Consider the following 41,785-nt stretch of genomic DNA (forward strand, 5'->3'; position numbering starts at 1 on the left):
TAAACCAAATATATTTGGTTGTTTTGAACCGTATTGCTGGAGCATTAGTAATCTTTTTTGGTCTATTTTTTTCGGTGTTGGGATTCGCAAAGATCTGGCTTTTTCCTCACAGCACCTTACAATTTATGGGCTAGAATTTGTAATCAGCTCGATCAAGTTTATCTTGTAGGGTAGCTTGAACTATGAAACCAATCCACTACAGGCGTTTAATGAAAATGATATATTGTTATATCATGTCCGGATAATTAGTGATAAAAAAACTTTCTCCTTCTTCATTCTTTCTACCCTCCTGTCTCCTGTCTCCTGTCTCCTGACTCCTTCGTCGTTTATTTATAACTGTTCAACCGGACATGATATTAGTATGAGTATTTTTGAAAAACTCGAATCCAATGTACGCACTTACAGCAGATCCTTCCCCGCAGTCTTTGAAAAGGCAAAGAATGCTTTGCTTTACAGTGAAGAAGGCAAAAGATACATTGATTTTTTTGCAGGCGCTGGGAGCCTAAACTACGGACATAATCCCCCGGAAGTAAGTGCGGCCTTGATTGCTTACTTGCAAGAGGATGGCATCCTTCTCAGCTTGGACAAAGAGACCCGCGCTAAAAAAGAGTTTCTCGAACAATTTTCAGATTTAATTCTGACTCCTCGGAATCTTGAATATAGAGTGCAGTTCACTGGTCCCACGGGGGCGAACGCAATTGAGGCTGCTCTAAAACTCAGTCGAACCGTAAAAAAACGGCGTGGCATTATCGCATTTACCAACGCATTCCACGGCCTTACTCAGGGCGCACTGAGTATTACAGGCAACTCATACTATCGGAATAATTTCTCTTTACAGGATGCCTGCGTGAACTTCATGCCCTATGACAACTATTTTGGTCCTGAGCATAATACAGCCTCTTTCTTAAGAAGAATGCTTGAAGATCCAAGCAGTGGCATTGATATACCAGCAGCCATCATCCTGGAAGCAATACAGGCTGAGGGTGGAGTTAATGTTGCCAGCAGGAATTGGCTGGAAGAGATTCAACAGATCTGCATAGACTTTGACATTCTGCTGATTGTAGATGATATCCAAGTGGGTAACGGCAGAAGCGGCTCATTTTTCAGTTTTGAAGATGCTGGAATCAGCCCAGATATTGTAGTGATGGCAAAATCAATCGGTGGTGGACTTCCCATGTCTTTGGTACTCATCAAGCCGGAACATGACCAGTGGAAACCGGGAGAGCATACAGGCACCTTTCGGGGTAACAACTTGGCTTTTGTTGCATCGATATCCTTGTTGAATTATTGGAAAGATGACGGTTTAAAAAATGCGGTAATCAGAAAAAGCCAGATTGTACAAGATAGGCTGCAAAATATAGCCAACCAATACAAAGAGATGAACATGGAAGTTCGAGGGAAGGGATTAATCCAGGGCTTGAAAATTCCTGAAGAGGGCTTTAGCCGCAAAGTATCCAGAAACGCCTTTAAACAGGGGTTGATTATTGAGACTGCCGGATCGTACAATGAGGTTCTAAAGTTGCTGCCGCCTTTAACTATTGAAGATGAGTTGCTCCTTGAAGGTCTCGATATTATTGAAAAATTAGTTAAGCAATCGTTTGAATCACAAGAGGAGGAAGCATGATATTACGTCGTTTGCAAGAGATTATCGGCACCGAACATGAGGTATTTGCTGAGAATAAAAACTGGGTGAGTCGGCAGTTACTCTTGAAAGATGATCAAATGGGATTCTCTTTTCATGACACCATTATATTTGCCAATACAGAAACACATATCTGCTATAAAAATCATGTGGAGGCGTTGTATTGTGTGGAAGGTGAAGGTGAAATAGAAGTTATTGAGAGTGGAAATATTTATAAACTCACCCCTGGTACTCTGTATGCGCTGAATCTACATGACGAGTATTACCTCAGAGCCAGCAAGGATATGCGGATTATATCCGTGTTTAACCCTCCCCTTAGTAGTCCAGAAGTGCATCTCCCGGACGGCTCCTACCAGGCCAATCCGAATGCGCGGCAATTCATAGTAAACCGCAAAAAAGATCGCATGACCTTTGCTTACCTAAATCTTAAAGGACACCCCAGGGGGAATTATATGCTGGATCGCCTAATCCAGGCTGGATTGGAACCTGCCCTCGTGATTGAGGAGTGTTCCGATTTAGCTACGGCAGGTAGGCAGGAACTTGAGAAGCAATTGCAAAAGATTGCAGCGGAAACCCCATTGCCTCGATCCCTGCCAGAGATTCTCGCTGGACGCAATGTTCGCTGTGTCGAGACGGCCAATCATAACGACGCAGAATCTGAAGAACTACTGACAGCGTTGTGCCCAGATTTGATTGTGCTGGGGGATACCCGGATTATCCGCAACAAGAATATCCTAGACATTCCCGATATGGGTATTGTCAATGTGCATCCTGGATATTTGCCGACTGTTAGGGGGAATAATCCCTATCTTTGGTCGATCGTTCACGATCTTCCCCAAGGCGTTACCGTACATTTCATCGACGAAGGGGTGGATAGCGGGCCGATAATTGCAAGACAAAGGTTATATCTACAGCCAAGAGCCACTTACCCACAACTACTGGCTGCTATCAACCGACTGTGCGGAGAACTGTTGGTGGAAGCGCTCTGTTTTCTTAAGGCTGGTGGGGTGCAAAGTTTAGGGCAAGGGAACTTTGAGAATCCCGGTAAGAAAGTGTTTCGTTTATGTCCGCCTGAAATCAAGTCCGCTGCGATTCAAAAGTTGGAGAGCGGCGAGTACCATTTTGAAGCAGTTTAAGAAATATTCAATAATTGATAATTGATAATGGATAATTGATAATTACCTCTCCCTAAAACGGATAGGATTTAATAAAAGGAAAATAAATTCATTGTTTCTCCTTTAAAGGAGAGGCTTTATACCTTTATTTTTCGGTAATTTAGCCCAAGTATTAGCAATTTTACAACAGGGATTAAATTCTTTAGAATATCAAAAGTTTGTCAAAAATTTGAGCAAAAATATTAATTATGATATATAACACTTCCGGAAATCATTACAAAAATATCGCCAAGATTTTCGATAATCTCTGGTCGTACTCTGCTGAATATATTAAATTCACAACTCAAAAAATCATCGAACATCTAGACCTAACTCCCACAGATACTTTGGCAGATATTGGTTGTGGAACAGGAATTTATAGCCAAGAAATTCTCAATCAAATTCAATTACAGCACCCGATTATTTGCGTCGATCCTTCTGCTGAAATGCTAGCAAAAATTCCGGCAAATAGTCGATTAAATCCCATAGAAATGGATGGAGTAAAATTCTCTAAAAACCCAGGAATTTATAACAAAATTTTCTTAAAAGAAGCTATCCATCATATAGAGGAAAAATTTATACTATTCCAGAATTTATATCAAAGATTAACTCCTGGGGGAATTTTTCTATTATTGTTGTGGCCACCTGATATTGAGCATCCTTTATTTACGAAAGCACTAGAGTTGTTTGAAAAAAACCAACCTCGCTATCAAGAAATGATTAATTTACTTCAGCAAGTAGGTTTTGTTGTTGATATGGATATGATTGAATACCCTTTAGAAGTGCCAAAAAATCAGTATTTTGAAATGGTAGAAAATCGTTATATGTCTATGCTTTCTACATTTAATGATACTGAATTGGCAGCAGGTTTAAAGGAAATCGAAGAAAAATATCAGGATAAGTCAGTGTTGAAATTTAACGATCTCATGGTTTTTATAACAGCAACTAAACCTGAGTAGATATTAAGTCAGTTGGGGTGAATGGCCATTCGCCCCTACGTTCTTGCCATGACTAAATTTGAGTAGATATGATATGGTAATCAGCATTACAATGAATAACCATTCCAAAAATCATTACAAAAATATAGCAGCAACTAAGCCTGAGTAGATCTGAAGTCAGTAGGGGTGAAAGGCCATTTGTCCCTATGCTGTTCCTGCCATGACTAAATTTGAGAGGAGCGAGAATGTCTGAAGCATGTGCGTAGATCTGATATGGTAATCAGCTATTTCTGAAAGTACAGTCTCAGCAGGATTAATTTCTACTATGGGTAAGTTTAACCTGTTAGCTCCATACAACAAACTGTCAGATCTGATTAGCCATAACAGCCATATGGCTAATACATATGTTAGCAGTTGGGAACACTAAACGTAGGTTAGCCATCCCAACTACTCGTTGGAACCGAAACCGCCTGTTAACTGCCCAACAACGGTCAAGGTGTCGGTGCGCTTCAACTTCATTGTTATATGCTAGGATCTAGCTAACGCTGTCGAGACCAAAGGAGGACATAACCCTTGACTACTCATGAACCATTTCCACAAGAAGAGCTTGCCAACCGGCTCAAGGCAGTTCGCACCAATATGCTAGAACGCCAACTGGATGGTTTGATCGTAACCATCCCGGAAAATATCTATTATTTAACTGGCCTCGATCACTGGGGCTTCTTCGCTTGCCATGTATTGATTGTGCCTCTAAACGGAGATCTCACAATCGCAGCTCGAGCGATCGAAGAAGCCACTGTTTCGAAACAGGTGCGAAATACTCGATTCGCAGGTCATTCTGATACAGAAGATTCGGGAGAGTTTTTTGCCTCGATAATAAAAAAGGAAGGTCTTGGAAGCGCACGATTAGGTCTCGAAAAAAAGAGCTTGTTCCTGACTGCACATATTGCAGAAAAACTAGTAGAAGGACTCCCGGGTGTTGAATGGTCGGACATCTCATCGCTGATACACGAATTGCGCATGGTTCAGTCGCCTTTGGAACAGAATTACACTCGCCGTGCAGCGATAGCGGCGGATTCTGGCACTTTGGCCGCAACTGAGGCGTTGCATTCCGGTGCCAGTGACTATGAAGTGGCTGCGGAATGTCATCGAGCCATGATACTAGCAGGAAGTGAGTATCCCGGATTTGGGCCGTTTATTCGCTCTACTCGACGCAGGCCGGGTGACGAGCACACTACCTGGCGTGGGGATGTTTTTGAAAACGGCGATTCGGTATTACTCGAGATCGGCGCAGCCTATCGAAAGTATCAGGCCCCCATGGGCCGCCTGGTTTATGTGGGATCAGCACCTGTTATAGCTGAGGAAGCCGCAGAGTTGGCCATTCGAGGAATGCAATCCATCGTCAATGCCATTCAACCAGGGGTCACGGTCGGACACGTTTATGATGCCTGGCATGGCATTGCTGAAGAGGCTGGACTCGGAGATTACCATCGCCATCACTGCGGGTATCTGGTCGGTATTGGATTTCCTCCAAGCTGGACAGGTGGCAGTGCCGTCACAGGAATTCGTAGGTCTGGTGATTTAGTTTTGCGTGCTGGAATGGCTCTTCACCTCCATTCCTGGTTCACGGAAACAGGACGAGGAGATTATTTCATTTCAAATACAGCGCTTCTGACAGATACAGGTTGCGAAATATTGACAAACCGTTCTCCGGAAACCCTACAAATTCGATAATTTGGCGTGGTTCAAAAAAGGGGGTTTTAGGGTAACACTCTCAGCACAAAATAAGCCATCGATCACCCATGACTGAGAGGATCAATGGGGGTCAGGTCAGGTGCGTTGGAAGCGCTTAAAGCCCAATAACTCCAGCCAGTCAGGATTAATTTCTACTATGGGGAAGTTTAACCTCTTAGCTCTATACAAAGGTTTAGTAATGTATGGGTAGTCTCTGGAGATACCGATCAAAAAAATCAGATCAAAGGAAATATTTTCTACTATCTTGAAAGTTTCTTCTGAAGAACTCATATGATCTTCACCAAATAACTCCATATCAGGACGAATTAATCCTCCACAAGCTGGACATATAGGTGGTAACTCCATCGGTTTACTATATCCGGCGAGGAGTTCTTCTGCAGTTGTCTTGTAAGAACAATCTACACAATATAGTTCCGAGAGTTGTCCATGTATTTCAATCAAGTTTTTACTTCCAGCAGCGCGCTCGAATCCGTCTACATTCAGAGTCCATACCCATGTATTGGGTTTCCAAGCCTCAATTTGTGCAATTACCTGATGAGCACGATTGAATTTTGCTTTATAACAAGCTTCTCCAATTTGCCACAGATATTTCCAAGCTACTTCAGGACGAGTTTGTAACATATTGTTACTCATTGCTTCTTCGATTGGTATACCTTCTTGAGTGAGAACACCTTCAAAAAGTGCACCAACACCACGATATGTAGGTAGCCCAGAGTCTGCAGATAAACCCGCTCCAGCAATGAAAAGAATAGAATCTGCCTGGAGAATACAATCAGCGACAGCACTCATAACCTTATCCATTCGTCATATTATTGATATATTTACAAAAAACAGCCTTATAATTTTAGAACATTTCTGGAAATAAACTAAATAACTGGAGTTTAGACTAACCATAGCAGTGCATTATGGCATATTTAGACATTATTTTTTTGTAAACCTTTTCTCTTACTGCACTTTGAGCTGGAATGGGAGCCGTTACACATAATGCTGCTGCTTTCTGTACAAAATCAATAAATTTAACAATCATATTGTTTATGGCAACTCATCAAAAACCTCAACCTATTATCCCCTATCTTCCCTCATACGATTATCAACCAAAACTCTATAACGGCCTTTCTTTGCAAGAAGTAGCTCATTTAAGACGAGAATATATTAACCCAGTGGTTTCCACTTATTATCAAAAACCCATTATGATTGTTGAGGGTGCTATCTGCATCTCACACCAAGATAATCAACAGTATCGATTATATAGTTATTGCGATAATAAGTTAGACCATATCAAACTGCTGCGTAAACTTTACAATCTCTTAGAAAATAATGGATTACTAATTATTTAAATTCAGGGAGAACACAAAGACTATTCAGCAGCAATATCAGAAGATATTACTTACTCTCAAGAAATCAACCATTCAGGTGAGTATATGACAAAGTGGTATACATTTTCCAATGAGGAAAAAATACTTGTCTGTAAAGTTGGTCGTTTTCGATGAAATAGAAATGATTAATTCATTTACTGAAGTCGGGTTTAAGTCTCTAGGGGTCGATCAATCCAATAAGTTTTATATTTTCCAAAGGTAAATATTGTGGTTTTGGTGAATCAAACTATGAATTAAGATATTTGGATGAACCTCCTTGCTACACCTTCTGTGAAACGCCATAATATTATCCGTCCAATATTGTCAACTCTGAGCTATCGTAGTAAAAAAGTCCTTAGTTCATAGTAGATTCTCAAACAATGAAAAAATTTCTGTTTGTCTGCTTATTTTTAATTGGGCTTGGTTGGGCCTTATCTAACTTTACAGGTTTGGCCAATAAAGGAGTCTATGACTCAATTGTGTTAGACTTCCGTGAAGATATCGGAGTTACTAAAATTGTCGATGAAATTAAGACAATCTCCGATGAATACCAAGTCACTCCTCGTCTAAATAGTGAATTTTCATTATCAGATAATGTGTATATTGTCAAGGGTGATCGCCAACTTCTCAAAGAACTAAAAAGCTCTCTAAACAAATATACTGAATACATAGAACCAAACTATGTTTATAGCGCCAATGCTATCATTTTTGAGGACACTAACGGTGTTCCCAACGACCCTATGTACGGGAAACAATGGAACCTCCGCAGCATCAACGTGGAGGAAGCATGGAATGAGACGAAAGGGGACGGCGTAACTGTAGCGGTAATTGATACAGGAGTCACCAGAGTTCCTGACCTGGAAAAAACTAAATTCGTTGCTGGCTACGATTTTGTCAACGACCGGACTTTAGCCACTGACGATAATGGTCACGGCAGTCACGTTGCAGGGACTATTGCCCAATCTACCAATAACGAATATGGCGTAGCAGGTATCGCCTATGAAGCTAGCATCATGCCCTTAAAAGTATTATCTGCTAGTGGTGGCGGTACAGTTTCCGATATTGCCGAATCTATCAAATTTGCTGCTGACAATGGTGCAGATATCATTAATATGAGTCTTGGTGGCGGCGGTGAAAGCCAAATAATGAAAGAAGCGATCGAATATGCTCATAGTAAAGGTGTAGTCATTATTGCTGCTGCGGGCAACGCTGGGCAAAACTCAGCAAGTTATCCCGCTCGTTATCCCCATGTTATCGGCGTTTCTGCTACTGACCCCACTGGAGAAAAAGCTTCCTATTCTAATTTTGGTGCAGGAGTTGATATTTCTGCTCCTGGCGGTTCCACCTCTGGTAAAAATGAAGCTGGTGGTATTTTGCAAGAAACCATTAACCCAGAAAATGGCAAGAGTGTATTTGCTTCCTTCCAAGGGACAAGCATGGCATCTCCCCATGTTGCAGGTGTGGCAGCATTAGTCAAAGCTAGTGGTATTGAAGACCCAGAGGAAATTGCTAACATTCTCAAAAAATCTGCCAGAGTTGTCAAGGAAGACCCACTGAATCATTTTGGAGCAGGTCAGTTGGATGCAGCAGCGGCAGTTAAGTTGGCAATAAGAGGTCAAATCACTTTCCGCGACTTCTTCCGGTGGTTGCATGATAATGGGTATCTCAGTCCTGGTTTTTGGCTTGATGGTGGTGCTGTGGCATTGTTACCGAAGTTGGCAATGGTCTTGGGGTCTTATATATTAGCTTGGTTTCTGCGGAATTATTTCCCTTTCAGTTGGAGTTTCCCTCTCCATACAGGATTAGTTGCTGGTAGCAGTGGGTTATTTTTCCTCCGTGGTTTCTATGTTTTCGACTTACCACAATGGCCGATGCGTGTGATGGGTAGTTCCCTACCTGAAGTCGGTGGAGCTATTCAAGGTAGTGGCATTTTGAATCCCATTTTTGCTAGTGTGTTGATTCCAGCATTGTTAATTGTATTGTTATTAGGAAATCAGCAATGGAAGTGGTTAGCGATCGGTACTACTATTGGTGTTGCTAGTTGTTTGGCTGTGAATGCAGTTGTCGATCCAGCAGTTTGGGGATTAGGTTCTGGTTTTGCTGCTCAAATTTTCCTAGTTGTGAATGCGTTTTTGTGCTTAGGTTTAGCACGTTTGGCAATTAGAACAGAGGACAAATTAGCATGAGTAGTATTACGGTAACTGGTACTGTGGAAAAGAAAGGTTTTGGTACTGGCACTTGGGCATTAGTAACTGAGAATGGTGAAACTTATGAGTTGAAGGATGCTCCTACTGAGCTATGTAAGTCTGACCTGAAGGTAAGCATTACAGGTACGATCCGAGATGATGTGATGACTTTAGCAATGATTGGTCCAGTGTTGGAAGTTGAATCTTTTGAGGTATTAGAATAGTGAATTATAGCAGGTTTCATTTGAGTAAACCACAAGGTAGGGACGTTGCATGCAACGTCTCTACAGGGTTCTCGTTTTTTTAATGTGATTTATTGACCTGAAAACTGCTGTAGTGCCTTTTTTTGAGATTTACAAAAAGCCTGCAATACGGGCTTTTTTTATTGCTTTATTTCTTGAGTAATATCTACTCTTTTATCAAGAAAATAATCCTCGTAAGGTTCTTTAACATTAACCCAAATAGTTTTTGGCATAAACCGAAATAAACGTCGTAGTCCTGAGTCAAGAAAATATTTTTTGTCTCTTTTTGGTTTGCCACTTTTTGTGTAGATACTATCAATAGCTTTATTGAATATTTCGTTTTCTGCCTCAATAACTTCAGCTATACCTTTGAAATAAACACCAAATCCCTCTCCACTCAATGCTGTTGAATCATAAACAACTGCAAAAACCTGCCCATTATTAATAATATTTTGAGAGTGCTGATTTTCTATCCATGATGACCAATAAAATGTGTAATCTTCATCAAAACCATAATAGACAGGTGAGTTCCAAGGGTGTCCTTCTTTATCTACTGTTGCTAAGGTGAGATAGGTAATTTCATTGAGTACCTGTTTTGCTTTTTCAGTGAGTTGATCGATGGGAGATGATATCTGCATTTTTTCAATTTCTCAAATGAATTTCTGGTAGTTGTACATTATACCATCGTCCACTACGACCTTTGCGCGTTATCCAAGCGTTATTAGCAATATTAGTATGATGTTGCTGCTGTTGGCGATACTGGTTAGCTTGGGCATAATAATCATCAGCTTGTGCCTTCAAAACATCAGACTGCTGACGATACTCTTGAATCTTCGCCTCCAAATCAGCAATTTCAGCCTTCACCGCATCAGTCTGAGCAACCAACGTATCCGGAACCACAAGCTGATATTGCAACTTCGTCCGAGCATCAGCAACTTCCTTTTCCGTCCGAGCGATCGCCTCTTCCAATACCCTTAACTTTTCCTCATATTAAGTGCAACTTCATGGAGAAATTGTATTAGGTTTTGCGACTATGTTGGTGATTTTTCTCCATGAATTGGTCATGCTTTTACTCTGAAACATTTCGGTGGTGTTGTGCCGGAGATTGGTTTATTATTTATGTGTTTTATGTCGGTAATGTACACCAGTAATTTTGACTTTTAACTTTTAACTTTTGACTTTTTTTATGGTTAGTTAGCAATTGGATTTAGGAATTTTTACCAGTAATTTTGATTTTTAACTTTTAACTTTTTTATGGTTAATTGGCAATTGGATTTAGGAATTTTTACCAATGATTTTGACTTTTGACTTGATTTGGAGTATAAATCAATGAAAATTCATCAATTTTTACAAGTAGTTGTGGTTAGCTCAATGAAGCACTATGTTATCATTTGCACACTTTTGTTGATGCAATACCTACCAATTCTACTTTAACTATTTTTTCGACGTTTACCTAAAAGTTGAGCTGCGAATATCCCACCCAAAAAACCAAATAAGTGTGCTTCCCAAGAGACATCAGGATCGGAAGGCAAAATACCCCAGATTAAACCACTATAAAGGAAACCAGCAGTTAAGGCGAATATTACTGATAAAATACTGAAGTCAAATAAACTTCGGAGTAGCAAAAACCCGAAATAACCAAAAATTAATCCACTTGCACCAATATGAATAGAATTAGGCGCACCGAAACACCAAATACCTAAACCACTAACTATTATAGTAACGATACTCACAAAGAAAAAATCACCTACTCCCCGTAACATGATTAACCAACCGAGAATAATTAATGGGGCAATATTAGCCATTAAGTGAGCATAACTACCATGCAGAAATGGAGCAAAAAAAATACCACTAAGTCCTATAGAACTTTGAGGATGAATTCCACCATAATAGTTCAATTTTCCTGCTAAAAATTCAGAATTAATAATTTGTACAATCCAAAGAATAGCAATAATACTTCCTAAAATCGTTACTTGGGTATTTATTTTTTCAAATAATTTATTCATTGGTTTCTGGTTATAGTTGACTTATTCTTAGCTATTTTAAACTATAGCGCTACGCGCAAGGCAACAGGCAATAGGCAACAGGGAAATACAAAAGGGTTTGCTGCTTCTATTCATGTCAAACACCTTAATGCGTAGCGCGATGTAATACCAAATTGATAAATGTTTGCTACAAATATCTAGGGTATTTCTTAGGACTCAGGAGTCAGTCCTCAGGAGTTAAAATGAATGACTTTAATACCATTTTTTAGGGCATAAATTATCTTTTTCTCTTGGTGCGCTACCAGGTGCGACTGGCGTCGTCGCGGGGTCGCACCGCTCTCTTGGTCGATTGGATATGGCGAGGAGACCCGTTCTTGCAGACCCGCTCCGAAGATCGCCATCCCACCCTACGGGAAGCTACGCTAACGACCGCTTTGTCAAAGGGACATCTCCTATAAAGTCTTTTTCTCGGTCTTACTATTCGTAACACTCTTTTTTCAAATTGGTATAAGACATCTGGTGGAAATTACACTTATGGATCATTTTTTGTGTCTTTTTTCATAAATTTCTTCCCTGTTGCCTGTTGCCTGTTGCCTGTTGCCTACTTCTGCAAAAAGTCTATTCTTTTTCGGAGATGTCTATAAAACATCTTCAGTCAATAGCTTATTCATTCCTGATTTAGTTGTTTTTTTCTTTCTCGTTTTCTAGTAGCATGAGCAGATTTTAATATTTTTAAGCGATAAGGGTCAACATTAGTTTGCCAATAAACACGATGACCTTTAATTTCTGTACAATTTTCTTCTAAACATTTGAGCCAATTAATTCGGTTTTGAATACTTTTCAAATCATTTAATAGTCCTCTATCTTCTTCTTGTTGTGTGAGTTTAGCAAATTTTTCATAGTCTGGATAATCTGGTGTTACTAAAGCATCTTTTCTATGTAAAATTGGCGGATTATATTCATTTGTATAACTCTGATAACTGACACTTAAATCTCGTAAATCAATGTTCATACTTGTATGCAAAACTGGGTGAGCTTCTGTGTCAAAGTCTGGATAAAATAAATAGGATATTATCGGTAGTTTTGTATGAAATTTAATGATAGTTGCCTCATTTAATCTACCAATTGTACGATTAGCACAACCTTCATAAAGTCGTAATAACGGATCGAGTTTTGCTACAACAGAAACATGAACTAACAGAGAATTAGAAAATTTATAACCAATAGAACTATTTTTACAACATTTACTAATTAATTCAGAATCACCTAAACTAAATAACATTAAATCTGCTAATATACAGGCTTGGTTATAACTACCAAATAAAGCTTTAATATCATTTCTGACTACTTCTGCTAATTGGGAAAATTTAGGACGGTTGCCAAATTTACTCAAGGCTAAATATACTAATAAATCTTGGCGACGTTTATCAGTTATCTGGTCCCATTCTACAGAGTTTGTAGCTTGCATAATTACTCGAAAGGCACGACGAAAACTACCAAATTCTGCAATTAAATCTGCCTCTTCAGCAATTTCTCCTCTGACCGGAAGACGACCGCGATCGCTCATAAAATTCATCAGAGGTATAAGCTGTTCTTCATAATCTACAAACTTCTGATTTTTGGAGTTAATTCTAGGTGTAGATAAACGAGTTTTTAATCGAGATGCTCGAAAGTTTTGCCCCTGTTTTTCATCTTTAAACACAAAGAAAATACCTAAATCTATAGGTATAGAATCTACATTCAAAACTTGGTCAATATAAGACTTTAATTCTTCTTGTTCATAATATTTTTGAAAAGTATTACGAGCTGTAATTATGCCATCTCCATAACCAAGTTTACCCTGGTTTTTATGGTCATCAATTAATACCATAGCGGAAACAATTAAAACTTGTTTAGTCAACTTCCAGGCTTTAATCAAAGCCTCCCTACGTTCTGCTAAAGATTCAATTACATTAATTACATAACCAAGATTAACAATATCAGCAGCAATACAAGTATTATCGGGCAAATAATAGGGGTCCCATCCTGAACTTTGATAACCTTTTTGAGCAATCTGTTTAATATCCCCACCGTAACCACAACCATAATCAAAAAAAGTTGTACCTTCTGTAAATAGATTTGCTTCTAAACCCAAACGTACTGGTTTAGAAATTTGTTTACGGGCGATCGCTGCTTTGTGGCGTTCTATTTTGGGAATTGGTATTTCAATAGTATGTTGAATTACATGATGGTCTTTAATTTCAATTCCATGATTTTTTAGGTGTGTGAACCATCCTTGACGAGTACCAATTAAACGAGTATTATCTAACAGTCCTAATTTCACTTCAGCACTGGTCAGTTGAGCAAATTTTTGGTAGTGGGGATAGTCAGTATTCACAAAGGTTTCTTTGCGATGCAGTACAGGGGGGTTTTTACTATTGTGGTAGTTTCTATAATCAACTTTTCCACTATTCATGTTAATAGAAATGCTAGTTTTTAAAGCTGGATGGGGGTCAATATCGAAGTCTGGATAGTGGAGATAAGAAATTGTGGGTTTATCAAAGTTAAATTTAATTAATGTGGTGATTTTTGTATCATCTTTCTGCTGAGAAACTGCTTTTAGATATAAACGATGAGCTAAATTTTCGTAGAGTTGTAGTAAAGGATGAAGTTGTGCCACTGCAGAGATATGAATATAAAAAGCGGTTGGTAATTTTTTGCCTATTGTGCTTTGTTGACAGTATTTTTTTATTGCACCAGGTTGGTAAATTTCTAGGAATATCTGGTTAGCATATTCACAGGCAGATTGATAAGTTAAAAAGTATTTTTGTATGTCGTCTATAATTGTCTGAGACAGGTCTGTTTCTAATTTAATTTTGGGTAATATTTGGAAGTCTTCTATATTTAAAGCCAGATATAGTAAAAGTTCAGAGCAACGTTTTTCTTGAAAATTATCTTCATCTTCCATTGCTAAAATATCTCTAATGCTATTTGGATAAATATTTGCTAGAAATCTCTCTTTCCTGTTTTCTATCAAAATTAGGTATTAGGTGTTAGGTATTAGGTATTATACCAAGCATGGAAAAAGAATGTTACAAATAATAAGGGCAGTTAAAAGACACATGCAAGAGATGTCCCTTGGAATAAAAAGATAAATTCCGACCTAATAAATGGTATTAAAGCTATTCATTCTGACCACTGACGACTGACGACGGACTCCTTAAGAAATAACCTAGTTATTTGTAGCAAATATTTATCAAATTGGTATTATACCAATTTTATGTGAGGTGGCACAGAATTATTTTTTCCTTCTTCCTTCTCTCCTAGATAACTAAAGCCTTCTTCCTTCTGCCTTCTGCCTTCTTGAATAACTTGTCTATCTCGATCTACAGTCAACTCTGATTAAAATATTATTCTATGAAACTTAGAAATTAATTTGGTATTAAAATACAAAATATTTGTTTTCTACCCGCTGTTGCCTGTTGCCTTTGTCTAATTAATTATTAAGTGGAAAATAAATAAGCATTTTATTTAACCAATTTATAGGAAAGAAATAGAGTTTTAAAACTCACAAAATCAATCATTTTTCCTACATTTTTTTTCAAAATATCTTGCCTATTCCCTGTTCCCTGTTCCCTACTAATTTATTTAGAGTATTTTTCAATCTGTTAAACTACAAAATATTTGTTTTCTACATGCTTTTGGCTGTTGCCTTTGTCTAATTAATTATTAAGTGGAAAATAAATAAGCATTTTATTTAACCAATTTATAGGAAAGAAATAGAGTTTTAAAACTCACAAAATCAATCATTTTCTGTACCTTAGTTTCTCAAAATATCTTGCCTACTCCCTATTCCCTGTTCCCCATCCCAGAAAAAAATTTATATCTTTTTCACGTCTATGCCTATTATTAATTGTTGAAAAAATTGCATTAACTCCACATTCCTACATTCTGTGGCTGTTCATCAGAAGTTAGTATGGAGTAAGCTGAGGGTTGAGAAATAGGATCGACAGCTTCATATAACTCTTCTTCAGTTTCTGTAAAAAATTCTAAACGAAATTTTACTTTTCCTTTTCTCCAATAATCACCAGGTCTTAATAATTGACATTCTAGCCCATCATCAAATAAATTTTCCGACTCCAACCTAGCTAAAATCATCGTTATATATTCACTGACTTGAAATGTACATTGAAACATCAAAAGACTAGCACTTGTAGACAAAACATCATCATTATTTAGTAAAGTCACTTCAGTTTCCATATTTAATTATCCTAGATTTATTTTTAACGAAGAAAGGAAGTTAATTTAAAAAGTGATTTAAAAAACGAGAATAAGAAATCTTATTACCTACATTCCGCACTTCAAAGCCTAGTATAAAAGGCAATTAGTCAGTAGTCATTATTCATCAATCATTAGTCAGTAGGGTAATGATGCTGGCTAATTATCTGGCTCCATCAAATATTTATGCTTAATTTATTCCTCATAATTTGGCTCCAGTCTCAGTTAAATTATGAGGATTTATAGAGTATAAATACTGAGCAACCCACTGATGTCTGTGGTACTTTTTATGTGACAAATTGACCTGTAGAATCTGAGTAATAATAACTGCTTCCTACTCCCGACTCTTTACTTTCCTCCTTTCTCTTTATTCTTCCTTTCTTACTGAATGCTGCGCCTTCATTTCTCGTAGCTAAACGAGTAAAGCAATTTAAAAAAACCATCCATAGGAATGTAAACCTTTACCCAAAAGATTTACTCCTAAATAACATACCCAGACTACAACAAATCCGGTAGCAGCCAAAATAGCAGGTCGTCGTCCTTGCCATCCTCTAGTAATACGGGCATGGAGATAGGCAGCAAATACCAACCAAGTAATCAAAGCCCAAGTTTCCTTCGGGTCCCAACTCCAATAAGAACCCCAAGCTTCATTTGCCCAAACTGCTCCAGCAATAATCCCAATAGTCAGTAAAGGAAATCCTAAGCCAATAATACGATAACTAATATTATCTAAAGTTTGGGCAATACTCAAACGTTGAGGAGAAAGAGTTACTTCTGTCTCAACTGCTTGAGTAGGTCTAGCCATTTCTAAGACAGCAGTTTGCCTGTGGCCATTTGTTGTAGATAGAGGAGAAGATTGATGGTTGTCCTCAATTTGATTCAGACTAGCTCCCTCTGTTTGAAGTTGCAAATTTTTTGAGAGCTTCACAGAATGATTATTTCTATAAGAACGAGTGCCAAAGGAACTGCCACTAAGTTCTACTTTTTGGCCACTGGTAACAATGAGAAAAGCGATCGCCAGTAAAGACCCCACCATCAAAGTTGCATAGCTCAACATCATGACACTGACGTGCATCATCAACCAATTAGATTTTAGAGCAGGCACAAGAGGTTCTGATAACTGCATACCGGAGGGCAAAGTTAGGGCCGCAAAAGCAGTAATACCCATTGCCAAGGGAGATGTAAAAACTCCCACCAGGCGACTTCCACTCATATTTTCGGCTATGAGGTGAATAGTAGTAAGTCCCCAAGTCAGGAAAAATAGAGATTCGTACAAATTACTAATGGGAAAATAGCCAGCTTCTAGCCAACGTGCTCCTAATAGGGTTGCAATACAGAGATTAGCGGTCGCCATTCCGGTAGAACCCAAGACCGAGAGATAGGGGATACGAGGAAAAGCGGCACTTACCCAATAAATTAGCATTGTGGCAAACAAGATGGCAAACGAGATATTGTCCAATGAATTTTGGAGTCTGACTAGATCCATTTATTTTTCTCCAATGATGTATTTCAGTTTATTTATATTCTCGATCCTAACGACTATTGGCAAGGTTAAGAAAATATCAAGTATCTTAGTATAGCTATCTATAATATCGAGACTGAATATTAATCTAAAATAATAATCACCCAATTGGATGAACCAGTTGAAGGATGTGGTTTTTCAGGAGTTAGGAGATGATGAAGTTGTAGATAACTAAGGGTCTTGAACCATGTCTTATCTCAACTTCAGCCAAGTCAACACTAGAAACCAAGAAGTTTATTCTCAGCTTTCAGAAGCAATTTATTTAGTTAGATATAGCAAAGCAAGCATCAGAAGATGCCACAGCTCTTCATTCAATTCAAACAACTATTGAACAATTAATTAATTTACGAAATCCTGTTGGTTCAGGAGAGCTTTGAATCTATAAAATACCTATAAAAAAAAATTATTACACCAATTCAATTTTGGTGGAGTAAGGCAGATAATAATATGATTCTACAACAAGTGCCAAATTATTCCTGCCTTTCTCCGTTTTAATCTTTTATAATTTCTTGATAATTTCAGGTTTAAATCACTTCTTAAACTGACAAGCGATCGCCTTGATTCTGACTCGCAAATCACGCAAATTTTACGATGTAATATAGCTAAATAATGCCTTAATCAAATATTTTTTATTTCTACTTTCCCTATGGAAATTTGACTCACAATTTGGTGGAGTATCAGGAATAAACTTGAGACTGAAAACTTGACTTCAAGATATTCATTTAGAGACTCATCATCAAATATACAAATTAATTAATTTTGCGTCACTACTTAAACATCTACTTCCTAAACACAAGGTCAACTCATACATTTACTTTTTTACTGATTCAATGTAAAATCCTATATCATTTTAGTTTAGCGGAAAATTAAGAGCGATCGCCGATTATGAAATCTCAAATTTTAACTATAAAAAAAAAAGGCACAACAATTCAAAATCTTCAAGTTACAAAAGTAGTTGATGGTGACACAATCAAAGTTTTATTAAACGATAAACGAGAATTTATCAGAATGGATTATGTTGATGCTGAAGAAAGCTATTCTGAATATTCCAAACCAGTGACAGACATGGGTAAAGCAGCATCAGAAATGGCAATAAAATATTTCATATTACCTGACGGTGAACTTGCTCAAGTCGATCTTGAATTTGATACAAACGACCCTGTAGAAAATTGTTTAGAAAAATATCGCGACCATCAAGGTCGTTTAATAGCTTATGTAAATAAAAATGGAGAAAACTTTAATATTAAACTAATTAGAGAAGGCTGGAGTCCCTATTTTATTAAATATGGGAATTCTAGACTTTATCATCAAGAAATGATAGCTGCAGAAATAGAAGCTCAAGCTAATAATCTTGGTGTTTGGAATCCTCAAGTAAATCGAGGTAAACGTAAAAGAAATTATAATTTGCTAGTACCTTGGTGGTCATTAAGAGCTTCCATTGTAGATAATTATCGTACCTATGGAATAGCTTCTGGAGTTCTAGAAGTGAGATTAGATTTTCCCAAGATTTTAGCAGCAGCAAGAGCTGAAGAATATGTAACAGTTTTCTATGATTTACAGGGAGGAGTTTCTAAGTGGTTAGATAATGGTGCTTTAATTTATGATGGAACTAAAGACCATCGTTTAAAATTATGGATTCCAAATACTAATACTGAAGAAATGAAGCCATTATTACAACTATTAAAAAATCGTTACTTTGGTTTAGGTAGAGGATATGTTTATATCACTGGGCAACTACATATGTATAGAGATAAACCAGAAATTATTCTTTCTGGAATAAACCAATTATCAGATTTTCCACCTACAGTATGAGGGGGTTAACGAAGTCAGAAGTCAGATAGGGGAGCCGTCGGATTGGCGACGTACAGAAGTTAACCCACCCCTAACCCCTCCCAGGAGGGGGATGCGTGAGCAACTCTCCAAAAATATTTGGCCTTAAAAGGCGAGGTTCGCAACCCATATTATTTTGATAAAAACTATGATTTTAAGCATTCCGCAGGAAAGCAGAAGGCTTGAAATACTTAATTTTCTTTTCTCTTGGTCAAGTAAGATGCTTGAATACTATCTTTTTCTTACTCACATTTAAGCGCCTTTAAAATTTTAGGACTACTAATTTACTTGACTGGGTATAGAAGTTTAATAAATAAGGGCGCATTCATTAAAAAAAGTAGCAAAATTGACCGCTAATAGCTGTTTGCGCAGCATTCCGCAGGAAACGCCTAAAATATTCTTCAACTGTTATTAACCGTTCAGCAAAATTTTTATCTAATAGACATCTCCAGAAAATAAACTTGCTCTTTATTTAAGATAAGCTAGAGTTATAAAAGTCACTGAAAAATCATTTTTCGTAATCTTTGGCCGTGAACATCTATTCCCTGTTCTCTGTTCCCTAATGTGTGCAAAAAGTCTATATCTTTTTAACCAGAGGTTTAATAATTATTATTTACCGAATAATTAAGGTTTAAAGCCTCTCCTTTAAAGGAGAAACAAGAAAAAATTTTCATGATTAGTCAATCCTCTTCTTTTCAAGGAGAGGAAATAATTAATAATTAATAATTAATTATTAATTGTTGAATTTAGCCCTCATATTGAGTTAATATTTCTACACCTGTTTCAGTAACAGCAACAGTATGCTCAAATTGTGCAGATAATTTACCATCCTTAGTAATAGCAGTCCAACCGTCGTCAAGTACCTTTGCTTCCCAAGTACCTTCATTAATCATCGGTTCAATAGTAAATACCATTCCAGCCCGCAACTTTTTCCCTTTTCCTCTGGTACCATAATGAGGAATCTGTGGTGCAGTGTGGAAAATATTGCTCACACCATGACCAACAAAATCTCTAACTACAGAAAAACCTTCTGCTTCAGCATATTCTTGAATAGCAGCTCCAATATCCCCAATTTTATTTCCAGGTTTAACTTCAGCAATGCCTAAATACATAGATTTTTCTGTAACTTCAACTAATTTTTTAGCCAATGGAGAAGGTTCACCTACGAAAAAAGTTTTAGAAGTATCCCCATGATAACCATCAAGAATTGGAGTCACATCAATGTTAATAATATCTCCCTCTTTTAAGATTTGTTTTTTGTTAGGAATACCGTGACAAACTACCTCATTAATACTCGTACAGATAGACTTAGGAAAACCATGATAACCAAGGGGAGCGCTACGAGCGCCATGAGCTTGCGTCCAACGTTCTGCTTCTTCATCTAATTCTAGAGTGCTTACTCCAGGCTTGACAAGAGGTTCAAGATGATGTAATAATTCTGCAGCCAAACGTCCTGCCCGACGCATTTTTTCTATTTCTCTTTTTGATAATAAAACGATAGTTTCAGTTGCCATTGGTTATTTGATTAATCCTGTAAGCTATACGGTTGATAGACATAGCTTACTTTAGCATATAAATAGCGACGGAGTTCTCAGGAGTCAGGAGTCAGGAGGAAAAAAGAAGAAAGTTTTTTATCTAAGATTTACGCAGTACAACCTATTTTCCTCATTGTGACTGACAGGGAAGCAATCTCAAATCCTAATTTTTCCTACATCATGGGTAATATCATGTCCGGATAATTAGTTATAAAAAAACTTTCTCCTTCAACTCCAGTTGTTCTTCTTTATTCCCTCTTTCCTCTTTCCTGCTGACTTCCCCTCCACCGGAGGGGTTAGGGGTGGGTTGACTCCTGAGGACTCCGTAGTTATTTATTTATCACTGTTTAACCAGACATGATATAAGTCCTGATACAGTTATCGCAACCTCTACTTCTATTAATTTTATATATAATAGACATCTCTAAAAATCAAAAATAAAATCAATTATTACCCATAAATTATCAATTACTCCCCTCCACCGGAGGGGTTAGGGGTGGGTTCCCTGTTCCCTGTTCCCTGTTCCCTCTTTTCTGGAAAATTATCTGATGTCTCATCATCATAAAAGCGATAAAACAAAGGCTCATCTTTAAAATTATGTTCGTCTAAAACATGATGAATTATGCCCTGTTCTAACATTAATTGACCCATTAAAATAGCTTCTTCCCGAGTAGCTCGTTCGTGAATCATTAGCCACTCTACCGCATCCGAACCAAAAAATACATTTTGAAATTTCTTAAATTGAAATTTGCGGTCTTTGATAGAAACTCCGTTAGCTCCACGCATGGCAGTGGCGATCGCCCCCCAGTCGTACTCTTCTTTGATAGCAGGTGGCTCGATAGATGGAATTTCTTCAGGTTGGGATTGATATTCTACAGGAGTTTGCGACCGCAACCAAGCATAGATTTCTGGGTCGAGGTCTTTGATATGTAAGTCTTGTTGAGGACGAGCTACTTCTACTCCATACTTTCGCAAATATCTTTCTATTTGGTTATAGAGGTGGGTTCTCACCTTTGGTTGCTTGAGAGGGTCGCGGATAAAAGCTACTACCCGAAACTGTAACCCATCCTCTGCATATTCCCGAAATTTTACTTTGGGGGGTGGATGACGGAGAATATCTGGATGTTCTACTTGAGCTGAAGCAAGCAAAACTTTGTAGACAAAATCAATATCTGTTCCATGAGGAACTTTCACATAAGTTTTCACCCTAGTTATACCACTGCGGTTCCAGTTGAGGACTTCCCCTTCAATAAACCGAGAGTTGGGAATGGTAATAATGTAGCGTTCGATATTAGAAATATCAGTTGTTCTGGCACCGATACGTTGGACTAAACCTTGAAATTCTCCAACTTGAACTAATTCTCCAACTTTTACCGGACGAGCGACAATTAAAATTAACCCACATATGAAGTCTTTGACAATATTTTGTAATCCAAAACCAATTCCCACTCCGAGCGCTCCAAGCAAAATAGCTAGAGACTGAAAGTCTACTCCTCCAGCATTAAGAATTAAAACCGCTCCTACAGAAAGCAGTCCGTATTGGACAAAAAAAGCGATCGTGTCTTGGTGGCTGCGTTCAGCTTCTGTAAGGGGGAGGAAGCGAGATTTGAGGATTCTTACAAACCAGCTTACCCCTACCCAAAGTGCGACTATAGTTAGGGCGATAGTTAATATTCTGGTTAGGGAAATGCTTTCTTCTCCCAGTTGAAACATTCTAGAATTAAATGTACTGTCTAGAAGTTTGAAAGCTTCATAAAACCAAGCTCTAGTTATGGGAAATAGTTGAATTCCATACTTGATAAATGTTGCCCATACTCCCACTTGCAATAATAGTAAACCTAATAGTTGTAGGGAGTTCCAGCGTCTCTGAGGATTTTGTAGTTTCTGGCGTTGAATGTAACGAAATAGTAATACGAGTCCCCCCTGAAGTAACAGAGTAATCAAAAAGGCAATTATCAGCTTTTTGACTGCCCAACGGGTATAAGCAGGGGTGCGTTCCCGCCAACTTTGATTTAAACCCTGCTGGAGTTTTTCCTGCCACATTTGTACCTGCATCTCTGAGTACATGGAGTTGAGGACATCCGCTTCTGTCACCTGCATTAAGGGGCGACTATCGATTTTCAATACCACTTCTTGATTAGAGCGGATTACTTTTATCTGTGGTGGTGTTCCTCGTTGGATACTCTCAGCTAAGGCTGATTTCAGAGTTGATGTCATTAATGCGGCTCTCTCCTGGGCAGTCACTTTTTCAAAAGGGCCAATTTCTAAAAGTTCTCGACCATCTAATACTACGGGAGCTTTTACACTTGTTGCATCTTCTGCTAGGACGGGAGAGAATAGAAATATTGATAGTAAACAGATGCACAGTGCCAGAATTAACCTAAACCCATATTTCTGAAGTTTTGAGACATAGTTGAAGGAAGAAGGAAGAAGGTTGATATTTCGTTGTTTTAGATGTTCCATAAGTCAAATTAAGGAAGGAGGAAGGCTTTAGTTATCTAGGATAAAGGAAGAAGGAAGAAGGTTGATATTTCGTTGTTTTAGATGTTCCATAAGTCAAATTAAGGAAGGAGGAAGGCTTTAGTTATCTAGGATAAAGGAAGAAGGAAGAAGGTTGATATTTCGTTGTTTTAGATGTTCCATAAGTCAAATTAAGGAAGGAGGAGGAAGGAGGAAGGCTTTAGTTATCTAGGATAGAAGATTAAATAATATTAGGTTGTTTAAACTATTCCATAAGTCAAATATAGTAATGCTACTGCTATATCTTATAGCAAAGAAAAAGGGAAAAGTGGATGAAGAGAGTCTTCGACAAGTGACTTGTCTAGATGCTGGTGCATTGTAATGGTGGTCTATTGTAATTATTTTGCTCAAGGACAAAAACAGTGGGAGCAAGATGCTCCCACTACCGTGTCTGGTAACAAAGATTATTACAATCTACCAGATTTATGTTTCAATTAATCTAGCAGAACTAAAGCTAAAATAGTTAGATAATTTATGTTTGAACTGAGATAAAGTAAGCCAATCAAAATTAATTATGTACTGCTAATTAAGCCTATTAAATCAAAACAGCAAATCTGAATTTTTTACCAATCTATGCACAAAAAATTATATGAAAAAATCAATACTATATTTGACGGTTCTAATCATCTGTGGGTGCCGTGACTTATCTACTACTGAAAATCCATTAAACTTGCCTACCACATCACCTACTCCTACCTTTGTAGAATGCCCACAAAAACCAATAATTCGTCTGGATAAAACAGACGCTAAATCTTTATCTTTAACTGAAAATATTATTACTATATCCGATACTGTTAACTCTGAAAAACAACTTAGCTATAAATTCTATGCTAGAAGGGGTAAAGATTTTAACTATAGAATTACCAGCAATGTTTGTATTTGGATATTTGCCCCAGATACGAAACTATTACAACGTCGAGAATTAATCATCGCTGAACAGAGGGATTCACCAATTTCTGGAGAACAAATGTCTATCGATCTACCTCTAACAGGAGAATATATTGTACAAGTGTCAAGCCCTAGTGAATCTACAGAATTCAACCTAGAAATGAGTTTAGGAGATTTACCAACACCAGAACCTTCTACAGTTAATATAGACGAAACTTCATCAACGTCAAAATCAGAAACAACACCTCAAGAATCTACTCCTAAAACTTCTAGTGAAGCAGCAGTAAAAAATTATTATTCTAATCTTAATCAAGGTAAATATGAGCAAGCTTGGAATCAACTATCAACAAGTTTTCAAGATAATCAACAACTACATCCAGATGGTTATAATTCCTATTATGACTGGTGGACAGGAATTAATAATATTGCTATTCAAGATGTTAAGCAGGTCAGCACAAGTACAGAAACGGCTACAGTAAATGCTCTGGTAAAATATACAAAAAAATCAGGAGAAAATATTGCTCAATCTCTGGAGTTATTTTTAGTTTGGAATTCTACAGATAACAAATGGAATATAGATACAGTTAGCCTAAATTAGTTAGAATTATTATGGTAGAATATTCTTTGACTCTCACAAACAAAAATACTAATCAAATATCTAGATATATTCTAGACTTAGAAGAATATTATGAAAATCAGCCTGCCAGTTTTTTTACCCCAATAGTATGCAATAAAATTAGAAATGAACTACAAAGTCAAGGTAGCTTTCACATTAATGATATGTACTTACAAATAATTATCAAAACATGGATTCAAGATATCAAAGAAGGATATAGAGATAGTAATGTTGTTCTAGATTTACCTAAAATTAATCATCGGAATATTAACAGTCTCAAAGAATCAGGAAATCAAGAAATTCCCCAACTTATTTATCCAGATTTATCTGATATAGAACCAAAAATTGGCGCCTTACCCCCCCTAGACTTTTCTTAAAGAAAGAAGGAAGGAGCAAGAAGGAAGAAGGTAGATTAAGTAGGGTGTGTGACGAGACCCTTACCGTTCTGGAATAATGGTCGATTTTATTGTCACGCACCGCGTGCTGTGGGATGGTGCTACAGGATCTAATATTTATTTGACAAGCGCTCTCTAAAGTAATATCAAGTCTCATTAATTAGCCATAATAAAAATGTTCTTCTTTTGAGAGAAAATATTTTTTCGGTGCGGAATGCGGAGCAAACAAATTTCCCCTGCTTCCCTGCTCCCTGCTCCCTACTCCCTACTCCCTAAATTTTTCCGGGTTATTCAAAGAGAGATGATATAAGAAAGAATGAAGGAGCAAAAAGGAAGAAGGTAGTTAGCTCAAGACTGTTACTAAACAAAAACATCAAATTAAAAATTATGTTGTAGAAAGGGAGTTAAAATAAATTTATTTTTGAGGAGGATTATGGCTATTAATTGTAATGTATGTTTCTACGATAGAAATTCCGACAAAAATAAATTTTGCGAAGTTTGTGGTTCAGAAATACAACCATCAATTACTTTGTTTGAGGCTGGAGAAAAAGGTATTCAAGAGGGAGAAAAACAAACTGTTTTACAAACATATGAACGGATAGTAAATTCTCATCAAAGGATTAATAAAAATATTAATCAAAATATTAATAATAATCCTGTTACTCCACCTGTTTATACAAATATTCAAACTAGCTCACCTCCAACTCTAGAAACTGCTAAAAAAGCAAATATTTTACCTAAAAATTCTGCTAATCCTACTCTGATTACTGGAACAATTGCTAAACTTATTCCGAAACAAGTAGGTTCCCCTGTACCAGAATTTATTATCGATAGTAACAATGCTCTTATTGGCAAATTTGACCCGAATATCGGTCCTGTAGAAATTGATTTAGATGGATTTTATGGAGATGAAACAGTTTCTTCTACTCATGCAGAAATCTATTTTGAAAATAATCAATGGCAGATTAAAGACATGGGTTCTACTCATGGTATTTATATTAAACCTACAGGTAAAACTAGGTTTGGATACCGGACTAATAAACCAGAAATTTTAAACTCAGGAGATGAAATTGCTATAGGTAAAATTCGGTTACTATTTTTGATTATTTAATTTAGAAGTCAGTCCTCAGGAGTCAGGAGTCGTATGGGAATGGCTTCAATACCATTTTTTAGGTCATAATTCTCTTTTTTATCAAAGAGACATCTCCTGCAAAGTAGGGGCGTTAGCGGCAGCTCTGCGTTAGCAAATGGCCATTCGCCCTTACCAAATAATTAAGGTTTAAAGCCTCTCCTTTAAAGGATAAAAAAGCGGTCGTTAGCGAAGCTTCCCGTAGGGTAGGATGGCGTTTGCTACCGCAAAGCTTTCCGTTCCGGAATGCTACCGCAAATGCTAACAGCGGAGCGACTCTGATAATGGTACTTAGACATTTTTTGGTAGGAAAAATGCGTCAAAGTCAGTCTAGACAAGGGAATTACGTCAAAGCCTTAAAAATGGCTAGAACCCTTAGTAACTCAGGATTTATGCCTTTTCGACGTGAAAACCTCTACCCATCTATATCTGAGCCTATTTTCTGCCTTTATTTTATGTAAGTCCCAATGAGAGCGGGTCTCGGAGCTGGCCGACCATCGACCAAGAAAAGAAAAAATTTTCCTTTTATTCAACCCTCTTCTTTTCAAACAGAGGTAATAATTAATTATTAATTATTAATTATTAATTATTAATTGTTGAAGCCTTCCTTCTTCCCTCTTCCTTCCTCAATAAAATAAGGATACAAAAATGTCGATCAACTGCCCAGTTTGTGGCGCAGAAAATTCTGATACTGCCATTACCTGTCGTGCTTGTGGTTGCCCTTTAACGAATATAAATTCCGTAGGATATCAACTACCTAGTGGCACTTTACTTCAGCAAGGTAAATATAGAATAGAAAAAACATTAGGTGAGGGTGGTTTTGGCATTACTTACAAAGCAACTGATTTAGAAAATTTTACCGATGTTGCGATTAAAGAACTTTGCCCAGATAAGTTTCTGAGACATGGCATAAATATTATTTGGCCTCCTTCTATTACTGCCAAAATTAAGCAGGAACAAATCCAAAAATTTAAGATAGAAGCAGAATATTTACAAAAATGTGTCCATCCCAATATTGTTAAAGTAATTAATTGGTTTGAAGCTCATAATACAGCTTATTTAGTAATGGAATTTGTCAGAGGTAAACCCCTGTCTAAAATTTTGCAAGAAAAAGGTAAGCTACCAGAAAATATCGTCAAAAAATATTTTATTCAAATTGCCGAAGCTTTACAATTGGTTCATGCCAATAATTTTCTGCATCGCGATATTAAACCGGATAATATTATTATTAATTTCCTAGATAAAGCTATCCTAATTGATTTTGGTTCCGCTAGAGAATTTTTGGCAGGTTTCACTCATAAAATGACCTCTATGTTGACGCCTGGATATGCACCAATAGAACAATATACTAACTTCGGAAAACCCAATCCTAGTGCAGATTTATATGCTGTTTGTGCTTCAATTTATCATGCTTTAACAGGTAAAGTACCAGTAACATCATCTGCTCGATTAAGTTCAGAAACTTTGATTTATCCACGGCAAATAGAACCATCAATTCGTCCTCAAACAGAACAAATTATCTTAAAAGGAATGAAGATGAATATAGAGGAACGTTTTCAAAGTGCTGAGGAATTAATTAATGCACTTAAAGGTAAGTTTATTTCTCAACAATTAAGTCAAGCTAGACAGATTTTAAAACAAGGAAATTTGACAGAAGCAGTCACAACTTATCAACAATGTTTGTTAAAAGAACCCGATAATGGTATTGCTGCTGTAGAACTGGCAATGCTGTTAGTTTATATTGACGATCGCCAAGCTATTTTTGCTGCTAATCAAGCTATTAAAATTAATCCAAATGATGGTAGAGGCTATGGAGTTTTAGGGCTAATTAGTTGTCGTCAAGAAAATTGGGTGCAGGCACTTCAACAGTTAAAAAAAGCTGTAAATTTATCTCCGGAAGAATCTTGGATACAGGCTAACTATGCTTGGAGTTTAGCAAAATTATCTAGATGGAAAGAAGCATTAATAGTATGCGATCGCTCCTTGAAAATAGATAGTAATTCTGCTTTTGCATTAGGATTAAAAAGCTGGATTTTAGCTAATCAAAAACACTGGTAAAAAGTCATCGGTACTATTCGTCCTGCAATAAAAAATTCCCAAAAATATAATAGTAGCGATGGGTAAGCATTCAGCAGTCAGCTATCAGCTATCAGCTATTGCTTTTAGTTTTAGATAAAAGCTTTAATAATTGAGGCAGAATTTATACTTACTACCAAAGTCGGCTGTAAAGTCTATATTAATTTGAACCTCCTCATAAGAGCTGAGAGCTGACAGCTAATAGCTGAATACTTACAGCGATGGGCAAAAATTACTTTCTTGGTTATACCCTTCTTTGATGTTTGCTATAGACCAAGAATTACTAGGTAAAACTACTCCAGATATAGATAAATGTATTGAATAATGTATTGAATAATTTATTACTAAATTGCCTAACAGTAGTTTTGCTTGGGGATGCAAAGGTTGGAAACTAGGCTGCAAAAATCAATGGCAAGAGGCTATTATTTCTCTAGAAAAAGCTACCAATTTATCTGATATTAAATCTTGGATACTTTTAAATTTAGGCATCGCTTATGAACATCAGGGAAACTATCAAGCTGCCATTCAAATATATAAAAATTTCAGTAAGAATCATCAAAATGAAATTGCTCTATATCGTTTAGGCACTTTCCTTGGTCGTCAACAACAATGGTTACTAGCTAAATCTTTCCTCGAAAAAGCAATTAAAATCAATCCAAATTATGCAGAAGCTTATCATAATTTAGGGTGGGTGTTGTTAAATATTAAAAATTCTCATGGAGAGATTCAAAACTTACAAGCAATGGAATCAGCTTATGGTCAAGCTATTGAACTTTATGAACAACAAAATAAGTTAAATTTAGCTAACAGTATTAAACAAGCATTTCAAGTATAGCTGGTCACTACAAATACGAGGCATTTTTAACCAACTTGCCCATAAATGATAGTTGGGCAGAGAAATGTCGAGTATGAAAAATTAACTCCTTACACCTCTAAGAATAGAGAATATACCCATAAATAGTTATTTTAGGTTAAGAAAAATTAGATATTTTGCTTCTCTGCCCATTGCTTCAACTCTTCTAAAAAAGAAAGTGTTGTTTTCCCAAAATCAGTTATCTCGTAGGTTACAGCAAAAGGTCTTGTACTAATTACCTCACGCTTAACCAAACCATCATTCTCCATCTCTCTTAGCCTTTGAGTTACCATCTTTTTGCTTGCTCCGCCGAGTTGACGAGCTAAATCCCCAAAACGTACGGGTTTATCCTTGAGATGCCAAAGAATAGATCCTTTCCATTTTCCACCTATAAGCCTCATTCCGCGTTCAATTGGACAGGGTGTAATACAAGGTTCAATTGCCTGCTTGCGACCTAGATTGTCGGTTTCAATTTCAATCTTATAACTCATTTCCCACCTGGTTACTAAAAGTATACTAGTTGACTATAGTAACTTAATTTTGTATCTTTCAATTATGGCAGTGAGAAATACCAAATAAATCAAGGCAAACTAATGAAAACTCTGCTCTTAATTTTAGGTAAAGAAACTAACGAATTTGCTAAAGGTAACTATAATCAAAGTCTTTTTGAGATAGCAGTAGAAACTTTAAAAGCTCGTTATAACATTTTGACTACTATTGTTGAAGAAGGCTACGATGTTCCAGAAGAAATCGCTAAATTCAAACAAGCTGACGCAGTAATCTTTCAATACCCAGTTTACTGGTTCATGATGCCATCAACCTTAAAACGATACCTAGATGATGTTTATGCTTATGGTGAATTTTTTGCGTTTAGTGGTGGTGAATATGGTTCGGGTGGACTGATGAAAGGTAAAAAGTTTATGCTCTCTACTACCTGGAATGCACCTCTTGAAGTCTTCAATAATAAGAATCCGAATAGCTTTTTTGAAGGGCGATCGGCAGAAGAAGTATTGCTACCAATGTGTAAATCTCAGGAATATTGTGGTTTAGAGGAGTTACCTCATTTTTCTTGCCACAACATTATTAAAAATCCTCAATTTGAGTCCGATAAAGAGCGGTACATTCTTCATTTAACTAAAGTTTTTCTCGATTTTAATCCTTTTAGAAACGCAGACGCTCAACAAGTAGCATCTATAGTCAGTAATGCTGGCTAATGTTTGATTTATCCTCAAAAACACTATTGCAGGATGGCGGAATTAACGAAGTTAGAAGTCACAAGTCACAAGTCAGAAGTTATCAGGACTTACACAAAGACACTGTGTATAGAGTCCAGTAACTATTGGACAATAGTTATGAGTACTATATATACCGTATCTGCTTAAGTACTAGTTATTTTTGTAACGGGGGTTTGAGCTCTGCTCCAAAAATATTTCGCCTTAAAAGGCGTGGTTTTAGACCCATATAGCAATGAGCGCTGGCATTTTTACATGTTACATAGATATTTGCAATGTAATATAAAAGTAACTGTATGAGCTGTATTTTTCATAAATTAGGCGATCGCTAAACCTTAAAGTTTTAAGGATGTCTGTAATGGTATTGATAATTTACAGTTTATAGCTTGAAATTGTTTACGCATCCTTAAAACTTTAACCTTTAGCGATCGCCTAATTTATGAAAAATACAGCTCATACAGTTACTTTTATGTTACATTATCAATATTTATGTAATATGTAAAGATGCCAGCGCTCATTGCTATATTATTTTGATAACTGACCAGTTACAAAATCCTAAAACAATTACAAATCAATACTTTTGAATTTTGACTTTTGACTTCCGCGTAGCAGCACTATTAATTTAGAATAACCGAGAAAATATTGTGACCAAACAACCAGACATTCATCTTTATACAGCCTCCACCATGAACGGATGGAAGCCAGTAATTTTTCTTGAAGAAGCCGAAGTTGAGTATGACATGACCTATATTGACTTTTCTAAAAAGGAACAAAAGTCAGATTGGTACATGAAGCTCAACCCAAACGGACGTATTCCAACGATCGTAGACCGGGGTAATGACGATTTTACTGTTTTTGAGTCGGGTGCAATTCTTTGGTATTTGGCGGAAAAATATCAAAAGTTTCTCCCTCAAAATGAAAAAACTCGCTCTCAAACACTTCAATGGTTAATGTTTCAAATGGGTGGCATCGGACCAATGATGGGACAGGCAATGTATTTTCAAAGAATTGCCGAACCCCAGGGACATCGAGATGAGTTTGCTATCGAGCGATATGTAAAGGAGTCGCGCAGGTTACTGGAAGTATTGGATAAACAGCTTGAGGGTAAAATATTCTTGGTGGGAGATGAATTTACGATCGCAGATATTGCGACCTATCCTTGGGCGAGAGCTTACTATTGGGCAAAGGTTTCTGTAGATGGGTTGAATAACCTTCAGGCTTGGTTTGACCGTATTGACGAACGACCTGCTACTCAAAGAGCTTTAGAAAAACCCAAACCCGTACCTGCGTTTTTTGGCCGAGGTGATGTTGATACTGCCCAAGCTGCCAATGCAGCCAGATTTAAGGATAACTGATACATAAACTTCAATGGTGGTGAACAATATAAAATTAGAGACAAGGAGTAAAGATTATGAGCGAAAAACTATACACTGTTGCCGTATTGAAGGCTCAAAAGGGAAAGTTTGACGAGTTAGTTGCGGTTCTAGAAGAGCTAGCAAGAGAGACTCGTCAGGAAGTAGGATCGTTGCAATATGGGTTTTATACCGACAAAAAAGACCCTAACACCATACTATCTTTTGAAGAGTGGGAAGATACGGATGTTGAATCTGCACATTGGGAAACACTCCACCTTACTTCAGCGGTTGAAAAATTCAAGGACATTTTGGATGGCGAACCGATCGTCTATAAAAGCCATCAAATCATCTAAGTTTGTTTCATAAATCAAAGTATTTTTTCCAAAAAAGGAGATTTCTCATGAGTAAGACAATTTTAATGACGGGTGCAGGTTCGGGATTTGGTAAAGGTACGGTGCTGGGGCTATCAATAGTATTAAAATAATTAGACAAAGTTAACATTTGTTGTGATATACTAGATTTATGTCTAATTTATTAAATTATTAAAAAAAGTGGCCGATAAATTAAAATGCAATCAATCAAGACCAAATTAAAAGTTAACAATTACCAAAAAACCATGCTAGCCAAACACGCAGGTGTAGCTCGTCATGCTTATAACTGGGGATTAGCAACTTGCATTGCTGAGTATGAATCAACAAAAAAACGCCCTAGCGCTATCACTTTACACAAGCGTTTAGTGCCTGAAGTTAAGTCAATTAATCCTTGGTATTATGAGGTATCTAAATGTGCCCCACAACAAGCATTAAGAGACTTAGAAAAGGCATTTAAAAACTTTTTGACTATTCCTAAACGTGGTTTTCCTAAGTTTAAGAAAAAGGGTAGAAAAGATAGTTTCTATTTAGAAGGAAGTATTAAGGTTCTCAAGGGAAACTATATAAAACTACCCAGAATAGGAATCGTAAAAACTTATGAAATCTTACCATCTGTACCCATCAAAAATGTTACTATATCAAAACGTGCAGATAATTGGTATATCAGCTTTAAATATGATTATCAACCAACTCCTACCGCCAAAAAACGAGATATCATTGGTGTAGATGTGGGAGTTAATACTCTAGCAACTTGTAGCGATGGAACAAAATTTGCTAACATCAAAGCCTATAGGCAATCCAAAAAACGATTAGCTCGTTATCAACACCGTGTCAGCAAAAAAGAGCCAGGCTCAAAAAACAGACTCAAGGCAATAAAAAGATTAGCCAAGGCTCACAAAAAAGTGGCTGACATCAGAGCCGACACACTTCATAAACTCACAACATGGTTAGCTAAAAACCACAGCACCATAGTGATAGAAGATTTGAATGTCAGTGGAATGCTCAAAAATCACAAACTAGCAAGTGCGATAGCAGACTGCGGTTTTTATGAGTTCAAGCGTCAGCTCATATACAAGTGCGAGTGGTATGGAAGCCAGCTAGTAATAGCAGATAGATTTTATCCAAGTTCTCAAATATGTTCTCATTGCGGACATCAACAAAAAATGCCTTTACATGAGAGAACTTATAATTGTGCTAATTGTGGATTTGAAACTGACAGAGACTTTAATGCTGCTGTCAACCTAGAAAACTATGTGAATAAGTAGGTGAAGTTCTCACCGATTTGAAGCCTGTGGAGAAGATAGGTTACAGACTGTGGTCAGTGGTCTTCTGCGAAACAGGAAGCTAGCTCCAAAGCTCATGCAATCAGTCATGGGTAAGTTTGGGTAAGTTTAGCAGAACGGTTGGCAAAAAAAGGTCATCAGGTAATTGCTACCTGTGAAAACTGGCCCCAAGTCACTGAACTCAAGGCAGCAGCAGAACAAGAAGGTGTGGAAATTGAAGTCGCTAAGATGGATCTGCTGAATAAAGAGGAACGCGAAATTGTGTTTGAGAAATATGCCGAGGAAATCGACATTTTAGCTCCCAACGCAGCTACTGGCGAAAAAAGCTTCTTCCTTCTTCCTTCTTCCTTACCTTCTCTATACAATGCCGATGCTACCGGACATGATATAAGTCCTTAAATTTTATTGATAACTGATTATCCGTTAGCGTAGCTCCCCCGGAGGGGGAACATGATATAACCTATTAATATTGCCTTTTTTTTGGAAGCCTAAAAAAATTAAAACGGGATTTCTTCATCAAAACCAGACTCATTTTCCTGTTCTTGAGACTCGGCAAAAATTGCCTCTGCCTGTTTAATTTTTTCAAAAATTGTAGCTCTAGAATAAGGTCGTTTTTTCATCAGTCGATCAATTTTATATTTAGCTTTAATTGCCTCTCGATATTCTTGAGAAATGGGTTCTTCCGGCAAATTAAAATCGCTAGCTTTAATAACTGGTAGTCGAGGACCTAATTTTTCTCTTGGCATTTCTGGTAATCGTAGGAGAAAATATTCTCGTCTACGTTTTATATTTTCAGCTCGATTTTCAATTTCTGCTAATACACCTAATAACTGACTAGGATGATGTTCAGAAATAGCGACTATAACCTCAACATCATCTAAGGGAATACCTAAACTTTCTGCTTTAGCTAAAAATTCATCTGGAATATGATTTATTATTGGAGGATTAATAGCAGCAGAGATTTCTGCCATAGCTTTTTTGATAGTTTCTTGAGCAAATTCAACTGTTTGATTATTAGCTTGATTTGTCGATTTTTCACTGATAATATTTTCTAATTTTTGGGTGGCATTTGTTAATAATTTAATTGCTTGTTTAAGATGTTCGTAATCCATTTTTATCGAATAATTAAGGTTGAAAGCCTCTCTTTTATAAGTCAAAAGTCAAAAGTCAAAAGTAAGAAGTTAAAAGTCAAAAGGTTGAAAGCCTCTTCTTTATAAGTCAAAAGTCAAAAGTAAGAAGTAATACGAATTTCAAGGAGAGGTAATAATTAATAATTAATAATTAATTATTCAATGGCTTCTAATTCTTGTGTTGATTGCCACCCGGGTTTCCAAAGAGAACGGTCTTTTAGTTGTTTAGCATTTAACCAAAATCTTACACTAGAGTCACAGGAAGCTACCATTTCAGCAAATACCCATTGACCTTGATTTTTACGATTTACTACTTGGAAATGTCGCCATCCCCAAGTTTTTTGATTAGCGGTCCATTTTGAACCAACAAGATGAGGAAACTTTTGTTTTTTTGGCATTTTCTAAGAAGGAAGAAGGAAGAAGAAAGAAGGAAGAAGGAAAAATATTACGTTGTCTTAGTTTTAAGCTTTTGATTTGTCCTAACCTTTCCTTCTACTGCTATAAGTCTAACCTCATTTCATTACTTTTATCAAAGCCAAGATGAGAGTATAGAGGTTTGCCTTGAGGCGAAGCATGAAGAACAGCTTTAGTACAATTAATAGATTTAAGGTAAGCGATCGCTTCTCCCATCAACTTTTTAGCAATTCCTTGACGGCGATAATTTGCTTCAACATAAACACCCCAAATATAACCATATTTTCGATATTCCGGCTTGAGAATATTTGGATATAAACCAGCAAATATTTGACAGCTAACTGAACCAACGATTGTATTATTTACTTCAGCAATAAAAGCTTGATAAAATAGTTTTTTTCTAGCATTATCAATATATTCTTTTGTAATTTCTAACCAGTTAGATTCAATATCATCAATAGGTACGCCAATATCTTGCCACATTTTGTAAAGATGTTCGGCAATTAGATAATTTTCTGATAAGTTTGCTGTTCTGATATTAAGATTTTCTAGCATTTAAATTAAGGAAGAAGGAAGAGGGAAGAAGGAAGAAGTTAAAAGTTAAAAGTCAAAAGTAAGAAGTAAGAAGTAAGAAGTAATATGAAAATTGTGCTACTTACCTAATAATTAGGGTTTAAAGTCTCTCCTTTATAAGTCAAAAGTAAGAAGTAAATAGTTGGGCAGAACAATCTTGGGACAATTCTTACTCCTACCTGCTCTAAATTCCTATTTCTCCTGTCTCCTGTCTCCTGTCTCCTACCCCTGCTAAAAGACTTTTGAGCGCAAACTCTATTTACTCAATTCTAAGATTAAAAGGCAAACGAGTATAAATTCCATAAGGATCATTCATCGCTCTCAAACTAGCTAACTCCTGCTGCAACTTTTGAAATTCTGCTGTCAGTGGATCTATAGGAGAAGTCGATATTTCAGCTTCCACACCAGAAAGACTGCGGAAAATTCTTTGCTCCAAACTACGAGACTTAGGATATTCTTCAACTTTCCAATTATCTCCCAATTCCGCTGTTTCTGCCGCAAACTCAATCGCACCCTCTATTCCAGTAATCTCATCCACCAAACCTAATTCTTGAGCACTAACACCAGACCAAACTCTACCTTGAGCAATTTCAGCTACTTTCTCTTTTGGTAAATCACGAGCAGTTGCTACATCTGTAATAAAACGCTCATAAATTGAATCCACCATATTTTGAATTAAGGCTAACTCCTCCTCAGTTTTAGGACGAGAATTATTATTCAGATCGGCAAATTGACCAATTTTCACTGTATCCCAAGTAATGCCATTTTCATTGCCTAACTCTTGAATATTGAACAAAACACCAAAAACTCCAATGGAACCTGTAATAGTAGTAGGTTCAGCAAATATTTTGTCTGCATTCATGGAAATCCAATATCCACCAGAAGCAGCTATATTACCCATAGACACAATTATAGGTTTTTGCTCCCTTGTCATCTTGACTTCTCGACCAATAACTTCCGATGCTGAAGCACTTCCACCAGGACTATTCACTCGCAAAACTACAGCTTTAACTTTGTCATCAAGTCGCAGTCGTCGCAATTCTTTTGCTAGGCGATCACCTCCTATCTGTCTAGGAGTACCCGTACCATTAACTATTTCTCCCTCAGCATAAACTACAGCAATTTTGTTTTTGCTTTTAACATCTCCACTGGCAACTTCTATTACTTCTGGTACTCTGGTATAGTTGTTGAGACTAATTTGTGTGAAAGTTTTGTCATCCTCTTCTTTGCCAGTTAGCACTTTGAGTTCACTTAGCACTTCATCATAGTAACCAACTCGGTCTACTAATTTACTATCTACCGCAGCATCTGCCATCAAAATACCCTGCTCATTAGCGATCGCCTGTAACTGCTGTACTGTTAACCCACGACTCGGAGCTATTTTTTGCAAGTATTTACCCCAAATATCCCTTAACAACTTGAGAGTTTGCTCTCTGTTTTCCGGACTAATTTCTTTTCGTATAAAAGGTTCAACTGCAGACTTATATTTACCGACTCTCGTTACTTGTACTCCAATACCAAATTTATCAAACGCCCCACTTAAGAACATAGTCTGTGAACTTAAGCCATTGAATTCTATAGCACCGAGAGGGTTAATCACAATTTCATCTGCTACCGAACCTAAATAATATTCTCGCTCTGTCCAGTCTACATCGTAGGCAATGATTTTTTTGCCTGTTTCCCGGAACCGTTGAAGTGCCTGACGTATTTCTTGTAGATTTGCCAGTCCTGTTCTTCCTGGTGTACTGCTACCTTTAATGTAAAGACCGATGATTTTTTCATCTTGGGCAGCAGTATCAAGAGCATTAATTGCTTTTCGGAGAGTAATAGTTGCAGGTTGGTCGCCAGAGAGAGCTTCTTGAAGTGCTTCCCCGGTAGTGGAGATGGGTCTGGTGTCTGTAATATTCGTAGCGAGGTCGAAAACTAAGACCGATTTATCTTTAACTTGTGGGCCGATGTCTTTGGCCTTACTCGCGATGGAACCAACAAGAAATATTAGTCCGCCAAATCCTAAGCCGACAATTAGAGCAATTCCTAGTAAACTGCCAATCAGGCTGGCAAAAGTATATTTGAAGAAGTCTTTCATGTTTTCAGGTGGTTGGTTTTGGGTTTTTGGTGGTAGGTGGTAGGTTTTAGTCAAATAAATTAGGACTTACGCAGTACAACTTAATTTTCGTCATTGCGGCCGACAGGGTTTGCGGAGCAGTCCGGAACAGAAAGCAATCTCAAATCCTAGTTTTTCGTACCTCATGCGTAAGTCCTGTTGGTTATTATAGCGTTTTCATCTGGGTGGTAGGTTTTAGGTTCAGGCGTTGCTGATTTAATGTATGAAATTCAATTAGTGGTAAATTTTCACCCAAAACAATAGTGGAAATTATACCTATTTCTGACTCTAAAGTCATTGGAAAATTCCTTTCTACCTACTGACTCAGTCCTCGGTCTTCCTGTGAAATCAAATCCGGTTGAATACTTATTATATAGTTGAGGGAGATGGGGAGATGGGGAGATGGGGAGATGGGGAGATTGAAGTGTGGATAGAATTATCAAAACTTACGCAAATTGACTTTTAAAGCACCATTTGTAGGGGCGTTAACGATAGTTATGCGAAGCAAATGGTATTTGCTAAGGCAAAGCTCCGAATGGCGCCCTCGCTATATGTAGAGTCTCTGCGTAAGTCCTGATTATAAACATATACTGTATAACCGGATTCTATATGAAATCATCAGCGAAACACACCGAAAATTAAAATCTAGATGGTGCGTTAATCAAATGTAACGCACCCTACTGGACTACTACTCCCTACTCCCTACTCCCTACTCCCTCTTTTCTAGACTGCCAGATTTTTTCAGTTCAGATAAATTAGCATTACCCGTACAAAATAGGACTGTTGTAATTTCTGCTATTAAAATATCTACTAATATATTGAGAGATTCTTCTGATTCAGCTGCAGCTTGAAGGAATGGCCAAGCTAGCCCACTGAGGTCTGCACCTAGAGCGATCGCTTTTGCCACATCTACCCCATTGCGCAAACCTCCAGAAGCAATGAGCGGAATGTCTGAGTTGAAGGCGCGGATGTCAGTAATACATTTTGCTGTTGGTATACCCCAGTTGCCAAAAGTTTCTCCTAACCTGCGCTGACGTATATCTGTTGCTCGTTCCCCTTCAATTTTTGCCCAAGAAGTTCCTCCTGCCCCAGCTACGTCAATTGCTGCTACTCCAGCATCTATTAATTTTTGAGCCATTGTTCCGGAAATGCCATTACCTACCTCTTTGGCAATGACTGGCACTGGTAATGAGTAGCATAATTTTGATATTTTGTCAAATAGTCCGCGGAAATTTGTATCGCCTTCAGTTTGAATACACTCTTGCAAAGGATTAAGATGAAGAATCAGAGCATCTGCTTGTAGGATGTTGATCGCTTGTTGGCACTGTTCTATGCCATAATCATAATTTAGTTGAACTGCCCCTAGATTAGCAAATAGGAGAATATCCGGAGCGAGCGATCGCACAGCAAAAGTATCAGCCACTTGGGAATTTTCCACCGCCACTCGTTGTGAACCCACTCCCATTGCTATTTTATATTTTTGAGCAACTTTGGCTAACCGAAAATTAATCATTTTTGCTTGTTCAGTGCCACCTGTCATCGAAGATATTAACAATGGCGCACCTAATTGTTTTCCCAGAAAAGTAGTGTTTGTAGTTATTTCGTTGCGATTTAGTTCTGGTAAACAACAATGGGTAAAACGGTAGCGGTCTAAACCATTAGTAATGTTATGAAATTGGACATCTGATTCCAGACAAATTCTGAGATGGTCTGCTTTGCGGGTTTGAGTTTGGGAATTTGAGTTCATCAGTTATATCATGTTCGGTTGAATACTTACACTTTGGAGGAAGGAAGGCAGTAGGCAGTAGGCAGTAGGCAGTAGGGAATATTGGTTCAAGGCCAGAAGTTTTTTATAACTGATTATCCGAAGATGATATTATGTGTTATTTCAAATGTTGGCATTAGTGAAAAGATGTATGATATCATGTCCGGATAAGAGCGGGATAGAACACCGTTCCGCACTCCGCGTTAACGTGCGTTGTGCGCCAGGAAACAAAAAACTTTCTCCTTCTATTCCTTATTTCTTCTTCTTTCTTCTCTCCTGACTCCTGACTCCTGACTCCTGACTCCTAAGTAATTAAGATTAATATCATACCCTAATTTACCAACGCCCAAATGTTTATCAAAAAAATCCATTGCCATATCTATTAAAGCGGGGTCAAAAGCTTCACCTCTACCATGATAATGTCCCCAATCAGGTTTTTTTTCTAACTGAACTTCTACGCCTTTTTCTGATAGAGCATCTGCTAATAAAACACTTTGACTCATTGGTACAACATTATCTTTTTCTCCATGCATAATTAGAAAAGGTGGATCTTGAGCATCAATATAATTAATGGGGTTAGTAAATGCTGCTAATTCTAATTTTTGCGAGACAGGTCCTCCTAATAACTTATGAGTTACTAAAGTATAAATATACCATTCTTTATCTTTATACTTTTCCTCAACAGCAGGAGTAATAGATTCTTCAAAAGCGGGAGGTACTTTCGTAAAGTCTGTAAGTGGATACCATGCACAAACTGCTTGTACGGCACTAGATATTTCTGGATTATTTGTTCCTTCCAATTCTTTTACTCCTGCTGATGTTCCTAATAAAGCACTTAAATGTCCCCCAGAAGAAGGTCCCCAAGCACCAACATTTTTAGGGTCTAGATCGTACTTATCTGCATTTTTTCGCAGCCAACGAACTGCTGTTTTAACATCCTGAATTTGGGCAGGAAATAGTGCTTCATTACTAAATCTATAGCTAATACAAGCCATGGCATAATTTCTCTGTACCACAATTTTTCCAGGGCAATATTCTTTAGTTCCTTGCAACCAACCACCACCATGAATGTAGATTAACAGAGGTAAAGGTTTCTCTGGTTTTGTTTCTGGTAAATATAAATCTAAAAGTAGTGCTTTTTCCTGATTTTGATAATTATAATTTCCATAAACAAGATTTTGTAAAACCTTAACTTCCATCGGTTTTTGCTGACAACTTGTAATTAATAATGTCAGCAACAGTAACAAAAATCTGAGGCGATGAGTCAACCTCCCAAAAACAATAGCCATCTGTTGTATTTTCTCACGAGAAAGAATATAAAAATACACCTTAAATTAAAGAGTATTTTCTCTAACATAGCAATCTGTCTAGAGTTTGTCAAAAAACCAGAATAATATCAAATCCCCGTTGAAAAAACAACTTCTAACTTCTGACTTCGTTAAGCTGTTGGAGTCCAAAGTAACTCAAATACTAATAAATAATCAGGGGTAACTTTGCCTAACTCTTTCAAAGTTTGCTTGAAACTTTCTCTATTATTAACTTCAGCAAATAAAGGATAATCATCCTCCGTTCCCAACAACAAAGTTACAATAATATGACGATCTAGTTGCACATTATCATCAACAGTATTAACCTCAAACTTACACCTCTCAGCAAAAGATAACTGCTCAAAAATTCTTTCAGCTTCCTGTCTACTCTCCACGGTTTCCGAACTAGCAACAACATCAGTCCAATATTCCTCCGTTTGCAGCAGGGCGATCGCCGACTGCAATAATAACTCTACTCTACCTTCTGGGGTATCAATATCGATCTCCTCACTCATTTTTGCTAAGTTAGATTGAATATTATTTGCTGGTGCAACCATTGTTACCTGTAACTTACTCACAGTTACAATATCATTAACCAAATCTTCTGGTATAGTTGCAACTGGCAATGTTTCCTCAATAACTTCCACATATCCTGGTGACTCCTCAATAACTTCTATATATTCATCTTCCTCAGCTACCAATACTTCTCGACGACCGTCAAAAGCAGGAGCGATCGCCATAATTAAAACATAAAAAATACATACCAGCAAAATTCCAATTAAAAGTATTGTGAGAAACATTGGTAAAACTGTTGCGGGTCCATCGTAGTAGCTGTAAACAACTCGTTCGTGGACAGTAGGTTGGTAATAGTAACGGACTCTAGTAGTTGGATGCACATAATAAAATCGATTTGTACCAGGTTGCTCGTAATAATATCGTCTAGTGCTGCTATCAATAAAATAACGTTGCCCATTATCAATATTCATGTAGTAACGTCGTTGGGTTGCTGGTTGTACATAATAAAATCTCCCTGTACCTGCTTCCTGATAATAACGTTCTTGAGTTCCTGGACGGGTATAATAACGTCGTCCGGTAGCAGGTTCCACAGAGTAACGTTTTTTTGTAGTTGGAGCAAACGATCCACTGCGAGTCCGTCCACCAGTGTTGGTGTTATTGGTAGTGGGGCGAGTATTATTGTTTGGTTTGGTATTGTTGCTAGGTTGAGAAAATGAACCACTGCGCTGAGAGTTATAGCAATGAGCGCTGGCATCTTTACATATTACATAAATATTGATAATGTAACATAAAAGTAACTGTATGAGCTGTATTTTTCATAAATTAGGCGATCGCTAAAGGTTAAAGTTTTAAGGATG

General features: G+C 37.3%; 36 protein-coding genes. 18 read left to right on the plus strand and 18 right to left on the minus strand.

The features are described from left to right. Positions 1-175: 175 nt before the first annotated feature. The 4 genes from ectB to F6K27_RS07405 all read left to right on the plus strand — a co-directional run bounded on the left by ectB (position 176) and on the right by F6K27_RS07405 (position 5,468). Entirely contained in the window at positions 176-1,624 is a 1,449-nt protein-coding gene (gene ectB, locus F6K27_RS07390; RefSeq protein WP_287274382.1) for a diaminobutyrate--2-oxoglutarate transaminase, read from the plus strand. Next, a complete protein-coding gene (locus tag F6K27_RS07395; protein ID WP_287274384.1) occupies positions 1,621-2,778 on the plus strand; it encodes an ectoine synthase in 1,158 nt (385 codons plus the stop codon). The genes ectB and F6K27_RS07395 overlap by 4 nt, the downstream gene beginning before the upstream one ends. Positions 2,779-3,005: 227 nt before the next feature. Further along, entirely contained in the window at positions 3,006-3,755 is a 750-nt protein-coding gene (locus tag F6K27_RS07400) for a class I SAM-dependent methyltransferase (RefSeq protein ID WP_287274386.1), read from the plus strand. 552 nt (positions 3,756-4,307) lie between these two features. Further along, positions 4,308-5,468, plus strand: coding sequence for a Xaa-Pro peptidase family protein (locus F6K27_RS07405; RefSeq protein ID WP_124144760.1), 1,161 nt, complete (start codon positions 4,308-4,310; stop codon positions 5,466-5,468). Positions 5,469-5,564: 96 nt separating this feature from the next. Here F6K27_RS07405 and F6K27_RS07410 read toward each other — a convergent pair whose 3' ends face one another. Continuing rightward, positions 5,565-6,290 carry a Sir2 family NAD-dependent protein deacetylase gene (locus F6K27_RS07410; RefSeq protein WP_124144761.1) on the minus strand — a complete coding sequence of 242 codons (726 nt, stop codon included), beginning with the start codon at positions 6,288-6,290 and terminating at the stop codon, positions 5,565-5,567. 164 nt (positions 6,291-6,454) lie between these two features. Here F6K27_RS07410 and F6K27_RS07415 point away from each other — a divergent pair, with 164 nt between their 5' ends. From F6K27_RS07415 to F6K27_RS07425, 3 genes are all read left to right on the plus strand, one after another. Then, the gene (locus tag F6K27_RS07415) at positions 6,455-6,826 is read left to right on the plus strand and encodes a hypothetical protein (RefSeq protein WP_287274388.1); all 372 of its coding nucleotides are present in this window, start codon (positions 6,455-6,457) and stop codon (positions 6,824-6,826) included. A gap of 398 nt (positions 6,827-7,224) precedes the next feature. After that, positions 7,225-9,030 carry a S8 family peptidase gene (locus tag F6K27_RS07420; RefSeq protein WP_287274390.1) on the plus strand — a complete coding sequence of 602 codons (1,806 nt, stop codon included), beginning with the start codon at positions 7,225-7,227 and terminating at the stop codon, positions 9,028-9,030. Further along, complete coding sequence (locus F6K27_RS07425) at positions 9,027-9,254, plus strand: hypothetical protein (RefSeq protein ID WP_124144765.1); 228 nt, start codon at positions 9,027-9,029, stop codon at positions 9,252-9,254. The genes F6K27_RS07420 and F6K27_RS07425 overlap by 4 nt, the downstream gene beginning before the upstream one ends. 158 nt (positions 9,255-9,412) lie before the next feature. Here the strand turns inward: F6K27_RS07425 and F6K27_RS07430 are convergent, their stop codons facing one another. The 7 genes from F6K27_RS07430 to ccsB all read right to left on the minus strand — a co-directional run bounded on the left by F6K27_RS07430 (position 9,413) and on the right by ccsB (position 17,000). Further along, positions 9,413-9,910, minus strand: coding sequence for a pyridoxamine 5'-phosphate oxidase family protein (locus tag F6K27_RS07430; RefSeq protein ID WP_287274392.1), 498 nt, complete (start codon positions 9,908-9,910; stop codon positions 9,413-9,415). Positions 9,911-9,914: 4 nt separating this feature from the next. Next, entirely contained in the window at positions 9,915-10,241 is a 327-nt protein-coding gene (locus F6K27_RS07435) for a hypothetical protein (RefSeq protein ID WP_287274394.1), read from the minus strand. A gap of 461 nt (positions 10,242-10,702) precedes the next feature. Continuing rightward, positions 10,703-11,278, minus strand: coding sequence for a rhomboid family intramembrane serine protease (locus F6K27_RS07440; RefSeq protein WP_124144768.1), 576 nt, complete (start codon positions 11,276-11,278; stop codon positions 10,703-10,705). 646 nt (positions 11,279-11,924) lie between these two features. Continuing rightward, on the minus strand, positions 11,925-14,222 hold the full coding sequence (locus tag F6K27_RS07445) for a DNA phosphorothioation-associated putative methyltransferase (protein ID WP_375339653.1): 2,298 nt from the start codon (positions 14,220-14,222) through the stop codon (positions 11,925-11,927). 281 nt (positions 14,223-14,503) lie between these two features. Beyond that, complete coding sequence (locus F6K27_RS07450) at positions 14,504-14,632, minus strand: hypothetical protein (protein WP_287274398.1); 129 nt, start codon at positions 14,630-14,632, stop codon at positions 14,504-14,506. 534 nt (positions 14,633-15,166) lie between these two features. Beyond that, positions 15,167-15,496, minus strand: coding sequence for a KGK domain-containing protein (locus tag F6K27_RS07455; RefSeq protein WP_124144769.1), 330 nt, complete (start codon positions 15,494-15,496; stop codon positions 15,167-15,169). 448 nt (positions 15,497-15,944) lie between these two features. Then, positions 15,945-17,000 (minus strand): c-type cytochrome biogenesis protein CcsB, encoded by a 1,056-nt coding sequence (gene ccsB, locus F6K27_RS07460; protein ID WP_287274399.1) that lies wholly within the window; start codon positions 16,998-17,000, stop codon positions 15,945-15,947. Positions 17,001-17,921: 921 nt separating this feature from the next. Here ccsB and F6K27_RS07465 point away from each other — a divergent pair. Next, positions 17,922-18,848, plus strand: coding sequence for a thermonuclease family protein (locus F6K27_RS07465; protein ID WP_124155472.1), 927 nt, complete (start codon positions 17,922-17,924; stop codon positions 18,846-18,848). Positions 18,849-19,612: 764 nt separating this feature from the next. Here the strand turns inward: F6K27_RS07465 and map are convergent. Together map and F6K27_RS07475 are read right to left on the minus strand one after the other, a co-directional pair. Next, on the minus strand, positions 19,613-20,380 hold the full coding sequence (map, locus tag F6K27_RS07470; protein WP_124144305.1) for a type I methionyl aminopeptidase: 768 nt from the start codon (positions 20,378-20,380) through the stop codon (positions 19,613-19,615). Between the two features lie 489 nt (positions 20,381-20,869). Beyond that, on the minus strand, positions 20,870-22,864 hold the full coding sequence (locus F6K27_RS07475; protein ID WP_287274400.1) for a mechanosensitive ion channel domain-containing protein: 1,995 nt from the start codon (positions 22,862-22,864) through the stop codon (positions 20,870-20,872). 646 nt (positions 22,865-23,510) lie between these two features. On the opposite strand from F6K27_RS07475, the gene F6K27_RS07480 reads away from it, so the two are divergent. The 5 genes from F6K27_RS07480 to F6K27_RS07500 all read left to right on the plus strand — a co-directional run bounded on the left by F6K27_RS07480 (position 23,511) and on the right by F6K27_RS07500 (position 28,860). After that, positions 23,511-24,407 (plus strand): hypothetical protein, encoded by an 897-nt coding sequence (locus F6K27_RS07480; RefSeq protein ID WP_287274402.1) that lies wholly within the window; start codon positions 23,511-23,513, stop codon positions 24,405-24,407. A gap of 11 nt (positions 24,408-24,418) precedes the next feature. Then, positions 24,419-24,802, plus strand: coding sequence for a hypothetical protein (locus F6K27_RS07485; RefSeq protein WP_124144302.1), 384 nt, complete (start codon positions 24,419-24,421; stop codon positions 24,800-24,802). Positions 24,803-25,253: 451 nt separating this feature from the next. Next, complete coding sequence (locus tag F6K27_RS07490) at positions 25,254-25,931, plus strand: FHA domain-containing protein (RefSeq protein ID WP_287274404.1); 678 nt, start codon at positions 25,254-25,256, stop codon at positions 25,929-25,931. A gap of 666 nt (positions 25,932-26,597) precedes the next feature. Further along, complete coding sequence (locus tag F6K27_RS07495) at positions 26,598-28,007, plus strand: protein kinase (protein ID WP_287243642.1); 1,410 nt, start codon at positions 26,598-26,600, stop codon at positions 28,005-28,007. Positions 28,008-28,374: 367 nt separating this feature from the next. Continuing rightward, positions 28,375-28,860, plus strand: coding sequence for a tetratricopeptide repeat protein (locus F6K27_RS07500; protein ID WP_287274406.1), 486 nt, complete (start codon positions 28,375-28,377; stop codon positions 28,858-28,860). 146 nt (positions 28,861-29,006) lie between these two features. On the opposite strand, the gene F6K27_RS07505 is transcribed toward F6K27_RS07500, so the two are convergent. Beyond that, entirely contained in the window at positions 29,007-29,369 is a 363-nt protein-coding gene (locus F6K27_RS07505; RefSeq protein WP_124147774.1) for a helix-turn-helix domain-containing protein, read from the minus strand. Positions 29,370-29,471: 102 nt separating this feature from the next. Here F6K27_RS07505 and F6K27_RS07510 point away from each other — a divergent pair, with 102 nt between their 5' ends. The 5 genes from F6K27_RS07510 (at position 29,472) to F6K27_RS07530 (ending at position 33,518) form a co-directional block, all read left to right on the plus strand. Next, positions 29,472-30,092: an NAD(P)H-dependent oxidoreductase gene (locus F6K27_RS07510; RefSeq protein WP_287274408.1), complete on the plus strand. Its 621-nt coding sequence runs from the start codon at positions 29,472-29,474 to the stop codon at positions 30,090-30,092. Positions 30,093-30,754: 662 nt separating this feature from the next. Then, on the plus strand, positions 30,755-31,465 hold the full coding sequence (locus F6K27_RS07515) for a glutathione S-transferase family protein (RefSeq protein WP_287274410.1): 711 nt from the start codon (positions 30,755-30,757) through the stop codon (positions 31,463-31,465). A gap of 56 nt (positions 31,466-31,521) precedes the next feature. After that, complete coding sequence (locus F6K27_RS07520; RefSeq protein ID WP_287274411.1) at positions 31,522-31,818, plus strand: putative quinol monooxygenase; 297 nt, start codon at positions 31,522-31,524, stop codon at positions 31,816-31,818. Positions 31,819-32,033: 215 nt separating this feature from the next. Further along, complete coding sequence (locus tag F6K27_RS07525; protein WP_287274413.1) at positions 32,034-33,101, plus strand: RNA-guided endonuclease TnpB family protein; 1,068 nt, start codon at positions 32,034-32,036, stop codon at positions 33,099-33,101. A 138-nt stretch (positions 33,102-33,239) separates the two neighbouring features. Continuing rightward, a complete protein-coding gene (locus F6K27_RS07530) occupies positions 33,240-33,518 on the plus strand; it encodes a hypothetical protein (RefSeq protein WP_287274415.1) in 279 nt (92 codons plus the stop codon). A 98-nt stretch (positions 33,519-33,616) separates the two neighbouring features. On the opposite strand, the gene F6K27_RS07535 is transcribed toward F6K27_RS07530, so the two are convergent. From F6K27_RS07535 to F6K27_RS07565, 7 genes are all read right to left on the minus strand, one after another. Further along, positions 33,617-34,231: a hypothetical protein gene (locus F6K27_RS07535; protein WP_287274417.1), complete on the minus strand. Its 615-nt coding sequence runs from the start codon at positions 34,229-34,231 to the stop codon at positions 33,617-33,619. 173 nt (positions 34,232-34,404) lie between these two features. Further along, positions 34,405-34,647: a TIGR02450 family Trp-rich protein gene (locus F6K27_RS07540; RefSeq protein WP_287274419.1), complete on the minus strand. Its 243-nt coding sequence runs from the start codon at positions 34,645-34,647 to the stop codon at positions 34,405-34,407. Positions 34,648-34,747: 100 nt separating this feature from the next. Next, a complete protein-coding gene (locus tag F6K27_RS07545; RefSeq protein ID WP_287274421.1) occupies positions 34,748-35,218 on the minus strand; it encodes a GNAT family N-acetyltransferase in 471 nt (156 codons plus the stop codon). A 277-nt stretch (positions 35,219-35,495) separates the two neighbouring features. Next, a complete protein-coding gene (gene sppA / locus F6K27_RS07550) occupies positions 35,496-37,322 on the minus strand; it encodes a signal peptide peptidase SppA (protein ID WP_287274427.1) in 1,827 nt (608 codons plus the stop codon). Between the two features lie 727 nt (positions 37,323-38,049). Further along, positions 38,050-39,087: a type 2 isopentenyl-diphosphate Delta-isomerase gene (gene fni / locus F6K27_RS07555; RefSeq protein ID WP_287274423.1), complete on the minus strand. Its 1,038-nt coding sequence runs from the start codon at positions 39,085-39,087 to the stop codon at positions 38,050-38,052. 263 nt (positions 39,088-39,350) lie between these two features. Beyond that, positions 39,351-40,394 carry an alpha/beta hydrolase gene (locus F6K27_RS07560; protein WP_124147785.1) on the minus strand — a complete coding sequence of 348 codons (1,044 nt, stop codon included), beginning with the start codon at positions 40,392-40,394 and terminating at the stop codon, positions 39,351-39,353. A gap of 149 nt (positions 40,395-40,543) precedes the next feature. Further along, the gene (locus F6K27_RS07565; RefSeq protein WP_287274425.1) at positions 40,544-41,518 is read right to left on the minus strand and encodes a DUF1517 domain-containing protein; all 975 of its coding nucleotides are present in this window, start codon (positions 41,516-41,518) and stop codon (positions 40,544-40,546) included. Positions 41,519-41,785 lie beyond the last annotated feature (267 nt).

The sequence above is a fragment of the Okeania sp. SIO2F5 genome, assembly GCF_010692685.1.
Lineage (GTDB): Bacteria > Cyanobacteriota > Cyanobacteriia > Cyanobacteriales > Microcoleaceae > Okeania > Okeania hirsuta.

Excerpts from the sequence above, each read along its gene's own strand:
- F6K27_RS07545 (WP_287274421.1), bottom strand. The coding sequence starts at position 35,218 with ATGCTAGAAAATCTTAATATCAGAACAGCAAACTTATCAGAAAATTAT.
- F6K27_RS07465 (WP_124155472.1), top strand. The coding sequence starts at position 17,922 with ATGAAATCTCAAATTTTAACTATAAAAAAAAAAGGCACAACAATTCAA.
- F6K27_RS07420 (WP_287274390.1), top strand. The coding sequence starts at position 7,225 with ATGAAAAAATTTCTGTTTGTCTGCTTATTTTTAATTGGGCTTGGTTGG.
- F6K27_RS07495 (WP_287243642.1), top strand. The coding sequence starts at position 26,598 with ATGTCGATCAACTGCCCAGTTTGTGGCGCAGAAAATTCTGATACTGCC.
- F6K27_RS07540 (WP_287274419.1), bottom strand. The coding sequence starts at position 34,647 with ATGCCAAAAAAACAAAAGTTTCCTCATCTTGTTGGTTCAAAATGGACC.
- map (WP_124144305.1), bottom strand. The coding sequence starts at position 20,380 with ATGGCAACTGAAACTATCGTTTTATTATCAAAAAGAGAAATAGAAAAA.
- F6K27_RS07400 (WP_287274386.1), top strand. The coding sequence starts at position 3,006 with ATGATATATAACACTTCCGGAAATCATTACAAAAATATCGCCAAGATT.
- F6K27_RS07485 (WP_124144302.1), top strand. The coding sequence starts at position 24,419 with ATGGTAGAATATTCTTTGACTCTCACAAACAAAAATACTAATCAAATA.
- F6K27_RS07475 (WP_287274400.1), bottom strand. The coding sequence starts at position 22,864 with ATGGAACATCTAAAACAACGAAATATCAACCTTCTTCCTTCTTCCTTC.
- ccsB (WP_287274399.1), bottom strand. The coding sequence starts at position 17,000 with ATGGATCTAGTCAGACTCCAAAATTCATTGGACAATATCTCGTTTGCC.
- F6K27_RS07410 (WP_124144761.1), bottom strand. The coding sequence starts at position 6,290 with ATGGATAAGGTTATGAGTGCTGTCGCTGATTGTATTCTCCAGGCAGAT.
- F6K27_RS07560 (WP_124147785.1), bottom strand. The coding sequence starts at position 40,394 with ATGGCTATTGTTTTTGGGAGGTTGACTCATCGCCTCAGATTTTTGTTA.
- F6K27_RS07525 (WP_287274413.1), top strand. The coding sequence starts at position 32,034 with ATGCAATCAATCAAGACCAAATTAAAAGTTAACAATTACCAAAAAACC.
- F6K27_RS07480 (WP_287274402.1), top strand. The coding sequence starts at position 23,511 with ATGAAAAAATCAATACTATATTTGACGGTTCTAATCATCTGTGGGTGC.
- F6K27_RS07520 (WP_287274411.1), top strand. The coding sequence starts at position 31,522 with ATGAGCGAAAAACTATACACTGTTGCCGTATTGAAGGCTCAAAAGGGA.
- F6K27_RS07510 (WP_287274408.1), top strand. The coding sequence starts at position 29,472 with ATGAAAACTCTGCTCTTAATTTTAGGTAAAGAAACTAACGAATTTGCT.
- F6K27_RS07505 (WP_124147774.1), bottom strand. The coding sequence starts at position 29,369 with ATGAGTTATAAGATTGAAATTGAAACCGACAATCTAGGTCGCAAGCAG.
- F6K27_RS07395 (WP_287274384.1), top strand. The coding sequence starts at position 1,621 with ATGATATTACGTCGTTTGCAAGAGATTATCGGCACCGAACATGAGGTA.
- F6K27_RS07535 (WP_287274417.1), bottom strand. The coding sequence starts at position 34,231 with ATGGATTACGAACATCTTAAACAAGCAATTAAATTATTAACAAATGCC.
- F6K27_RS07415 (WP_287274388.1), top strand. The coding sequence starts at position 6,455 with ATGGGAGCCGTTACACATAATGCTGCTGCTTTCTGTACAAAATCAATA.
- F6K27_RS07430 (WP_287274392.1), bottom strand. The coding sequence starts at position 9,910 with ATGCAGATATCATCTCCCATCGATCAACTCACTGAAAAAGCAAAACAG.
- sppA (WP_287274427.1), bottom strand. The coding sequence starts at position 37,322 with ATGAAAGACTTCTTCAAATATACTTTTGCCAGCCTGATTGGCAGTTTA.
- F6K27_RS07425 (WP_124144765.1), top strand. The coding sequence starts at position 9,027 with ATGAGTAGTATTACGGTAACTGGTACTGTGGAAAAGAAAGGTTTTGGT.
- F6K27_RS07490 (WP_287274404.1), top strand. The coding sequence starts at position 25,254 with ATGGCTATTAATTGTAATGTATGTTTCTACGATAGAAATTCCGACAAA.
- F6K27_RS07455 (WP_124144769.1), bottom strand. The coding sequence starts at position 15,496 with ATGGAAACTGAAGTGACTTTACTAAATAATGATGATGTTTTGTCTACA.
- fni (WP_287274423.1), bottom strand. The coding sequence starts at position 39,087 with ATGAACTCAAATTCCCAAACTCAAACCCGCAAAGCAGACCATCTCAGA.
- F6K27_RS07440 (WP_124144768.1), bottom strand. The coding sequence starts at position 11,278 with ATGAATAAATTATTTGAAAAAATAAATACCCAAGTAACGATTTTAGGA.